We start from the raw sequence: 57,251 nt of genomic DNA, 5'->3' as shown, positions 1-57,251 counted from the left end.
TGTCGGCGCGGACCATGAGCTTGTCGGCCGCCTCGGTCGCCTTCAACGTGACCCCTCGCCGTTCCGCCTCCCCGTGGATGATTTGAATGGCACTCGAAGTAACGTCGTTGAGGTCGAACTCCTGCCAATCGATGTCGCTTCTCTTTTTCAGAAGCCCCCTCATCCTGCCGATGATGTCGCTTGCCCGCTTGTCGTCTTCCTGGATGTCGACCAGAATCTGCTGGATCAATTGCAGGTCCGGGCTCCTCCCCCGGAGCAATTCGGACGCGGCCTCAGCGTTGTTGCGAATGGCTGACAGCGGCTGGTTCAGCTCGTGGGCGATCGACGAAGACAGGGCTCCCGCTGTTGCCGACTGGTTCAGGTGAACGGCTTCGAGCAGGTGAATGCGCGCCCTGCTCTCTGCTGCACGACGACGGCGCCGCTCCAGCAACAGAATGGCGATGACGGTTGCCTGCATCGTTACGACACCGAATGTCGCTGTCACCACCAGCCAGTGCTCCTGCCAGAGGCTCATTTTCTGGTGCATTATGATTGTGCCGGCTGGCAGGTTCTGCAGCGAAAGGCCCCAGCGCTGCAATTGCCGCGCATCGGCAAAATAGGTCTGAGGTGCGTCGACATCCTGCCCCGGTCTGCCGGCAATCGCATTGAGGACCAGATCGGCAACGGTTTGACCGAGGCTATCGAATGTGACGGTGTTGCCTCCGACAACACCATAGTCGACGTAGGTTTGATAGGGCCCGTAGATCGGTGCACTGGCAGTCGCTGCGATCTGCCTGACGGCCTCGCGTGGGATGAAATTGCGGCCGGTCCTGTCCTTGAAGATCGTCAACATAATGATAATGCTATCCCTTGGCACGTGAGCTGATCGGTCGACAAACTCGTCAATCGTCAGATCTTCCACATATGTCGTGTCATAATGGGCGGCGAACTCGCCAAGAGCGGCGCGCGCCGATGCCAGCCATTCCCGGTCGAAGTCTGCCGATCCGCCGATGATATAGAGGTGACGGGCGTCTGGCTGGAGGCGGCGGGCCATCTCCGCGGTTTTCAGGATGTCGAAGGTTGAGAAGGCACCGATCACCTCCTGCGGCAGGCCGATCTTTTCTGCAGTCGAGCTACCGAAACCGGCCGCGACTATTTTCGCACCGGGAGCAATCGCGTCCCGATTCGCCGTTATGAAGATGGCGGCTTCTTTTCCGAGGGCAACGACGACATCGGGGCGACGAGTTTCGTATTTTCTGGCGAGGTACTCTCCCATGCGTTTGGCATGCTCGGTTTCAGGAAACCTTGATAGATCCAGGAACTCGGAAAACAGGTCGATCCTGCTGTTCGTCGCCTCGATCAGGCGGCTTCGCAGTGCTTCTCCGGCAACGGTCGTTGCCACGATCCTCTCGTCATAGGGGTAGACAATAAGGATGCGTGGTGCCCGGCCTGCAACGGGGGGGAGTATTTCGGAGGCGGCGGGAAAGCAGTTGAATGCAACGAACAAGATCGTCGCCAGCCAAAGCCTGGTATATTGAGTTCGAACCCGTGCTTCGCCCCAACACATTTGTCCGCCCCCCAAAGGCGGGCAAACAATAACAGCTGCCCGCTGTAGTGTCACCTACCCAAATACTACTGATGATTGCCCGGATTCCCTAAAGGGCAATTTCGGCGGATTCCCGCATCGAGTAGGATCTGCTCCGGTCGGCTGGAGCACACTCCCCTTATCATTCGACCGCTTGAAGCCCGCCCGGGTGAGTTGATGCGGGCGTAGCCACCGTCGTCAATCCAGGCATCCAATGGAAGGATTTGAGATGAGTAGCAGAACCTATTTTGGCTGCATCGGAGCCCTTGCATCTCTCACGATGCTATGCGGGACCTCTCCCGTGCAAGCTCAGGAGCCTCAGCGTAAACCAAATATCCTGTTCATCGTTTCGGATGATACCGGCTTGGGCGATCTTGGCCCTTATGGCGGCGGCGAAGGCCGCGGCATGCCAACCCCCAATATCGACCGGCTCGCCGATGAGGGCATGACCTTCTTTTCCTTTTACGCGCAACCCAGTTGCACCCCTGGACGCGCCGCGATGCAAACGGGGCGGATCCCGAACCGCAGTGGCATGACGACGGTCGCGTTCCAGGGCCAGGGCGGCGGCCTGCCTGCGGCAGAGTGGACACTCGGATCGGTATTGAAGCGCGGTGGCTACCACACCTATTTCACCGGGAAGTGGCATCTCGGAGAGTCGGACTACGCATTGCCCAATGCCCAGGGCTACGACGAAATGCGCTATGCGGGCCTCTACCACCTCAACGCCTACACCTACGCCGATCCGACCTGGTTCCCCGATATGGATCCCAAATTGCGGGAGATGTTCCAGAAGGTCACCAAGGGGGCATTGTCGGGAAAGGCCGGTGGTCCGGTGACGGAAGATTTTAAGATCAATGGCCAGTATGTCGATACACCTGTCATCGACGGCAAGGAAGGCGTGGTCGGCATTCCGTTCTTCGACGGCTATGTCGAGAAGGCTGCGTTGGAGTTCCTCGATGAGGCCGCCAAGAAGCCGGACGAGCCCTTCTACATCAACGTCAACTTCATGAAGGTCCACCAACCGAACATGCCGGCGCCGGAATTCGAGCACAGGTCGTTGTCGAAGAGCAAGTATGCGGATTCGGTCGTCGAACTCGACACCCGAATTGGCCGGATCATGGACAAGTTGCGTGAAACCGGAATGGACCGCAACACATTGGTTTTCTACACCACGGACAATGGGGCCTGGCAGGATGTCTATCCCGATGCCGGGTATACCCCATTGCGCGGCACAAAGGGTACGCTGCGTGAAGGCGGCAACCGGGTTCCGGCCGTTGCCGTGTGGCCCGGCAAGATCAAACCGCGAAGCAAAAATCACGATATCGTAGGAGGCCTCGATCTGATGGCGACCTTCGCCTCGGTCGGCGGTGTTCCCTTGCCAGACAAGGACCGCGAGGACAAGCCGATCATTTTCGACAGCTACGACATGTCGCCAATCCTGCTCGGTACAGGAAAGTCGGAGCGCAAGTCATGGTTCTACTTCACGGAGAACGAGCTTTCGCCTGGCGCGATACGCGTGAACAACTACAAGTTTGTGTTCAATCTTCGTGGCGATGACGGCGCCCTGACCGGTGGTTTGGCGGTCGATTCAAACCTCGGCTGGAAGGGACCGGACAAATACGTCGCCACAGTGCCGCAGGTGTTCGACCTCTGGCAGGATCCCCAGGAACGCTATGACATCTTCATGAACAACTTCACCGAGCGGACATGGATGGGCGTCGTCATGGGCGAAGAACTGAAGAAAATCATGGCGACCTATATCGAATATCCGCCGAGAAAACTGCAAAGCATGGGCTACACCGGTCCGATCACGATCTCTAACTATCAACGGTTCCAGTGGGTAAGAGACGAGCTTGCGAAGGAAGGCGTATCCATCACTTTGCCGAGCGGCAACTGAATTTGATCTGGCGGCCTACCCCGCCGCCACCGCACAACATCGGTAATGAAAGGAGGCTGTCGGGGGCACGCATCGGAAATTCCTCTTATCTCGGCGAATTGGCATCTCCGGGATCGTCCTGTTCAATCGTCACCCTGGAATTTCTTCGCGCGTCTTCGCGTCCAGGGTGCGACGAGGACTGGATCCTTATGTCAAGTGGGGCGACGGAAACTCAAGGGAGAAATGCGATGAGACAAGGCATTCTGGCGACCGTCCTGCTATGTGGCAGTACGCTGTTGTTCGGCGGGCAAGCGCCCGCACGGGCTCAAGAGCAATCGAAACCCAATATTCTGGTCATCATGGGCGATGATATTGGCATGTGGAACATCGGAGCCTATCACCGCGGCTTAATGGCCGGCCGCACCCCCAATCTCGACAAGATCGCCAAGGAAGGCATGCTGTTCACGGACTATTATGCCGAGGCCAGTTGTACGGCGGGTCGGGCCAACTTCATCACCGGCGAGCTGCCGATCCGAACGGGCATGACAACCGTTGGGCAGGCCGGCGCCGCGACTGGCCTGCCGGCGGAGGCGGTGAGTTTGGCCACTGTCTTAAAGTCAATGGGCTACGCCACCGGCCAATTCGGCAAGAACCATCTCGGTGACAAGAACGAGTTCCTGCCGACCGTTCACGGCTTCGATGAGTTCTTCGGCTACCTGTACCATCTCGACGCGATGGAGGATCCGGCTCATCCGAACTATCCGCAGGATCTGTTGAACGTGGTCGGGCCGCGCAACATGGTTCACAGTTGGGCGACTGACACGGATGATCCAACCGAGATGCCGCGTTGGGGTAAAATCGGCAAGCAGAGGATCGAGGATGCAGGCACTCTCTATCCCAAGCGGATGGAAACGGTCGACGACGAGATCCGCGACTTCGCAACAAGCTTCATGGCGAAGGCAAAGCAGGACAACAAGCCCTTCTTCGTCTGGCTGAACCCCACCCGTATGCACATCGTCACCCATCTCTCTCCGAAGTACGAGGCGATGCGAAATGCTGAGAACGGCTGGTCGGAAGAGGAAGCCGGGATGGCACAACTGGACGACGACGTTGGGCTCGTCATGCAGAAGATTAAAGAGCTTGGCGAGGACGACAACACCATCATCCTGTTCACGACCGACAATGGAACGGAAGTGTTCACGTGGCCCGATGGGGGACAGACACCTTTTGCGCAGTCAAAGGGTACCGTTCTGGAAGGTGGATTCCGCGTGCCTGCACTTCTTCGCTGGCCTGGACATGTCCCGGCGGACGTGGTGCAGAACGGCATTTTCTCCGGTCTGGACTGGTTGCCGACCTTTGTTGCGGCAGCCGGCAATCCCAACATCACCAACGAATTGCTGCAAGGCAAAACGATAGGAGACCGGACATACAAGAACCATCTTGACGGCTACGATCAGACGGCCGCTATCACCGGCAAGGGGCCGTCTGCACGTCACGAGATCTTCTACCTCGGTGAAAGCACGGTCGGCGCGGTGCGCATCGACGACTACAAGTTCCGTTTCATCGACCAGCCCCAGGGATGGGTTGGCGAAAAGACCCATCCTGACGTTCCCTACATCACTAACCTGCGACTCGACCCGTTCGAGCGGACTGGTTGGCCCAACAACGGAACGAAAGAAGGCGGGCAGCAGTACTTCGACTGGTTCAAATACCAATTCTGGCGTTTCGTGTTCGTTCAGCAATTGGTCGGAAAGGAACTCCAGACCTTCCTTGACTTTCCTCCAATGCAGCGGGGCGCCAGCTTCAATCTGGACGCGGTCAAGGCCGAGATGCAGACACGCATGGCCCAGGCTGCGGCGGCGGCAAAGGGTACCGGCAACTGATGGAGCCGATCTTGCTGCAGGCGGTCTCACCAGACTGCCTGCAGGCGAAAGGTGCCGACAAAGCACGCAACAACCGACTGTGTTGACAGGGTGACTTTGTTTCTAGCGAGAAGCCGGTTCGTCGTTACCCGACTGAGGCGCAAGTTCTTTCAGACGTCAGCCATAATAGCGGCAAAACTGCATCCTTCATCCTGTCGTCCTACTGGCCTGTCTCCCTCGGCGGCGAGGTAGTGCCACCGACGAAAACACTGCCGTTGATTGCTCGCGGGCTTTGATTCCCGAAAGGGCAATATCGAAAAAAAGCGCCATGGGATACGGTTTTATGGCAGCGGGAGCCCCTCGCCGCGCCATGCGGTCTTTTCGAAAAGAGGTCGTGTTCCGCCCCATGCGACACCCGTATCAACCGACATCCAATGGAAGGATTTGAGATGAGTAGCAGAACCTCTTTTGGAGGCATCGGGTGCGGTGGAGTTGGGCTGTACTCGTCCGATCACGATTTCGAACTCTCAACGTTTCCAGCGGGTATGCACGAGCTTGCGGTCGTATCCACCACCTTGCCGAGCGGCAACTCATTCCGATGTGGGGCCAACAAGGCCGCCACTTCCCCACGACATCAGAATTCAGGAGGATGCCGAAATGGAGGCAACGCGTCGCAAATTCCTCACAAGTTCACGAAATGGCATCCTCGCGATCGGTCTTCCTCTGTGGGCCGGGCCGACAACCGCCTGGGCACAGAGTGACCCGTTGCCTTCCTGGAACGAGACCGCGTCCAAGGCCGCCATCGTCTCCTTCGTTGGTAGGGTGACAAAGCAGGGCTCTGCGGACTTCGTAACGGAGGCGGAGCGGGTCGCGGTGTTTGACAATGACGGCACTCTTTGGGTCGAGCATCCGATGTACACGCAGCTTGCCTTCGCCCTCGATCGCGTGAAGACGCTCGCTCCGCAGCATCCGGAATGGAAAGATACACAACCGTTCAAGGCCGTGCTTGACGGCGACATGAAGGCTCTCGCCGCGTCAGGCGAAAAAGGCCTCGTGGAACTCATCATGCTGACCCATGCGGGAATGACGACAACCGAGTTTAGAAAGGTTGTCACCGACTGGCTTTCCACCGCACGAGATCCGAAGTTCAAGCGTCCTTACACGGAACTTGTCTATCAGCCGATGGTCGAACTGATGGCCTATCTTCGCGCCAATGGATTCAAGACCTTCATTGTTTCGGGAGGCGGCGTGGAATTCATGCGGCCGTGGACGGAAAAGGCCTATGGCGTGCCCCCGGAACAGGTGATCGGTTCCTCTATCAAGACCGAATTCAGGATGCAGGACGATATGCCGACCTTGTACCGGCTGCCGGAGGTCAATTTTATAGACGACAAGGCCGGGAAGCCGGTTGGGATCAATGAAGCGATCGGGCAAAGGCCGATTGCCGCCTTCGGCAACTCGGATGGCGACCTCGAAATGCTGCAGTGGACAACCATGGCAGGGGCGCCTGCGCGCCTTGGCATGCTCGTTCATCATACCGATGCCGACCGTGAATATGCATATGACCGCGAAACGGACTTCGGGCGCCTGGACAAGGCCCTCGACGCAGCCGCGATAACTGGTTGGAGCTTGATCGACATGAAAGCCGACTGGAAGCAGGTTTTCAAGGATTGAGACCGGGCGACTTGCGTCAGGACGACAGCAACAGTGTCGAGCTGAGCTCCATCATCACGTCAAGTATGGACAGGGCTTTTACCTGTCCCCACCTTGGAGGCTACGGCCATGAACGTCTTTCAGATTGCCAGCCTGATCGTTACTGCAGGCGTTACTCTTGGTAATGCCCATGCGCAGGACGCTCCGAAAAAGCCGCATGTACCGCTCGAAAAAGGCATCGGCGTCGTCACGCCGACCGGGCCGGTACCGTCTCTGGCAGTGATCAACTCTGCGGGCGCTCGGATTGAAAACGGAAAACTCGTACTCAATGGCGTTGCCGCCAATTCGATCGTGTTTGCCGACCGGCCGGTACGGGCTGCCGGACATGTGATGACGGATCAGTTCATCATGCAATGGGACGATGGCAAGGACAATTTCGCGGTCGATCCACCGAATGCGACGGTCTCGGTGCTGGGGGGCGACGGGTCTGATGTGAGCGACGCTGTCGTGACATTGAAGACCCCGAAACTTGATGGCACGACGCTGACATTCGACATCACCGTTCTTGAGGGAAGCCTCAATGGCGCGACGGGGCCGGCCGCAGTCTTTATTGATCACTTCGGCGGAGGGGGTGGATTTGGCGGAGGTGGGTTTGGCGGAGGAAGTTTTGGCGGCGGTGGCTTCCGTGGAGGCGACTTTGGCGGAGGTAGCTTTGGCGGACGAGATTTTGCAGGGGGCGACTTCCGTGGAGGTTTCCGAGACGACGACGTTCATACCGGCGATACCAACATCAACCGTGTGAGTGGTACCTACTGGCATGCCCCCGTCTATCGCGGCGCCTGGTATCGCGGTGCCCCTGTCGCCACCGGTGTCGTAGCGGGCGCGGCTATCGGCGCGGCAGCAACACGCCCCTACTACTATAACAACTACTACAACAGCCAGCAGTGCGGCTACTATCCCTTCACGCCGTGCTACTGATGCCCGCCGTCGTCACGCCGCCAGGGCGGCGTGACATTCCACAAGAGCAGCGTTGGAGCAGCTGAGTGATAACGTTCGATCGGTCATTGGCCGCGTGGATAACAGTTTTGCCGGTCCTTCTGATGATTTTGTTCCTGGGACGGAGTGCTTTTGCCGACACTGTCCCTGCCTCCAGTCCTGACCCCCGGATAAGCATCCATAATGGTTTCGTTGATGAAACCGCTTGCGCTTCCTGCCATCAAGATCAAGCCGCTGCTTTCAAGCGATCCCACCACGCCAATGCAATGGCGCTTGCCAACGACACTACAGTTCGCGGTGATTTCAACAATGTCAGGTATGAGCACGATGGCATTGTAACGACTTTCCATCGCCGCGATGCCCGGTTCTTCGTGAAAACCGAAGGATCGGACGGAAAGGAAACCGAGTTCGAAGTTCGATACACCTTTGCCTACGAGCCGCTGCAGCAGTATCTCGTTGAAACCGGCGCAGGACGACTACAGGCACTCGACGTCGCATGGGACACGACCGGAAAGCAATGGTTCTGGCTTGGCAATGACACACCGCGCAAACCCGGCTCGACCTATCACTGGACCGGGCCGTTTTATCGTTGGAACCGCACCTGCATCGACTGCCATTCGACCGACCCTCAAGCAAACTTCCAACCTGCGACGAACGAATACAAATCGACCTATGTCGCAACGAGCATCGGCTGTCAGTCATGTCACGGACCTGGTGCAAAACATGTCGCCTGGGCGGCAAAGGGCCAGGACCATCCAGGTGATCAGGCGGACCCTGGACTTTCCAGGGTCGATGCCAATGCCTGTCTGGCTTGCCATTCCAGACGAGTACGCCTTCGAGACGGCTACGAACCCGGAAAGCCGTTTCTCGACTACTTTTCTCCCGCATTGCTGCGAAGCGATCTCTATTTTCCCGATGGACAGATACGTGACGAAGTCTTTGAGTACGGTTCGTTTCAGCAAAGCAAAATGGCAGCGGCTGGAGTGACATGCCTTGATTGTCATCGTCCACATGAGGCGGGTTTGAAGGCCGAAGGCAACGCGCTTTGCACCCAATGTCACACGCAGACCAAGCTGGACCGCTTCGTCAAGCAGGATCCGAGCGGCCTGTTCGACGACCCTTCTCATACCCATCATCCTGTCGGATCGGCCGGCGCGCAATGTGCCAACTGTCATATGCCCGAACGGACATACATGAAGGTCGATCCGAGACGGGACCATTCGTTCGTCATTCCCCGGCCGGATCTGTCGATGACCTTCTCAACGCCGAACGCATGCACGACGTGTCATACCGATAAAGATGATGACTGGGCCGCCAGGACCATGGATAGATGGTACGATTTTGGCTGGCGCAATCGTCCAACCATCACCCACGCATTCGCAGCTTTGGAAAACCGCACGGAAGCAGCGGAGCAGGCATTGCGAAAGCTCGTCAATGACCGAAATCAGCCGGGAATCATAAGGGGAAGCGCCATCACCCGATTGAGCCAGATCGCAGGTGAGGATGTTACCGCAGATATTCACGCAGCATCATCTGATCCGGATCCATTGGTCAGACTCGGCGCATCCGAGGCCGCATCGAACATTCCGCCGGAGCGCAGGCTGGATGCGATCGGGGATCTGCTCGGTGATGAAATGCGAGCGGTTCGTATCGCAGCGGCGACTGCTCTCGGCAACACGCCCGCCGAGGTGTTCGGCAGCCAACGACCGGGCTTCGAGGCCGCGGTCGAAGACCTGCGCAGCTACGTCAGTTCAAACGCTGATTTTGCAGAGACGCAGAGCAATTACGGATTTTTCCTGTTTGGCCAACACCGTATACCGGAGGCCGAGGGATACTTCAAACGAGCGATTAGCCTTGACCCGACACTTGAAGGTGTCCACGTCAACCTTGCGGAATTTTATCGTGCCATCGGGCAGAACGATAAGGCCGAACAGGCCTACGCCGAAGCAATTTCAGTGTCGCCGGAGCGCGCGGAGCTGCGATTTGGGCATGGGCTCGCTCTGGTTCGCAGCAAGCGACTGGACGATGCGATTGTCGAGCTTGAACAAGCGGTGCGGCTGGATCCCCGGAGCCCGCGGTACAAGACGACGCTTACCGTCGCGCTGGACTCAATCGGAAAGACCCAAGAGGCTCTGAACAGGCTCGATCACTGGGCATCCGAGACGTCCGATCCGGCCATTTCAGGCCTGGCACTGGAATACAGTCTGAAGCTGCAGCTGCTGCCGCAGGCGTTGAAGTTTGCGGAGCAATTGGCAAGGCTGAGACCGCAAGACCAACGGATTTCTGACCTCATCCGACGGTTGCGAGAGGCGACAACCAATCCAAACTAGAGCATCGCACTTGAATTGAGAATCGAGTGGGGGTTTTAAGAAGGTATTGGTGTGATTGAACGAAGGCGCTAGCACGCCGCCTGGGCGCGGATAGCGCAAAGGTGCCCTGCCTGTGGGGATTGCGGTTGCTAAAGCCCAAACCTGACAGACAGGAGACACCCGATGTGTGAAGTGATCAGCCATTGCGCCGCCGCATGATCGAGGACATGAGCATCCGCAATCTGTCGCCGGCGACGCAGCGATGTTACCTCCACGCAGTGTCAAAGTTCAGCCGTTATTTCGGCCGCTCGCCAGACAAGCTTGACCCGGAGAATGTCCGTGCCTTCCAGGTGCACCTGGTTTCGGGGGGAATTTCATAGGGGGCGCTGAACCAGACGTGTGCGCCTTGCGCTTCCTCTACGGTATCACGCTGGGTCGTGACTAGATCCCGGTGCGCATTGTCTATGCGCGCGAGCCGCGCAAGCTGCCGGTGGTGCTTTCGACCAATGAAGTGGTGCGCTTTCTGGAGGCGGTACCGGGCCTGAAGGCGCGCGCGGCACTGACTATCGCCTACGCGGCGGGCCTGCGCGTCTCGGAGGTCGTCAACCTTAAGGTCGGCGATATCGACAGTGACTGGATGGTGATCCGCGTCGTGCACGGCAAGGGCGGCAAAGATCGTTATGTACCCTGCCAGATGGCTTCCACCGGATCCGCCACTATGGTTTTCTCGCCAATGGCCAGCGAGGCAAGCAGATCGCCCAGTGCCGGCAATTGCTGCAGGCCGAGGCGCCACAGACTGCGTTTCGTGCCGAGGCATCAAATGAAGATCAGAAGCCGGAACACCCATGCCCCTGCTGCGGCGCGGCAATGGTGACCCTGGCCGTGTGGTAGCATGGCCAGGCGCCACCCCTTCGGCCAAACTTGGATGACACTTCATGAGGGCTCAAGGCACATCACACCATCGTCGGCTGGCCTCCAGCGGGACCGGCCCACTCGCGCGGGCAGCATAAGCGCTGCTCACCGTTCCGGCTGCGTGGGCAGACCATTGAGGGCCCAGCGGCACAGCTTTTCTCGTCAGATGCAGCCAGTACGGCCCACGCCAGGCGCCGGTTCCACATGGTTCAGCCCTGTTGCGGGCCATTCATCGACCACTTCACGCCAGCCCGATTGTTACTTTCCCCATAGCGCCAAACTTCCCGCGCCTATTTTAAAGCCGCAGGCTATGGGTTCGATTAAACGTACAGGGCTCTGTCTGAACTTATGATCCGATCCGTAAACTGCATCCGCCAGCACGAACGCGCACGGAATGCCTTCATCGAGAATTCGCGAGACCATCTCGCGGGCCATCGCCGGCTTGGAAGCAAAGGCCGCGTCCTCTGGCACACAGGCATTTACGCGCCGAGCCTGGTTCTCCGCCCATCCCTTGGGCAGATAGAGCCGGCGGTCGATAAGAGCGTGGAAGAAACGACTTGCATAGGCGGCAAACACACCCACCTGGCAGTTCTCTACGCGTCCGGCCGTGCCGGAATATTGCCGCGTGACGCCGACAGAATGCTCACCCTTCTTCACAAAACCGGTCTCGTCCACCACAAGCACACCATCGGCGTCGCCAAGTGCGTCGGCCACATACCGGCGAACCCGATCACAAAGCGCGTCCGCCGACCGGGACGAACGCCCAAGAAGCGATTGCAGTCGATACGGGTGGTCAAGGCCAGCCTCTTCTGAGCATCCAACCCGTCTTGCGCTCCCCTCGCGGCAGAACGCCATCAATAAACGTGCTTGCCGAGGCCCTCTGTTCTACGCGAGGAGGAGACAGGAGGCCTCGTTCAATGTATTAGCAAAGAACTCATATGTGCCGCACGCAAGGCGACTTTGTCCAGGCAACCGAGGTAGGAGCAGGGTCTTGGCTGATACCCACCACCACGACAACTATTCTGATCATTGGAAGCACAATGGCGTGCGCGTCATAAAAGGCGATCAGCTTGATTCAAATACTGCGCAAACACCTGGGATGTTTCGCCAGGCGGCGATTAACCACGCTCGTGTTGGCGCGCAGAAGATCTGGGCCGGCACGGTTGCAATCGAGCCCAATGCTAAAACCGGGGTCCATCACCATGGTGCGCTCGAGAGCGTGATCTTCGTCGTTCGGGGCAAGGCGCGCATGCGCTGGGGGGACCGCCTTGAGTATGTTGCGGAAGCAGGACCGGGAGACTTTATCTTCGTCCCGCCATATGTTCCGCACCAGGAAATCAATGCCGATCCTAACAACATTCTCGAATGCGTTCTTGTTCGCTCGGACAATGAAGCGGTTGTCGTCAACATCACTGATGTCGAACCGGTCGAGCAGCCTGAAGCGGTCTATTGGATCGACCCCATCCATAGCCGCCCGGGGTGAAACGATCATCAGTAATCGGGGCGAAGCCCCTCAAATCCGTCTGTTCGCCTGGCGGTGCAGCATGTCCGCGTCTCAGCTTTCGTCCTCTATCGGCACGCGGCTGATTTAAGGCAAATGTCTGCTAATTTAAATCGAACGCTGCCAAGAGCGTCCGACGTGGCGAGCCGCACTTGCTCCGCGACGACGGGTCGAGGGCCTTGCAGAGCGTTTGGAAAGACGACCGGAAACGTGAGAAAAGCGGCTCCCATCAGTTTCCAATCGCGCGGGCAAAGGCTGGTGGCGCCAGGAAAGCCGAGATCAGCTTCACCGCCATTGCCAGAGAAATGGCCGCATTCCTGTGGACGGACTAGGCAGAAAGATGTCCGCGTTCACAGTTGCTTCGGCTTCGTTATAAGGTTTTGGCAGACACTTATAACGGCGGGATTACACGACAACAAACGCCGTTGTCATCAGGCCGCGTCAACCTCCCATCTGCCCTCCCGCGGTGAGTGCGCACGCGCCGACGCGCCCTCCGATCACGCCAACCCCGATTTTTTCATTTGCCTGGCGGCATTTCGGCTAGCGGCGCGCGCAGGTTAATCCTCTAGGGCTCGCTAAGCCACCTGAGAAGCGAACTGGATGGTTGCCCGCACTGCTGCCTTCCACCCTCGAACCAACTGGAAATTCTGGTCAGCGTCCACGGATGGATGAAAGCCTTGTCCGATCTCCCGTTCGGCGGCGAACTGCTCCGGGCCGGGCCAGCACCCGGCGCCATGACCAGCCAGCCATGCAGCTCCGAGTGCTGTCACTTCGCTTGAACTTGATCGCTGGACAGTAAGGCCGACGATGTCTGAAAGGCGCTGCATTGCCCAGGCGTTCTTCGACACACCGCCATCGACGCGAAGCAGCGATATGGAGGCATCCGGCCAATCGCTTCGCATTGCCTGCATCAAATCATGCGTCTGGAGACAGATCGAATCCAGGGCCGCACGTGCAAGCTCCGCTGGACCTGAATTCCTGGTCAGGCCGAAGAGGGAGGCGCGGGCGCTCGGATCCCACCAGGGCGCGCCGAGGCCAGTAAATGCTGGAACAAGATAGAGCTGCTGCTCAAGGTCTGCCTGCTGGGCGAGGTCGGCGGTCTGATCGGCGCAGCCGATAATGCCGAGACCATCCCGCAACCACTGAACCGCAGCCCCCGCAATAAAGATGGAGCCTTCCAGTGCATAGGTTATCTGCGGCCCGATCTTGTAGCCTACAGTCGTCAGAAGACGGTTCTGTGAGACAACTCGATTGCTGCCGGTATTGAGCAACGCAAAACATCCCGTGCCATAGGTCGCCTTCATCCTGCCCGGTTCGAAGCACGCCTGGCCGACGAGGGAAGCGTGCTGATCGCCTGCCATCCCCCGTATGGGGACCGTGGCTCCGAGGATGTCGCCTTGCGCCAACCCGAAATCATCTATGTTATCAAGGATTTCCGGGAGAATGGAGCGAGGAATGTTGAAGCAACGCAGCAGCTCATCGTCCCACTGACCCGAGCCAATGTCGCACAGCATTGTCCGAGCGGCGTTGGTGATATCGGTTACATGTCGCTGACCGCCGGTCAGCCGGTAGACCAGCCAGCTGTCGACGGTCCCGAATGCCAGGTGACCTGCATCAGCTGCCTCTCGCGCCCCGCTGACGTGGTCGAGAATCCAGGCGATCTTGCTTGCCGAGAAATAGGCATCAATCAGCAAGCCTGTACGCGAGGCGATGAGGTCACTTGCTCCTTCAGCCCGAAGGCGGGCGCATGCATCGGCCGTACGACGATCCTGCCAGACAAGGGCGTTGTATATTGGCTTGCCGGTGCGACGATCCCACAGGATCGTTGTCTCCCGCTGATTGGTGATACCGATCGCGGCAATCTCCTGCGCTCCGACGGAGGCAGCTGCGATCGCATAGCGGGCCGTTTCGACAGTCGTACGCCAGAGGTCCTCAGGATCGTGCTCGACCCAACCCGAACGAGGAAAGTGTTGCGCAAATTCCTGTTGGCCGAACCCTTTTGCGCTGTAGTTCTTGTCGAAGACGATGGATCGTGTCGACGTTGTGCCCTGGTCAATTGCAAGGATGTAACCGCTCATTGTGCCCTCAATCGTCAGGTTCAGCCGGATGCTGCCTGGCTTGCAGACTGTTGGAGAAATGCCTCCAGTGCCTTGACGTCATCTGTGCCAAACCGGAGGCCGAGCTTGGTGCGCCGCCAAAGAATGTCATCGGTAGAGACGGCCCATTCTCGCCTGACGAGGTGCTCAATTTCATTGACGCCGAGATCCCCGGCTATGATCCTGCCGAGTTCACCCTGGGCACCGAGGATGTCAAAGGCCGACGTTCCATAGAGGCGAGCAAGACGACGGAGCGTCGCCTTCTCCACGCCTGGAGCATGCCGGACGAGCCTAGCAACGAGTGCATCGAACCCATCGACGGGAAAGTCGCCTCCGGGCAGAGGTGCGGTTGCCGTCCAGCTCGGCTTGCGGGCGCCGAGAAGCTGCTCGATCTCGGACAGCACGGACTCCGCCAGGCGACGGTACGTGGTGATCTTGCCGCCAAACACGTTGATCATCGCCCCACGTGCCTTATCGCCATCGACCTTCAGGACGTAGTCACGTGTCGCTTCCTGAGCGCTTGACGCGCCCTGTTCAAAGAGCGGGCGTATTCCGGAATAGGACCAGACGACATCCGTGGGAACGATCTGCTGCTTGAAGTAGGCACTCGCCGACACACAAAGGTACTCGGTTTCCTCGGCGCTGATCTTGACGGTTTCGGGGGCGCAAATATGGTCGCGATCCGTCGTGCCGATCAAGGTAAAGTCATCCTCGTAGGGAATGGCGAAGATAATCCGCTTGTCGTCGTTCTGGAATATATACGCCTTGTCATGTGCAAAGAGTTTGCGAACGACGATATGACTGCCTTGAACAAGGCGAACGTTGCGCGCTCCTTTTCCTTGCGCGGCCATTGACAGGACGCGGTCGACCCAGGGACCAGCCGCGTTGACGACGAGGCGCGCCGTGACCGAGCGGCTCGACTTCGTGATGCGGTTGACCAGGGAAACGGCAAATCCTTGCGCCTTGCGCGTCACCTCTGTGACCTCGGTGCGTGTGAGTATCTCCGCACCTCGTTCGGCCGCATCCCTTGCATTGAGCACGACCATGCGCGCATCCTGCACCGATGCGTCCGAGTACTCGAAGCCTTTCCTGAACTGATCGCTGAGCGGTGCGCCCGCAGCGTCCTTCTGCAAGTCGAGGACCTTGGTGGGCGGCAACTTCTTGCGCCCGCCAATGTGATCATAGATGAACAGTCCAAGGCGCAGCATCCAGGCAGGCCGAAGCGCCGAATGATGGGGAAGGACGAAGCGCAGTGGCCAGATGATGTGGGGCGCGAGGCTCCAGAGCACTTCCCGTTCCATGAGCGCTTCGCGAACCAGCCTGAACTCGTGATGCTCGAGATAGCGCAATCCGCCATGGATAAGTTTGGTGGAGGCAGACGACGTGCCGCTGGCAAGGTCGTTCATCTCGGCCAGCAATACCTTGTACCCGCGGCCTGCCGCATCGCGTGCGACGCCGCAGCCATTGATGCCGCCGCCGATGATGATCACATCATAGTCGAACGGCATCTCAGATCCCCGCGACGCAGACATACTTCAGCTCGAGGAAACCCTCGATGCCATACTTCGACCCTTCACGGCCCATGCCAGACTGCTTGATCCCGCCGAAGGGTGCCATTTCGTTGGCGATCATGCCAGTATTGACGCCCACCATGCCGGCCTCAAGGGCTTCGGAAACGCGCCACACGCGCGCCATATCGCGGGCGTAGAAGTAGGATGCGAGCCCGAACTCGCTGTCGTTTGCCATCGCGATGACATCCTCCTCGTCCTTGAAGGAGATAATCGGGGCGAGTGGCGCAAACGTCTCTTCCTTGGCAACCTTCATGGCCTGCGTGACGCCTGTGATGACGGTCGGCTGGTAGAAGTTGCTCCCAATATCGCTCTTGCTGCCACCGGCAAGAAGCTTGCCGCCATTGGCGAGCGCGTCGGCAACATGCTCCTCCATCTTGGCTACGGCGCGCTCGTCGATGAGAGGCCCCTGACTGACGCCCTCCTCGGTCCCGCGGCCAAGCCGCAGCTCGGACACCTTGGCAAGCAGCTTCTCCGTGAAGCTCTTCACGACGCCCTCCTGCACATAGATGCGGTTGGCGCAGACGCAGGTCTGTCCCGCGTTGCGGAACTTGGAAATCATGGCGCCAGCCACTGCGGCGTCGATGTCGGCATCGTCGAAGACGATGAATGGCGCGTTGCCGCCAAGCTCTAGCGACAGACGCTTTATGCCGTCGGCCGCCTCCTTCATCAACCACCGGCCAACCCCTGTCGATCCGGTGAAGGTGATTTTGGCAATCTTCGGATTATGGCAGAACTCGAGGCCGATCGGCTTGGCTTCCCCCGTAACGACTGAGAAGACACCTTTTGGCACGCCGGCGCGTTCTGCCAGCACGGCAAGCGCCAGCGCCGATAGCGGCGTCTGTGACGCGGGCTTCAGGATCATGCTGCAGCCAGCTGCAAGCGCAGGCCCGGCCTTGCGGGTGATCATGCCGTTTGGAAAGTTCCATGGGGTAATGGCGGCACAGACACCAACGGGTTGCTTCAGAACCATGATGCGCTGGCCCGGATTGGCACCCGGGATGATGTCGCCGTCGATGCGCTTTGCCTCTTCGGCAAACCATTCGAGATAGGCCGCGTTCGAGACGACCTCGCCCTTAGCTTCAGAAAGAGGCTTGCCCTGTTCCGTCGTCAGGACGAGAGCCAGGTCGTCGGCATTTGCAACGATCAGATCATACCAGCGCTTCAAGACCTGAGCGCGTTCCTTCGCGGTTTTCCGCGCCCACAATTTTTGCGCAATATCGGCGGCATCGATTGCCTTTTGGACAGTCTCGCGATCGAGGTCGGGGACCTTTGCGATCACCGTGCCATCGAACGGGTCGGTCACTGCGAATGTCTTGCCGGTGGGCGAGGAAATCCATTCACCGGCAACAAATGCCTTGTCGGTCAGAAGGGTCGAATCCTTGAGCGAGAGAGTGGATGCAGTCATGACAGACCTCCGATGATCTTGAAGAGAGCGGGTAAGGCGAGCGACAGGCCCGACAGGAAAAGCAGACCGAAGGCCATCCTGCGAAGTGACAGGTTGGAAATCGGCGGCGGCCAACGCTTTGCAGCGAAGGTAAACAGGATGACCACGGGTATTGCGAGCAGCCCCCACCAGAAGCCGGCCCGCGGCATGTCTCCGGCCAAGGCGACGACGGCAAGTCGAATGACGGCATTGATGGCAAAGACGGCAACAAGGGTCTCGCGGATCGTCGGCTGTGGCAACGGCTGACGATAGAGGTGATAGACGAGCGGCGGTCCGGCTGTTGAAAACAGCCCTCCCATCAATCCCGCAATGGCACCGAAGAATGCAAAGGATCCGGTGGAAGAAAGTCGGTCAAGCGGCTGGGGTTTCATTGCCAATTGTATGCTCGAGACCACGATCACCAGACCGAGCACGATCTTCAGCCAATCGATCGAGTGAGCCGCCATCAAGCCGAGAAGCCAGTAGCCGACAAAAAGCAAGAGAATGCTGGCGACAATGATCGGCACGAATCCACGCGCGGCAATGTCGCGCCAGCCTCTCACAAGAACCTGCACGGCATTGACGAATGTGAGACAGCTGACGAGGACGGCGGCGTCGGGTACGGCGATAACGCCGGTGAGCCCCACACCACCCATCATGATGAGGCCGAATGCAAATCCGGTCAGCGTCTGCAGATAAGCAGCGACCGCTGAAAGAAGCAGCAGAATGGCCAACCCGTGAAGATCCATCCCTAGAGCGCCCGTAGCTCTGCGAAATGGTCGGCAAATGGCGAGTCCGAGCGATAAAAGACCGGTGGCTCACCAAGCGGCGAGGCAACCGTGATCTCGTTGCCACCACGATATTGCTCGCCACTCCAGGCGTGCGTCCAATTCGAACCCTCAGGGAGGTACACGGTGCGCTCGTTTTGAGCGGCCTGCCAAACCGGTGCGACAAGCATGTCGGAGCCGTAGAGGTAGCTGTCCTGGATCCCGTAGGTCTTGCGGTCGTGTTCATAGTGCAGAAACAGCGGCCGCTGTACTGGCAGCCCCTTGTCCGAGGCTACCTGCGACAGCGATTTCAGGTAGGGCGCCATGTGGACATAGACGCCGGTCATGCGGGCGAAGTGCGCAAGGACGGCCGGATCCTGATCGATCTGGACGTTGTCGCGAGGGCGGTTGCCTTCATGGCTGCGCATGACGGGCGTGAAGGCTGCCATTTCAGCCCAGCGCATCAGCAGCTCGGGAGTGCGGACGTTACCAAAGAGGCTGGTATATCCACCGATGTCGGAGTGGTGATAGGCATTCCCCAGGAGACCGGCAGAAAGGGCCGCGCAGATGACGGTTACCAGGCCATCGTGTCGAGAAAAATCGACAGACTGGTCACCGCCCCACAAAAGCGGGCAGTGCTTCTGTACGCCGGTAAAGCCGGCACGCATGAAGAACAGCGCCTCGCCGGTTTTGCCACGGCTTGCAACCGCCTTGGCATTCACCTCGGCCCAGAGCGTCGGCCATTGATTGTGCATGATCTTCGCGTCGATGCCATTGGCCAGCTCGACGTCGATCGGCAGGTATTCGCCGAAGTCTGCCATCCATCCGGACAGACCGTAATCCAGCATCTTGCCGCCGATGACCTCGTCGGCAAACCAGTCGGCCGCCTCCGAGTTGGTGAAGTCGACGACGCCGCAGTCAAATTCGCCGAAGTCGACAAGCGCGGTGCGGCCAAATTGGTCCTTTGCGAAGTAACCGGCTTGGTCGGCTTCCTCAAACAGCGGCCCGTCAACGCAGAGATAGGGATTGACGTAGCCCAGGAAGCGAACGCCCTCGTCGTGGAGCTGTGCAATGCGCTGACGAAGACCTGGGTAACGTTCCTCGTTTGCCTGCCAGTCCCAGAACAGTCGGGCGCCGAAGGAGGTATGACGAAGGCCAACCCAGTCTTCGCACCAGAGACCGGAAACCTTGACGCCCGCTTCCTTCATCTTCTCCAGGCGGGTAAATGAATTCGTCCCGTCCTTGAGGCCGATGATCGCACCGTTGTAGATCCATTCCGGTAGCTGCGGCTGCCTACCAAAGCGTGCGGAGAGAGTTTCCACGAGTGCGACGAAGGTCGCTGCTGCGTATAGCTCGATGCGCTCGGGGACCGCCCAGGCCTCGATCTCATGAAATGTCTTGCGCCGGAAGTCGAACACTGAATAGGCGCTCGTCTCGACGTGAAGCGCATATCGGTTGGAGGAGATGAAGGTCGGCTGCGGGTAGTTGGTGTTGTAATAGTCTCCACCTGCCTTGCCCTCGACGTTCGACTTGAAGGTGATTTCGCTCATCTTGTCGCGGCCGACACCCGGTTCGGATGTCCAGAGCGGGAAGCGGCGCCCGCGCATGTCGAAATAGGACATCTGCTCGCCACCGCCCCAGACATGCTCGTCATGATCGGCAACGACGCGCATCCAGAAGCGGTTGATCGAAGGATCCTCCGACGATAACTCCAGTGCATTGTCCGTCAGCCTGAGCACCAGGCGGGCGGGCTGGCCTTCGCGCTCGCACAACGTGACTGCATCACCGTCGACCACCGCGTAACGAAGTGCACTGCGTTCGATCACGTAATCTTCGATCTCGAAGTTGCCGCGATACATGTCCATGCGCTCATCGCCATGGCCGACATAGATCGCCGGCATCGATGCACTGTGGCGCAGTATTGCGCGGCCGTTCAGCGAAATGGTGAAACCGTTGGGTGTTGTTTCGAGTATCATGTCCGTCATGCTCAGTTTTGTGTGAGGCCAGCGTCGACGACAAAGTTCGCGCCAGTGCAGCCGTCGCTCTCGTCGGAACCAAGGAAGAGTGCCATGCGGGCGACGTGGGTCGCGTCGAGCCGGAATTTCAGCGCCTGCTGATCGATGAACTGTTGGTTCTGTTCAGGCGAGGTCCAGAGCTTCAGCTGCCGCTCGGTGACGATCGCACCAGGCACGATGCAGTTGACGCGAATTCCGGATGGCCCAAGCTCGCGCGCCAATGTTCTGGTCATGCCATTGATGGCCGCCTTCGCCGTCGTATAGCCGACCATCCCCGGGCGGCCGCGCATCCATGAAATCGACCCCAGCATGATCACCGAGCCGCGAGCCTGCTCGGCCATGCGGCGGCTTGCTGCCTGTGTCGCAAAGAATTGATGATCAAGATTGAGCGCCAGTGCACGACGCCAGTAGTCGGGCTCGACCTCACCGATCGGGTGACGATCGTCCTTGCCGGCGTTGTTGATCAGCACGTCGATGGCGCCATGCTTGTCTTCGACGGCGCTGATCGCGCTCCGCAGCCGATCGATATTTGTTATATCGCAGCTCAGGAAGTCTGTCCCAGTCGCTGCGGCCGTGCGCGCACCGGTCTCGGCATCGATGTCGATGAACGACACTCTCCCGCCCTGTTCGGCAAAGGCTTTCACCATTTCTTCGCCGATGCCCGACGCACCGCCGGTGATCAGCACATTGCGGCCATAGAGCGAGGCGTAGCGGACGGAATCGTAAGGCGACGACATGAGTGGATCTCACACTTCGGGATCAAACAGGTTTTTTGGAAGACCGGCGACGTCGGTGCGCATGGAGAACAACGCGCCCGACAACGGGTATCTGGCAAGCTCGGCATCAGACCGCCCGACCCGCGCGCTGGTGCAATAGAGCGTTTTCATATCCGGGCCGCCGAAGGTCACCATGGTCGGGCACAGGGCCGGAACCGGATATTCCGCCAACAGCTTGCCGCTTTGATCGTAGCGCTGGACGCGTCCGCCCTCGAAAAGCGCCGTCCAGTAGCAGCCTTCCACGTCGACTGCACCACCATCTGGCCGCCCCTTGTCGGCTCCGCTCCCGAACCGGGCGAAGACCTGCCGATTGCTGACCGAGCCGCGTGTCGGGTCATAATCGAAGGTGTAAAGCGTGTAGCGAAGCGTGTCGGCGTGATAGAGCCGCTTTGCACCCGGCGAGAATGCAACGCCGTTCGATGTCAGTAGGCCGGAAGCAAGCTCGGCAAGCCCGTCGCGATCGAACCTATAGAGGCTGGCGATCCCCCGCTGCCGCGTCTCATCGACGGTGCCGGCGACAAAGCGCCCGGCCGGATCGACCATGCCGTCGTTGAAGCGACTGATCGACTGGTCCTCGGGATTGTCGGCGAGTTTGCGCAGAAGCGCGCCCTTTTCGTCAAGCAGCCACAAGCCGGATCGGAGACCTGCAATGAACCCGCCACCCTTTGCAAGCCCGATGCATCCGACCTCTTCAGGCAGTTCCATGGCCGTCAGGTGCCGCGACAATGGATCGAAGCGGTGGATCCGGCAGGCTTTGATATCGACGAAGTAAAGCACCTGTTCGGCAGATGACCATAGAGGGCACTCGCCAAGAAGGGTGTTCGCTTCGAGAACGGGTATGAAGCCGGTGCTCACCTTCGCCACCTCAATAGGCAGCTGCCGGCAATGCCGGCTTGGCAGCACTACCGTTCAGGACACCCAGCCATTCGTTGGCGCGGCCGGTCATCATGGCAACGTCGGACGCCATTGCCGCAAAGCTGTAGCCATACCCGATAAACCTTTGAACCATCTCGGGATTGGGACCGACGATGCCGATCGGCTTGCCGGCGGAACGTGCAACTTTGGCTGCTTTCTCGATCAGCGTCTGAACCTCGGGGTGTGCGATGTTGCCAATGTGTCCCATGGCCGCCGACAGGTCGCCGGGGCCGACGAAGACGCCATCGATACCTTCGACGGCGGCGATCTCCGGCAGTCGCTCGATTGCTTCGGGCGTTTCGAGCTGAACGATCGTGCAGATCTGGTCATTGGCCCACTTCAGGTAGTCGGGGATCGTCCCGAACTTCGAGCCGCGGTGAACGGCAGCGACACCGCGAACACCTAGCGGCGGATAGCGCGTGTAAGAAGCAGCCGCCTTCGCCTCGTCGGCGGTCTGGACGAACGGCAGCATGACGGTACGTGCGCCGGCATCAAGGACGCGCTTGACCAGCACCTGATCGTTCCAGGCGAGGCGAACAACCGGTTCGGCCGGCGTGCAGCCTACGGCTCTTAGAATCTGGGCAAGGTCGGAGACTTCGATTGGCACATGCTCCATGTCGACCACGAGGAAGTCGAAGCCGACGTAGCCAAGCGCCTCCGCCGTCGACGGAGCTGCGGCCATCAGCCATGTCCCAAGCGGGGTGCGTTCGCCAGCTTTGATCCAGCTCTTGAAATTGTTGGTGAGGCTCATGCTTGTATCCTTAGAAAATGACGGGATCCGGCACGACGGCCGTACCGCTCAGGAAATCGAAATCGCACCCTTGATCTGCCTGGCTGACATGCTGCTGGTAGAGAGCAGCAAAGGAGCGATGGTAGACGGGGGCTGCGGGCTTCCACTCGCGACGGCGCTGTTCGAGTTCCGCCTCGTCGACCCTCATGTTCATGGAGCCTGCCGCAACGTCGAGCTCAACCAGGTCACCGGTCTTCAAGAGAGCAAGCGGGCCACCGATCGCTGCCTCTGGAGAGACGTGAAGAATGCAGGTGCCGTAATGGGTACCGCTCATCCGCCCGTCGCAAATGCGCACCATGTCGCGCACCCCCTGCTTGAGGAGTTTCTTCGGGATCGGCAGATTACCCCACTCCGGCATGCCGGGCGCGCCGACAGGACCGGCGTTGCGAAGGACGATAACGGTATCCTCGTTGATGTCGAGATCGGGATCATCGAGGGTCTTGTTCATGACGGCAGGATTGTCGAAGACGATTGCCGGGCCGACATGCTTCAAGAACTTCGGATTGGCGGCCGACGATTTCATGACAGCGCCATTCGGAGCCAGGTTGCCGCGCAACACCTCGAGCGTCTTGCCGCGCGACAGCGGCACGACAGGATTATCTTCGCCGCGGATGACGTCGTCGTTCCAGCACTCGGCGTCCGCGATGTTGTCACCGAGCGTGCGTCCGTTCACGGTCAGGCAGTCAAGATCCAGCCGGTGTGAAAACTTCTTCAGGAGGGCCCGCAATCCGCCCGCAAAATAGAAATCCTCCATCAGGAACTCGCCCGACGGGAAGACATTGGCCGCGACCGGAACCTTTGCCGCCATGGCCGCCATATCGTCAAGCGTGAGTGCAATGCCGGCGCGCCTGGCCATGGCGATCAGGTGGACGGCGGCATTTGTCGAGCCGCCAAGCGCCATATAAGCGACGAGCCCATTCAGGAAGCTTGCGCGATTGAGGATGCTTGAAGGCTTCAAATCCTCCCAGACCATTTCGACGATGCGCACGCCGCAGGCAGATGCCATGCGCGGATGTCCAGAATCGACTGCCGGGATCGAGGAGGCGCCAGGTAGCGTCAGCCCCATGGCGTCGACGATCGAGGTCATGGTCGAGGCCGTTCCAATGGTGTTGCAGGTGCCCGCCGTGCGGGTCATGCGGCTTTCGAGGTCAACCCAGTCCGACTGGGTAATATTTCCAGCCCGCAACTCGTCCCAGTATTTCTTCGTGTGGGTACCGGCGCCGGTCTTCGTTCCGCGCCATTGTCCATTCGACATCGGGCCGGCTGGACAGAAGATGACCGGAATATCCATCGAGATCGCGCCCATCAGAAGCGCCGGCGTGGATTTGTCGCAGCCACCAAGCAGGACAGCACCGTCGATCGGATGTGATCTGAGCAGTTCCTCGCATTCCATCGCCAGGAAGTTGCGATAGAGCATGGTGGTCGGCTTGACCATGACCTCACCGACAGAAAGGGCCGGCATCTCGACCGGGTAGCCACCGGCCTGCCACACGCCACGCTTGACCGCCTCGGCGCGGTCACGCAGGTGGGCGTGGCATGGACTCATTTCGCTCCAGGTGTTGATGATCCCGATGACCGGTCGGCCCAGGAACTCATCGCGGCGCATGCCCATCTGCTGGGTGCGCTGGCGATGCGCGAAACCGCGCATGTCGTCGGAGGCAAACCAGCGCTGGCTGCGCAGGTCGGCAAGATCACGTTTTGCTTTCACGCCGGTCATCCCTTGATACCACCCGCTGTCAGACCGGACACCACGCGCTCCTGGAAGATGACGATCAGGACCGCAACCGGCACGATGCCGACTACGAGTGCCGCCGATATCACCGGCCACGGGAACGCAAACTCGCCCTGATAGAGCTGGATGCCGACGGGAAGCGTCCGAAGTTGCGGATTTGAATTGAACGAGAGGGCGAGAAGGAATTCGTCCCAGGCGTTGACGAAGGCGAGGATGCCGGCGGTAAAGACGCCAGGTGCGCACAGCGGCACCACGATCTTGAAGAGCGCGCCAAGCCGCGTGCAGCCATCAATCATCGCAGCGCTCTCAAGATCGCGCGGAATCCCCTCGAAAAACGAAACCAGCATAAGCGTGCACACCGGCAGGCTCAGCACCGTGTAGGGCAACACCAGGGCAGTCCAGGTGTTAAGGAGGTTCAGTGTCCTCATGATTTCGAACAGAGGAACAAGCAACGTTACCAGCGGGAATGTCGAGACAGCGATGATGGCAGCGAGAATGAGACCGCGATGCTTCAGGTTCAGGCGTGCAAGGGCGTATGCCGCAAGCACCGAGACCAGCAGTGTCAGCACGGTCGACAGGAGCGCCACCATGAAACTGTTGAACAGAAACAGGTGAAGCGGCTGGTCGGAGAAGGCCTGCATGTAGTTCTGCAGCGTCGGCGCGTACGGAAACCAGGTGATCGGCTTGGCCGTCAGCTCGCCTTCCGTCTTCAGCGACGTGAACAGGATCCAGAGCGCTGGAAACATGCCGTTGACGAGCAGGATGATGGCGGCGATTGCGCGAAGCGGCTTGCCGGAAAGAAAGCTACCGGGACCCGATGCAGTGGTGGTGGTCATTGCGCTACTCCTTGGTGCGGATCATGCGCAGGTAGACGGCGGTGACGCACATGGAAAGCGCGAACATCACGACGGCAAGCGCAGAGCCGTAACCGAGATCGAGGAAGGAGACGGTGTTCTGGTGGATATACATGGCAAGTGTCGCCGTCGATGTGCCGGGACCACCACCCGTCATCATGTAGGGGATATCAAAGGTTTGCAGCGACGTGATCGTCCGGAAAATCAGGGCGACGACGATCGAGGGCTTAAGCAGCGGCAACGTGATCTCGAAGAATTGGCGCAGCCGTCCAGCGCCGTCGACATCGGCTGCCTCGTACAGTGAACGCGGAATGGTCTGTAGGCCCGCCAGGATGATCAGTGCCATGAAGGACGAGGTCTTCCAGATGATTGTCAGACAGATTGCAGCAAATGCCCAGTTCGGCGAGTTGAACCAGATGACACCAGGCAGGCCGACGCGGTTTAGAACATCATTGACAACGCCGTATTCTGAATGGAAGAACCACGCGAAGATCAGGCCCGCAAAGGACAGGGGAAGCGCCCAGGGGACCAAGAGCGACAGGCGGACGGGCCACTGGGAGCGAAACGGCAGGTTTGCCATCAACGCGAGCCAGAGGCCAACAATAAGGGCGCCTGGGACGGTGATCAGGGTAATGAGCACGGTATTCCAGGTGGTTTCCCAGAAGACCGGATCGTCGATCATCAGACGGTAGTTTTCGAGGCCGGCGAACTCGGCCGGCAGGCCCGATGTAAGCGACAGGCTGAAGAAGCTCGTATAGGCCAGCCGACAGACGGGATAAACGATGATCAGCGCAAGCAGGAGCGCTGCCGGTGCAAGCAGGAGAATGGCCAGCGATCTGTCACTGAGATCCAGCCACCGCACCCATGCAGCCTGGCGCGGCTCGACATCGGCGCTGATCTTGAGGGAGGTTGTGGTCGCCATGACAGGTGTTCCGGTCCATTGGGTGGTTTTTTGAAGGGCGACCAGAGGCCGCCCTTCGATTAATCAGCGAAGGATGCGCTTCAGCCGCGACTCGATCTGGCTTGCGCCCTCTTCCGGTGTCGAGACGCCGGCAAGAACCGCGTTGACGGTGGTGCGGATCGTTTCGCTCACCTCGTTATAGCGAGGGGTGACCGGGCGCGGCTTGGCGGTTTGGACAACGTGGAGCGCATCGGCGAACCAGGGAGCGGCCTTGGTTACATCGCCATCCTTGTAGAGATCGGCGTAGGTCGGCAGCAGCGATGCGTTGATGGCCATGAATTTCGAAACCTCGGGGCTCGAAAGGTAGGCAACGAGCTTCTTGGCTTCATCCTGATGAGCGGAGAAGGCTGAAACGCCCCACTCCCAGCCACCGAGGCAGGTCGCGGATTCACCACCCGTCATCGCCGGCAGGCGGGCGACACCAACCTTGCCCGCAACAGCCGACTCCGGTCCCTGTGACTGTGCCCAGGCATAGGACCAGTTTACTGCGAAGACCACGTTGCCGGCCTGGAATTCCTTGCGCGTGTCGTCAGTTGCCACTTCAGCGATGTTCTTCTTGGCAACACCGTCATCGGCAAAGCTCTTCCACAGTGCGAGCGACTTGACGGCCGCATCATGATCAAAGGACAGGCGACCGTTGTTCGTCAGCGCCTTGCCCTGGCTCCAGTACGGCAGCAGGAAGGTGCACACGGCGCCCTCAATGGCTTTTCCTTGGAACGACAGCCCCTGGAGATCGGGGTTTTTCTCGCCGTCGGTGATGGTCTTTGCGGCGGTCTTCAACTCCTCCCAGCTCTTCGGCGGTTGGATGCCGTATTTATCGAGCAGATCCTTGCGATAGTAGAGGAACTGGGCGTCGGCAAAGGCCGGCAGGGCAACGGTCTTGCCACCAACGGTATTGGCTTCGGCATAGGCCGGCAGGTAGGTGGAAAGATCCTTGCCTTCGACGTCGACGGTCCAGCCAGCGGCGGCAAACTGGGCAGGACGGATGACGTCAAGGATGAGCACATCCAGGGACGAATCCTTGGCCGACATCACCGTGTTGAGATATTGCGCCTGCGCTTCCGACGTGTTGCCGCCGGTCTCGATCGTCACCTTGACGCCCGGCGTCTTGGCTTCGTACTGATCGAGCGCCTTGCGCCAGACGTTCGGCTGGTGCTGGCTCGAAATGTAGATTTTCAGCTCCGTATCGGCGAGAGCTGGTGCCGCGAAACTAAAGATCGTGGCGCAGGCGAGAGCGGCAGCTCTGATATTGCGGTTCATGTTTTCCTCCCATTGAAGTTCGTAAGGACCAGGCGCGCAAACGCCTGGACGTCAGTGAATGGCGCGCTCGCTGGCGGCGTCGAAAAGGTGGATTTTCGTTGGATCAATGCCGACCGTCAGGGTCTCGCCGACGGTTGGACGAACCTCAGGCGGCATTCGCGCCGTCAAGGTGGCGTCCCCCATGGAGAAGTGAACGAGCGTATCGGACCCGAGCGGCTCGACGACCTGAACACGACAGTTCAGGCTCGAACCACCAGACTGGGATTTGATGAAATGCTCGGGTCGGATACCGACGACAAACTCGCGGCCGTCGACGGCGGACAGTCCATTGCCTGGTATGGCCGAGAGCGGAAGCTGGTCGCCATTTGGCAGATGCAGGCTGGAGCCCTGCGCCTTTGCCTTGGTGAAGTTCATCGCCGGAGAGCCAACAAAGCCTCCAACAAAGACGCTTGCCGGACGGTTATAGACCTCGTCCGGGGTGCCCACCTGCTCGATATCGCCGCCCCTGAGAATGACGATGCGATCGGCAAGCGTCATGGCCTCGACCTGATCATGGGTGACGTAGATGATCGTTGTGCCAATGGTCTGGTGCAGCCGCTTGATCTCGGTGCGCACCTGTCCGCGCAGCTTTGCGTCGAGGTTGGAGAGCGGTTCATCGAACAGGAAGACCTGCGGACGGCGGACGATTGCGCGGCCCATGGCGACGCGCTGGCGCTGGCCGCCCGACAATTGCCCTGGGCGACGGTCGAGCAAATGACCAATTCCGAGCATCTCGGCCGCCTGACCGATCCGCTTGTCGATCTCTGCCTTGCTCATGCCGCGGACCTTGAGGCTGAAGCCCATATTTTCGCGGACGGTCTTGTGGGGATAGAGCGCATAGTCCTGAAACACCATCGCGATATCGCGCTCGCGTGGAGCCAGTTTGTTGACGACCCGGTCGCCAATTCGAACCTCACCGCCGGTGATCGCTTCAAGACCCGCAACCATTCTGAGTGTCGTCGACTTCCCGCATCCCGACGGGCCGACAAAAACGACAAACTCGCCGTCCTGGATTTCCAGGTCGATACCTTTGACGATGCGCAGCGCGCCGTAGCTCTTGTCGAGCTTGCGTAAACTTACCGAGGCCAAGATTTCCTCCCTAACGCGATGTCAATTGAGCGCATCGCTGTCTCAAAAAGATGGAGGAATCATAGCGCTACGATTCACGAAGATCAAGAGGGGAGCAGCGCGGCCAGACCTCACGCAACGAATCCCGTGAATAGAGCCGCCCTACTAAGTGCCTTAACCTACTGTATAAACATACGTTTACTCATTTAGTCACCTTGCGCATGTTGCAAGCATCACCGTTCCGGCATACAATAATTTTAATTTGCAGCGCTATGATTTTGCGAGAGGCAGTCGATGGAAGCTATGAAGCGGCAACGCCGCAAGATGCAAAGCGTCACGATGATGGACGTCGCCGAAAGGGCCGACGTGTCGCCGTCGACAGTCTCGCTTTATCTACGCAAGCCTGATGCGGTCTCGGCTGCCGCAAGCAGAGCCATCGCAGAGGCGATCGATGCGCTGAAATATGTCCCCAACCTCATGGCAGGCGGGCTTGCCGCAGCATCGTCGCGCGCCGTGAGCGTGATCGTGCCGTCGGTGCGCAACGCATTCTTTGCTGAAACGGTTGCAAGCATGCAGACCGAGCTTGGCAAGGAACGCCTGCAGGTCATGCTTGGCCACTCCGAATACAGCGAGCGCGAGGAGGAAAACCTCGTCAAGATGGCGCTGTCGTGGAAGCCTGCAGCGATTGTCCTCACCGGTCTCTCGCACACCGCCACGACACGCCGGCTGTTGAGGGATAGCAACGTGCCTGTTGTCGAGCTGTGGGAACTTGGCGGCGAGCCGATCGACATGGCCGTCGGCTTCTATCATGAACAGGTTGGAAGTACTGCAGCGACGCACCTTGTCCAGCGCGGGCGAAAGCGATTGATCTATATCGGCGCCCGTCTCCAGGAAGACCGCAGGGCCGCATTTCGCGCAGACGGCTTTATCCAGGCCGCCCGCGAGGCAGAGGGTGTCAGCGCCGAGATAGTAGAGCACCCGGCGCCCGCCAGTGCCGCCATTGGAGCAATGCTGCTTGCTGAAGCAATCAAGCGATATCCTGATGCGGATGCCATAGCCTGCTCGAACGACCATATTGCGCTTGGTGTCATATTCGAATGCCAGCGCATCGGCATTGCGATTCCCGAGCGGCTTTCCGTCATTGGCTTCGGGGACCTGAGTTTCAGTTCGGCATGTAACCCGGCACTGACGACGATCAGGCCACCTGGGGACCTGATCGGCACTGAAGCTGCCAGGCTTATCCTGGAAAGGATGAACGGCACCGTACGCCCCAAATCATATGTGATTGATACGCGCTTCACCCTGCTGCAAAGACAGAGTAGTTGACCGCTTCTCATCTACTGCGCGGGCGGTGGGCTGCCCGATCGCCAACCATGACCAAAACTGCGATCAAATGCGCCACCTCGCCAGCCGAAGTCATCGGGCCGGCGGACGACCCGTTGCCATCGACTTCACGGCGTCAAATGCCGCCTGCCCGCCAGCTTTCCTCACCATTCTTTGATTGGCTGCGACCGCACCGACGATAAGCCCCCACCGAGCAAATAGGCTCCCTTTGCTGCAATGTTTTGCCAATCGTTTTCCTGGCGGCAAATCTCATGGAGAGGAAACATGGCATTGCTTCCCGTGAGTTTTGCCGGCCTTGGGCTGGCTGCCCTGGGCGACGGATTGACGGTTGCCTACCCACGCGGCGATCGATATAGAGCTCGGCTCCGGGGTGGTTCTTCGACATGAGCCGCGGGACAATCGATGGCCCATTCAACGTTGATCCTCGACGGTACGGACGCTCGCACTTGTGCTGCACGAACTGGAAACAAGTGCCATCAAGTACGGCGCGCTTGGCCAGTCCGGTGCGTCGCTATCTATCAGTGGCGCGTCCAGCCGGGCTGGAACAGCAAACCATGGCTCAAGGTCAATTGGAACGAGTCAGATTGGATGCCTGCTGAATACGCTTCGCACGGATATGCCGGCTATGGACGCGAGTTGATTGAAAAGACGTTGCCCTACCAGCTCCGGGCAAAGACGAGCTTCGTTCTCGGGGAGAACGGCCTTCGTTGCGCGATCCACCTGCCTATCTCCGAAAGACAATATTAGCATGAAGCGACGACAGCAGTCGTCGAAGACGAATATTTCATCGCAATGGGACATCGAACTGGCCTTAGCCACGCGCGGTGCGACTGTGTTGGGACCCCGTTGCACATCGGGAGATAGCAACAGAACTGGTGGAAAAAGAACATGTCGACGCAGCACTTCGTAATGTCAATGTTCATAGCGAGTTGGATTTCACGATGGCTGACATCCTGGCGAAAAGGAACATACCGTTCATTTTTACAACCGGCTATGACCTCTCCGGTACAGATCGGCGGATCGACTTCAGAAACCTGTCGATTTGCGAGAGCTGATAACGAAGCCGCTTGCAATGTGTTGAGATCCTGATTCTGGCCAGGAGCTTTCCTGGAGATCTACTGATCAGGCTTTGTTGACGGCGGGCGGAGTGGCCCTAGGGCGGCCAAAAGATCTCTCGATGTCTTATGGCCCTTGAGAAAAAGGTCCAATAGTCTGGACGCAGCAACGCTGCCGACGAGACTGTTCGGATCAACCTTAGTCTCCTTGCACCACTCGGAGAACGCGTCGAATACCGGAGAAAGATCATCGAACGAAATTGTACGGAGCATTTCCGACACTCATCGCCCTCCAACTTAGAGGGGCGAAAGCAACTCGTGTGCTTCCAGTCGATCGTAGCCAGGAGATGCCGACCGATGGATAAACCCTATGGAGGATTAAGAACGGCCGCAATTAACTTTGACATAGCGTGATGCGCTGATGTTAATCGTATTTTACATCTTGTCGGTCGCCGGCGTGCTACTGGGCGGCATCCTGGGAACCATGATAAGACGGTGTACCGCGCATCATCTGGATTTCAAAACCGGGCCCTGCCCCGGTCCCTGCACTTCCCAACGGGCGCCCACCCTCCCCTTTCACATGCGCCCGGTCGCGCGGCTGGGCGCCTCTCGACTGCGAAGCGCGTTTCGTCGGCGAGGAGGCGTCTGGGACGCCACGATTTTACCATCCCGCGATTAAATAAGGCAAAAAGAAGAATTAACTTAGAAGGCGGGGCGGTCAAACCCTTCGCGTTTCCTTTTATTTCTAACACCCTATGTATCCCGGGTCGGCCCATAGACACTGGCGGGACCGCTTGAGAGATGACTGTGCTCTTGCCGCCCAGGAGAGCACGGACATGACGAAGTCTTTATCTTCCTCTCTCGATGAACTTCAGATGAAGATTGTTCTGGACGCGGTTCAAGAGTGGTGCTCAACACGTCGAGTGGATATCGATAGTGATGAAGGCCGCTGGGCAATGACAGTGGCCGTTGACCGTATTCAGACTGTCGATCCATATTCTGCCGCCGCCACTAATGAAATGGTGCGGTACCTTAGTTCCGCTTGCAGTTCCGAAGCGACCCACAAAGCGTAACCAAACTCCCGCGCTTGCCGATAATTTGCTGATGGACAGCCTGCGCAATTCTGCCCGTACGTGCCGAACCTGCGGGATGGACTGCAAGAGGATAGCTACCATGCCTCTCTGTAAGAGTGGTGGACGTACTGGCCATGTCGATCGGCATTGAGCGATGCCCCGTGAAGCCGAGCACGCTGCCGAAGCCCCGTGGAAATACAATCTCAATTTTTGGTTTTACTGCAAAGGCTGATAAAAACAAAAAATTGCATTAATTCTTTGCATCCCGAGCCACTCTCGGGCATGATGATTTCATCAGCAGCCATTGTTAAGGGCGCTTCTGACCAGGGCTTGGGCCCTCGCCCCAATTAGAAGGAGGACCTCAGTGTCTTCCCCACTCGGCTACGTCTTACATTCCAGGGACCTGACGATGCTGCAAGGCGTCTTGGAGGAAGCTGGATACAATTCTGCCAAAAGTGTTGCGCATCCTGAGCGATACGACCTTGCGGCGAAGCTTCTCATACAACGTTTTCAAGGCGGGATGACTTCCGCCGACGACCTAACCAGGGAACTGAAAAGGGTCTTCGGCCCGACGATTTCTGCAATGTCTCCACCGAGCTTCGAGCGGACGCGCGCCTCTATTCAGGGACTGCCATTGCCGTAGAAAAGTCGGGGAACGGCCTTGCTTCTCCAACTGCCCATGTAGACTGACAAGCGGGATTCGAGGAAGGATCGCGCGGGTGACCAATGTTTCTCACTCACATTGTGCGCGGGCTAATCGTGTAATCCACTAATCCGCGAATTTGGCCGGCCACGCCTATGTCAACACTTGAATGGGTCATCGTAATTGTAGAGCGCAACCGGTCATTCCACACCGTGTCGTCTGCAGAGCAAGCTCTTGAGCTGCTTCTCAAGAACTGGCCAGTTACCACCGGCACCACCTTTATCTCGGCGATGGAGGCTTGCGCCGGCGCGCTTAGAGGGGCGGTCAGCCAGGGAGAAGCGCAAGCCGCATTTCTCGCCGCAGCCCTTCAAGCGGGAGTCGTGTTTCGGAACGCCTAATTCCTCCCGTACTTCCTGGCGGCCGTTGCGTTAAAGCCCCGCCTTATCAGATCGATTGCGTAAAAAGCTGTGGCTGGGCGAAACGGCAAAGAGATGTGGGTCGCAAGTTAAGAAAAACTAGAACAATGCCTGCGCACGGTAACACCGAAATCGTACGAACCTGCTGTGGCACTGGCGGAACATTTGACCACGCCGTACGGTTAGACTTCTATTCATAGGCGTTTGGTAACACCCAAGCTCCGGCATGGAGCAAGTAATGGTACGCCTCGACCAATCGAATGTCGGCAACACTCTTCTGCGGACGATCAGTGCGCAAACCTTCGGCCGGCTCGCTCACGGCATGGAGCGCGTCGATCTGCCACCAAACATGTTCTCGTCGAGGATAGTGTCCCTCCCGACTACATCTATTTTCTGGAGAGCGGCCTTGGGTCCATGGTCGCCACCAGTTCCAACGACGAAGCTATCGAAGTGGGGCATATCGGCCGGCAAGGCGCGTCCGGTATGCATCTGATGCTCGCCATAGAGGGAGCGCCCGGGCGGACCTTCATGCAAATGGCTGGCAGTGGCATCCGCGTCCCAGCATCGCTATTCATGAAAGCAGTCACTGAGGATGAGGAGCCCGGGCCGTTTTTCTTTGTTATTTTCATACCTCCGTCGTCCAGCTCGCTCATTCGGCCTTGGCCAACGCCCGATACAACATGCAGGAACGATGGCTCGATGGCTTTTGATGTGCCATGATCGCCTCGATGGCGACAATCTCGGTGTGACCCACGAGTTCCTAGCGCTGATGCTGGGAGTTCGGCGTTCGGGTGTTACCGAACAGCTTCACGTCCTGGAAGGTATACGGGCCATTCGGTCCACACGCCGAAACATCCACGTGCGGGATCGAGAGAAGCTGATAACTATCGCAGGCGGCAGCAGCAGCGACGACGTTACCTTGATACCAACAGGCAAAACGTTGGCGGCAGTATTTCGTTGCTCTCACCGCGCGTCCGGCCCACTTAGCCTACAGGAGTTTCCTGTCGCTGAGAACCGTGATCCGTTCCGGGCGATGCAGGCACGGCGGTCGAAAGCGTTTCTCGGCGTCCGTGGCGACCAAGGGAATCGCGACGTTCTCCTAACCTCTGTGTGTGAAGAATCCAGGCGTTTGAGGACCTCGGTCATTTTCCCTTCACTCATTCTTCGCTCTTGGCGTCTAACAGTAATGTCGCCACGCTTTTCCGGTCGCAAATTTCCTTGCTGGAACCAGGCAGTCGATGGCGCGTTTGTACGCCAACGTACATTCCCTCGCGGTTTGGCCCTAGAGCATTCCTCCAAAGAGAAAAGCGAGCAAACGTGCCTGACTCTCAGCCAGTCGTGCTTGTCGTGGAAGACGAGCCATTCTTGCGTTTGTCGACCGTCGCAGATCTTGAGGACGACGGTTTCATCGTGCTCGAGGCATCGAGCGCAGATGAAGCGATTGAGATTATCGAGGGTCGCCCGGACATCCAGGTGATCTTCACTGATATTGACATGCCCGGCAGCATGGATGGGCTGCGGCTCGCCGCGTTTGTTCGGGATCGCTGGCCGCCAATCAAGATCATTATTACATCTGGCAACAATTTGCCCGGTGCCAGTCTTCCACGCGACGTTCCTTTCATGGGCAAGCCATACAAACGTCAGGACGTGACGTCGGCGATTCGAATGATAATTTCACAGTGACGCTGCGAAGGGTTCATTTTTGGGAGGAGCAACGTCGGTGGCCGTTGCACCAAGCCTGTGGAATCAAGCGACGCCTGGCCACAGTGTCGAAATAGAGTTTTGAGCAGCCCCTGGAACGGCTGCTAGTAATCTGCGTAGTGGTCGTTCAACGGCTAGCATAATCCTGCCCGTCCCGCGCTAGCCGCGCGTCTCGAAGACGCTGTGTCTTGACTTGGCGCGCTTGCTCTTCAGTTTCCAGTTCCTGGACGCCTTGGCCGTGCGCGCAGAACTGGGACTGGATAAGGCTAAACGCAATTTCGGCCTGCTGCCGGGATTTGCTGTAGGTCTGAGTCATGAAAATTCCCTTAGTCTGCAAAGCGATGGATAGGAAAATGCCGGGCAACCTGCCCGGCCTTTCAGATAATCGTGCCGTCCCAGTGCCACTAGATCCGTGGTCAAAGAGATGGCAGGTCACAATTGGCGACCTGCAGGTTGCAGGCCGACATCTTCCCCGACTTGATGTCGCGCTCGAGCTCGTAACCAATCTTCTGACCCTCTATGATTTCGCGCATTCCGGCGCGTTCGACGGCAGAGATGTGAACGAGCGCGTCCGCGCCGCCGTTATCGGGCTGGATAAAGAAGCCCTTCGTGGAGTTGGACCATTTTGCTGTGCCAATGGTCATGATGAACCCTTTCAAAGCATAGAGTGCAGGACTGCAGAGGCTGCGCTTCCCGGACGACGTTACGATTGTTTCTGAAAGAGAAGGTTCGAATAGAGCGCGGTGCCAATCGCGCGGTAGACAAAGCTTGGCAAGCAAAAGATCGATAAAACTAAAAATAGAGACATTCCAGAAGAAGTCAACCGGACGTGGGCCAGCCGTTTACCAGCAGACCCGCCGTGCTGCGAGGAGAGGAAGATGCCGGACACCGAAGGTCTTTCCCTACCCGGCGCGACCTTCTCATGGCCTCGTTTGCAGCTCTTGCGGCTCCAGCTCTGCCGACGCCAATGGATGCAACACAGAAGAGAACAAACGCCTACGCGAACGACGACACCGGGTTCGCCGAGAAACATGTCGAACGCAACGGACGTCGGATCTACGTGCGCGACTATCCCGACGGCGGCACCGCGTTCGTGATGATCCATGGCTTCCGGACAATAGCCGTATCTATAGGGACGTCGCTCCGCTATTATTTGCCGCCGGGCGCGGGGTTATCGCCTTCGACTTCCTCGGATTCAGTGCGTCTCAAGGCGCGGCCTGGTCTAACGGGCGATGACGAAGGTAGCTGCGGGGCACGTGGTCAGATACGGCGCCGTGTTCTAACCATCTGGGCTCCGAGCTCCACACCCCAGTTGCTCAGGAGCTGAAATAGTTCAACGGATCGATCGCGCTTCCCGCGGCAGGATCCGCCGCCAAATCCGCAGGCTAGCGCACAACCTTGGCTGCTGGCAATTGCGCGGCGACCTTCGAAAGCGTTCTCAGTTGAGGCGGCGGCATGGCTTCTCTTGGGTCGTTGCGATAGGCCGGTAGCAGGTTTCGAATTCAGAGAAGAGGGTCGCAAATACGGGTGAGACTAAGGATTGAAGACGCCGCAGTAGCGATCACGCCCTCGAGCCCGGGAACATCAACCTTCCGCTTGTTGCCGCCCCCGCTGGCGATGTTACCTAGAACACTGCGTCGCTGACGTCGCTGGTATGTTCTGATCAGCCGCTGCCCGCGAGATAAGTTGCTATGGCACTTGCAAGTCTTTCGGCTTTTTTGAGGTTTTCTGGGTCAGAAATCAAAAACTCTGAAACCAAGGCCTCGATCAACACCAGACCTGGCACGCTGCTGCTGGAAATCACCGGATGCTGAGCGGGCGCGAGCAGCAACTCATTCGCGTATTCGGATATCGGTGATGCAGTGGAGTCGGTCAAAGCGATTACCTCTGCACCTCGCTCCCGTGCGAAGCGGACCATTTCAACCGCGTCTTTCGAGTAACGAGGGAAAGAGATCGCTACGACGAGATCTCCCGTCGTGGACGAAGCCAGGCGCGCCGCAGCGGATTCGGTACCACCGTACTGCGCAATATTGACGACATTCTCTCGATAGGGCTGTAAACCCAACGTCAACATCGCCGCCAAGTGGGCGCTCAAGCCAAAACCGACGACGTACACACGATTGGCTGACCCTATCTTTCTGGATGCCGCCTTCAGCCTGTTCGCGGTTTCGGTCTCTTGAAGTTGGGCAACCAAAACTGCTGCTGATGCGAGACTTCTTTCAACCGCCCCGTTCCGCGAGCTGTCATCGCTCATTGTTTCGTTGAGCTTGCTGACAGGCGCGATGAGCGAGCCGATGATATTCCCGACAGCGGCCCGAAACTCGGCGAAACTGGCAACACCCAGATCCCGGGCGTATCTACTTATTGTCGAGGTCGAGACGCCTGTGATTTGCGAGAGGTCTTCAATGCCCCGGGTTGCTACAAAAACAGGATCCCTGAGCGTGAACTCCGAGAGTTGACGCTGGGACGCGGTTCCCTCCCTGAGTAATCGCGAGATTCTCTTTCCCAGCTTCGAAGTCGAGAATTGGCGGTCTGACTCCGCTGACCAGACTTTTGGATTATGGGAATCTGTTTTCATAAATTGACACCGTGAAAAAAAGTTGCCATCCTTGGAGCATACTAACGCTGAGGAGGAAATTATGCGTCTGAAAATTGCTGGGGTAATAGCATTAACACTATTTGCAACGCATCTTCGTGCCGAGGAGGCGACGGTCAGAGTGGGAGTTGAAGGCAACTACCCCCCATTCTCCCAAGTCAGCCCCGATGGGACCTTGAGCGGATTTGACATCGACATAGCCAACGCGATCTGCACGGAGATGAAGACAAAGTGCGCGATGGTCCAGCAGGAATGGGACGGCATGATTCCAGCCCTGAATGCGAGCAAGTTCGATATGATTGTCGCTTCCATGAGCATCAACGAGAAACGCAAAAAGGCGGTCAACTTCTCGAAACCGTACTATGATGTCCCCTCGCGCTGGATCGCGAAAGACGGCGCTTTCAAGTCGTGGAAGCCTGAGGACCTCAAGGGCAAGACGATCATCGTCCTCAGAAATTCGCCCCGGGCAGAATATCTGGCGAAGAACTACCCCGACAGCAATGTCCTGGCAGTAGACAAGGAACCAGCGGTCTACCTCGAACTTGCCGCAGGTCGCGGAGACATCGCATTCGGCTCGTCTGTCGTCTCAGCCGAGTCGTTCCTGAAAAAACCTGAAGGAAAAGGATTCTCACAGGTCGGTGATACTCTATTCCTCGATGAGGGAACCGACGGCGGTGTGGGAATAGCACTTAGGAAGACCGACGACAATTTGCGGGCCAAGGTCGACGAGGCGCTAACAAACGTGATGAAGAACGGCACTTACAAGCAGATCGCTGCGAAGTATTTCGATTTCGACGTCACGCCGCTGTCCGCCAGGAAGTAAGTGCGTTCGGCTCCAGCGCAGGCAAAAAAAGGCGCTGGAGCTGCTCAAGGGGGTTCAAGATATTGTTTTACGGTTACCTGCCCATGATTCTCTCGGGGCTTAAGGTCACGCTCTCCGTCGCTTTCGCGTCCCTGGTGGTTGCCTCAGCTCTCGGCCTCGTCGGGGCGGTGGCGAAGGTTTATGGCAGCGGTTTGGCAAGGGGAGCCGCGACAGCTTATACGACGGTCGTACGTGCGCTTCCGGACCTCCTGGTCATGCTTGTCGTGTTCTATGGCGGGCAAATTATGCTCAACAGGTTCGGTGAGCGGGTCGGCTGGGGCTACGTGGATGTCGATCCCTTTCTGGCCGGGACTTCGACCCTGGGTTTCATTTTCGGCGCGTACCTGACCGAGACGTTTCGCGGGGCTATTTTAAGCGTTCCAGCGGGACAGATCGAGGCGGCTTTTTCGTGCGGCCTTCGCCGAAGGCAGGTCCTGCGGTTCATTCTCTTCCCCCAGATGATGCGGCACGCGATACCTGGATTGACGAATAATTGGTTGGTGATGCTCAAGGCAACCGCCCTGGTGTCGATCATCGGCCTAGACGATATGGTGCACCGAGCCGATCTGGCGTCCGCCGCCACGAGAGAGCCGTTCACTTTCTATGCGCTGATCGGATTGATCTATTTATCCGTCACCACGATTTCCGTAGTTATTTTCCAACTCGTTGAGCGCCGATTCTCGAGGGGCGTCAAGACATTGGGTGCCACATGATAACTTGGTCCATAGTCCTGGAATCATTGCCGGCATTCCTGTCTGGCCTCAAAATTACGATGGCTCTTCTCGCGCTGGTGACGCTGACTGGGTTTGCACTGTCGGTGCCGCTCGCGGTCGCCCGCGCCTCCAATTCGTTTTGGATTTCAAGACCAGTGTGGCTGTTCACTTACGTCATCCGCGGCACGCCGCTTCTGGTCCAGCTCTTCATCGTCTACTATGGGCTGGCGCAGTTCGCCGTTCTTCGAGAAAGCGCCCTGTGGCCTGTTCTCCGGTCGCCGTGGTTTTGCGCCTGGTTCGCATTGAGCTTGAACACCACCGCTTACACAGTCGAGATATTTTCTGGTGCCATTCGAGCCGTCCCTGGAGGCGAAGTCGAAGCTGCACGATCGATCGGCCTTAACCGCTTGGCCGTCTTCACCAGCGTGATATGGCCCGCAGCCTGGCGGCGGGCTCTGCCCCAATATGGCAACGAGGTCATCATGATGATGCACGCAACGGCGTTGGCGAGCACAGTCACTATCGTAGAAGTCATGCGGGTCGCGCGGGACGTCTACACAAACTACCTCGTCATTGCGGAGTCTTTTGGCGTAGCGGCCCTGATTTATCTGTTTCTGACCATCGTCCTAGCACGGGCATTCAGGATGCTGGAGCATCGCTTTCTGCGTCACCTCTCGTCTTCACTAAAGAGTAATTTTGACTCAAAACATCCGAAATTGGATCGTGAAATTCATGCTTGAAACCGAATATCAGATTAAGGGGCGCGGAATTGGGACGGCTCATCTCCTGAAGTCCTTCACGTTTGGCGATCCCAATGCCCGTCCGCATGTCTATATCCAGGGTGGGCTACATGCGGACGAAGGTCCAGGAATGCTCGTCTCGAGGACGACATGCGAAAAACTGCTGATTTTGGAACAGACAGGCAAAATAAGCGGTCGGGTGACAGTAGTGCCTGTTGCCAATCCCATAGGTTTGTCGCAGTTCGGCCTCGGACAGCAAGAAGGCCGATTTGACGTCTACGACGGCCGAAACTTCAACCGGCATTATCCGGACCTCACCCTCGGCGTCGTCAGTAGGCTGGATTGCCTCCTCGGGGAAGATCCCAAGGAGAACGTCGCGATTATCCGCGAAGCCCTTCGCCAGGAAGTGGACGTTTGGCCGGCCGATACACCTGCTGATTTGCTTCGCAAAAGGATTCTGCAGACATCTGTCGATGCAGACTACGTACTCGACCTTCACTGCGATGGGGAAGCCGAGGTCCACATTTATACCCAACCGGAGTTCATTGAAGCACTTGAGGCGCTGTCAGCATTTCTAAAGGCGCGCGCGGTGCTTATCGCCGAGGTTTCTGGTGACAACCCCTTCGACGAGGCCGTCTCCCAGCCGTGGGTCGCACTGCGCCAACTGTACGGCCGTCATGCTATCCCGGTTGGCTGCGTCGCAACTACGATCGAGCTACGGGGGCGATCAGACGTTCAAATTGACCTTGCGGCGCAAGATGCCGACGCGATTATCCAGTTCCTGATCGCAATTGGCGTGGTGCAAGGCGAAATGCAGAAGCCTCCTGAGATGCTCTGCGAACCTACGCCGCTTTCCGGTTCTCAAGCTCTGATCTCTCCGGCAGCCGGGCTGCTTTCCTATCGGTGTCAGCTAGGACAGTTCATCAATCGAGGCGACATCGTCGCCGACATAATCGATCCTTTGACGGGCCGAATAGATCACATAGAGGCAGCAACTTCCGGCATCTTCTATGCCCGGGCAGACACACGGATCGCGGAAGTAGGCAAACGCCTCGGCAAAATCGCGGGCAAAGACCCGTTTAGAACGGGCTTGTTGCTAAGCCCATGACGAAGGAACATTCGGTGACGCCGATGCTACAAGCTAAGAATATCAAAAAACGTTTTGGAACTGTTGAAGTTCTCAAGGGAATCTCGCTCACCGCAAAGCGAGGCGACGTCATTTCCATGATCGGCTCCTCGGGCTCCGGGAAAAGCACCTTCTTGCGCTGCCTGAACATGCTTGAGCGCCCCACAGAAGGCGAACTCACATGGAACGGTGACGCTCTGCGCCTCGTTCGAGACCGGAGCGGAAATCTATCGGCCTCCGATAGAGGTCAGTTGACCAGTCTTCGCTCGTCAATCGCCATGGTCTTCCAACAATTCAACCTTTGGAGCCACATGACAGCGCTGGAGAACGTCATGCTTGGACCCCTCAAAGTTCAAGGAGTGTCAAAGAGTGCCGCCGCCGAGAAAGCGCAGGCATACCTCGAAAAGGTGGGCGTTTGGCATAGACGACATGCATATCCAACGTCGCTTTCCGGAGGTGAGCAACAACGGGTCGCCATTGCAAGAGCGCTTGCGATGGAGCCAGACATCATCCTCTTCGACGAACCAACATCGGCGCTCGATCCCGAACTCGTCGGCGAAGTGCTTAGGGTAATGAGGTCGCTCGCCAACGAAGGGAGGACGATGATCGTCGTTACGCACGAGATGGCGTTCGCCAGAGAAGTCGCAAACAGGGTCGTGTTTTTGCACAATGGCGTAATCGGCGAGGAGGGCAATCCAGCGGAAATTTTCGTGCATCCCAAGAGCGAGCGACTGAAGGCGTTTCTCTCCAATAATCTGACGCACTGACCCTTGGCTACATTGGGGGTTGGCTACTGTCCGAACCGCTGACTGGCGGTTCGGCACGAGCGCCACACGAGTGGGATCTGGCTGGTTGCTGGCGATCAAGGAACCATCAGCTGGCCTAGCTGCTTTTGCGCTGCCCGTTTTGAACTAGGCGGGACTTGCCATTAATGATTAAAAGCTGGGTGGCAAGTGATCTGTTTCGCCGGAGCACCGTAGAATGTTTCAGGCCGATAAGCCGGGGTTGGCCTGCGATGGGAAGCAGGCCTAAGTGCTTTCCACGCACGACTGGCCCTCCATAGGCTGTGGACCGGCCGCATGCTTGGGTGAGCTGGGTCACGGCTGACAAAGGTGAAGACATGTCAGGCGTGCGAAGCGTGTGACTATAAAGACTGACCACGAAACGGCTATCGAGAAAATTTTCGGCGGAAGTGAACGCAGTAACGCCTGGCGTGGAGCGAACCGATGGAGATTATGCAATCGCTGCCAGATCACTACAACGCACTGGTGATCGGCGCGTCTGGCGGCATCGGCTCGGCCCTTGTCGATGCTCTCGAGAACGACACAAGGATCGGTTCGATTGTCGCCCTTTCTCGTTCGTACGATGGAATCGACATTACCAACGAAGCGACGATCGAGAACTGGGCGGCGCGGCTTAAGGACCGAGAGTTTCACCTTTTGATTTGCGCGACGGGAGCTTTGACGATCCAGGGAGCCGGGCCTGAAAAGTCGCTAAAGCAATTGAGCCCACAAAGTATGGCAAATCAGTTCGCAGTCAATGCGATCGGTCCGGCCCTCCTCTTGAAGCATTTTGCTCCGTTGATACCGCGCAGAGATCGCGCGCTCATTTGCGTTCTCTCCGCTCGTGTCGGGTCAATTGGCGATAACTATTTGGGCGGCTGGATTTCTTATAGAGCCTCTAAGGCGGCTCTCAATCAGATCGTCCGGACAGCATCAATCGAAATTGGGCGAACACATCCAAACGCGATCGTTTTGGCAATCCATCCGGGGACTGTCGCGACAACCCTTTCTGAGCGATTTTCGAGCGGTTATGACCGGTTTTCGCCGCCGGAGGCTGCGCAGATGATACTACAGACGCTAGACTCGGCATCGACAATTTCGAGCGGAAGGTTTCTAGCTTATGACGAATCCGAAATAGTTTGGTAAGGTAAATGGTCAGAACGAAAGCCGACGATGGCGGCAGAACGGAGCTTGTAGTTTTCCTGATGGGACCGCTTTTAAAGATCTATGTTGTAAATGAAGCCCGTCGTCATTCGAACCGTTGCCACGTCACGGCCTTGCAGACTATGCCGGCGAGCACGCACCCTCGCGTGGTCATCCGCTGCCCCGTTACTTCCACCGTCAGCTTGTAGGTAAGTCCCCGCTGGGGATCGAAGGCGGTTCCCGAATACAGGCCGCCGCCGTCTGGTCGCACTGTCATGACGAGCGTGTCGCCGGCTTTTTCCCGTGGGGTACCGGGCTTGATCCATAGGTTTGTTGCACACATATTGGAGCCGCAGGATGCGATTTTCACCCGCGCGTTTCCGTCGCCCCTCGCCCATTGCCCTGTCATGTCCGCCGCTGCCACTGGCGAAGCGATGGCGAAGGCCAGCATTGCTAAGATAGCAAACATCAACCCCGACGAGTTCGTGCCTCCAACTGCCTTCCGTAAAGACACGAGCTTTTCCTTCGCGCTTCTTTGACTCATCGAACAATCCTTCGTATTTCAAGGAAAGTACGAAAGCAGGGGAACTTCGGATCACTTCAACCCGGCGTGGTCATCTCGCTAAAAGGGTGCTGCATCACCTTTCAAAGGCCCTCGCGCCGGCGGTTGGATCGGAGGTTTTGGATCTGGTCCTTCCCGGTCCGATTGGGCGTCAACGAGAGCAGACTACTGATGCTGAATCAAATGCGGAAAGCTTTCTGAAGAACCCTCATCAACAAGCTCTTGAACTTCAACGGCGCGTCCGTAACCGCAAGGCAAATACAATCTTTTGCATCCGTCGCTTTGGGGGTGTGCGTGAACGAGCCGTCGGCGATCTCGACGTCACCCGGGCCAAAGGTGGAAATCTCATCCTCAAAGCTTCCATCCAGCACAAGCGTGAGTTCGGTTCCGTTGTGCGAATGCTCGGGCACAGCTTGGCCTGCCGGTATCTTGAGAAGGCGCACGATCGTTGTTTTATCTTCTGTCGGGATGATCATTTGCGCCGCGCCACGCCCTAGAGCCCTCCACCTCAATCCACCAGCCATGTCGACGTACGACGCGAGAGGCTCGGGCAACAGAGCGCTCGCGCTGCGAGTTTGCTTTTTCGGAGGCGCTTCATCGGGTTTCGTTGAGATGATACGTTTTGTCATATCGCTCCAACCGTCATCGAGGTTCCCATCGGCCACTTCTGTCTCCAGAAAATATCCACCGATGCACTCATAGTTGCGGAACATAGCGCGGCAGGAGGAGCACATCGTCAGGTGGGTTGCGGCACCCAGGGCCCAACCAGCCTCGAGATTGCCCGCTGCGAGCCCACCGAGGAAGTGGTCGTCCAGATGATGACGGATCATTTGAGGTCCCTCAGCGCTTCCCGGAGCCGGTCGCATGCCAGGCGGATCCTCGATTTGACCGTTCCCAGAGGTATACCTAAGCGAACCGCGATCGCGCCGTGCGCCATTCCTTCGAAATATGAAAGTTTGAGCACTTCGAAATAGTCTTTCTTCAACTCGCTCATTGCCCTGACCAGCGCGTCAGCCTCCTGAGTTCGAACAAGGATATCGTCTGCTGGTTCCACGTCGTCCGGCCGGAAGATCGGGTCCTCAAGGTCGAAATCCGGCTTCGGCCCTCGCCTCAACGCGTCAATCCTGACGTTTCGCGCGATCGCAAACATCCACGTAGAAGCTTGGCCCCGCTCGGGATCGAATAGATGCGCCTTCCGCCAGACTTGCACCATGGCTTCTTGCACGTACTCCTCGACGACCGCAGGCTCCTTGGACGTCCGCGACATGAACGATCTAAGCTTCGGAACGAAATACCTGTAGATCGCCTCAAACGCCTGCTTGTCCCGATCGTCTCCAACCCTTTTCATCAGAGCGTTGATCAACTCGCGATCCATTTGACCCGTATTGTTAGGCAATATTGATACCCTTGACAGCGAACATGGTCCGCCTGGCCGTTGTAAAACGGTTTGTGCGGTGCCATCGATTCCCGGCTCAGAATACGCTCGTAACAACATATGATTAATACGTCGGAAAAAGGAAACGGATCACTCGCTCATGGAGCCCACGCCCCCATTTGAAACTCGCCATCGAATTGAAGCATGGTCGGATCACGCGCGTGCGATAAGAAATCGGCGCTTCGGAATCAGAGGACGCAACGAAAGAGGCGGCCACCTGCCCCTTCAGGTTGAAACCAGATCGATCTCCTCGATCCTTGCAGTGAAATGAGCAGGGGTTGAAGCGGTCGACGGAGAACAGTTTCAGCCGTCGGTCGAGTGCCTCGAGTTCGTCTAGATCGAGGAGCAGCGAGTAGACGCTATAGGCAAGACTATGGCGCGTCGGCCTTGAAGGTGAATGCGGGCCAGGTAGAAGCACCAATTTTGATACCGTTGTCATGCAAGCACTTCCTGCCCATCTGGCAGTGCGGCCGGCGCCTCGAAAACGGTGACTTCGCGTCGCTGCGACAACAGCCATGCCGCAGGGAGGCCAGAAATCCCGCTCCCCACAACTGCTATCTTCAATCGCTTACCGCCCTCAGTCCGATCTGAGAGTGCCATTAAACCCTCTTCTCCGGCCATCGATCGTGGCCTTGCGTTGTTTTACATACGAGAAATTGCCCGGGTTGGTTTCATGAATCGAAAATTTTTGAACATTTCGGACTTTTTCGAAACCAAAACTCTATTGCGTCCGTAGACATCGGCTGTGTCGCTTCGAGCTGATCGAGGAAATGATGGAGTTGGATGTTCTCATCATAATCGCAACTTGGCTGTCGGTTGCCATGTCGATCGCTTGGGCGGTACAGCGCGCCACGGGCCTGAGTGGTTGGATCGATACGATTTGGACTTTTGCGGTCGGCAGCAGCGGGGTCTTTGCCGCACTGTCCGCCAATGGAAATTTCGATAGGCGCATCGCCGCGCTCGTCATCATCACTTCTTGGTCGCTTCGACTCGGCGGCCATATTGGATCGCGGACCAGGGGCGGCAGTGAAGATCCCCGGTACGCGAAGTTCATGGAGGAATGGGGGGATCGTGCCGCCTGGCGGCTTTTCGTCTTCCTGCAGATCCAGGCCGTGGTGGCGTTTGTTTTGGTCCTTGCGGTTTATCTCGCAGCACTGAACGATGCACCCTTTCCCCGGCTTATAGATGGACTGTCGCTATTGGTCGCTGCACTGTCGCTCGCCGGAGAGGCATTTTCCGACTTACAGCTGGCGCGGTTCCGCAAGACGCCGCAAGCAAAGACTGAAATTTGCGAAACTGGTTTCTGGCGCTATTCACGCCACCCCAATTACTTCTTCGAATGGCTTTTCTGGTGCTGTTGGCCGTTCTTTGCGCTAGGCCCCACACCATGGAGCTGGCTGTCTCTACTCGCGCCGCTGCTAATGTACTGGCTGCTCGTGCGTGTCTCCGGCATCCCGCCTCTTGAAGAACACATGATGCGCTCGCGCGGCGATAAGTTCCGCGCGCTGCAGGGACGCGTGAACGCCTTCTTTCCTGGTCCTCGAAAATCCGGCATCGCCCATCAAGGAAAACAGTCATGAATGTATTGGCCTTCGCCATAAATACCGCCGAACGCGCTCCGCTCACCGACGGCATGACGCTCGCCGGGATTGAGCTCCTCTGTCGGCGCTCCAAGCTCAAGCTTGCCGCGACCCCGGTCGAAACGGAGCAGGAGTTCGTCGAGACAATGAGCAGGTTTCCCATCGCGACCCACCCTAACGATGCCAACCAGCAGCACTACGAAGTTCCTGCGGAGTTCTTCGCGTTGGTACTCGGACCGCAGCAGAAATACTCCTGCGGCCTTTATCCGCACGCCGGCACCGCTCTTGAGGCAGCAGAGACCCATGCGCTTGCCGAAACGGTCAACCACGCTGCGATCGAAGATGGCATGAGCATCCTCGAACTGGGTTGCGGTTGGGGATCGCTGTCACTGCATCTCGCCACGCGATTTCCGAACTCGAAAATAACCTCGGTTTCGAATTCCGCTTCTCAGCGAGAATTCATTTGTGGGCGTGCGCGGGATCGCGGACTGACGAACCTCAAGGTGATAACCGCAGACATGAACGACTATGCGACAACCGATCGCCATGACCGCGTGGTCTCAGTAGAAATGTTCGAGCACATGTCCAACTGGCGCACCTTGCTGGCGCGTGTCCGTGCCTGGATTAAACCGGATGGAAGACTCTTTCTGCATGTCTTCACCCACAAGGATCGGTCTTACCGCTTTGATCACGACGATCCGACAGACTGGATCGCCCGCCATTTTTTCACCGGGGGAATCATGCCGGCACACGATCTGCCGCATCGGTTCGGCGACTTATTCAAAGTGGAGCAGGAATGGCGCTGGTCCGGCATGCATTATCGCCACACGGCACTCGGCTGGTTGGCGAATTTCGATCGCAACATCGAGCGCATCGAGCCCATTTTCCGTCAGGTCTACGGCAAGCGTGCGTCGTTGTGGCTTCGCCGTTGGCGGTTGTTTTTCCTCTCGACCGCCGGCCTCTTCGGCCACGACAACGGCGACGTCTGGGGCGTTGGCCACTATCTATTGGTTCCGACCCCGTGACCGACGGTGCGCGAAAATCGTTGGACCCTTTGACCCAGGCAAGCGTGACTGTCGCGTGGATCATTGTACTGAACAAACCGTTCTATCCGGTTTACGTATGGTATCTTGCCCGAGAAGGTGCCGCGGCATCGCTTGGCACGTTAATCGCCACACCATTCTTTGCCGCGATCCCATTCATAGCGCGGCGGTCAAGTCTGGCAGCTCGCGTTTCCCTTCCCCTTGTCGGCACCGTCGATACACTGTTCGAAACGAAGCTCTTTGGTCCGGCATCAGGTACCGAACTTTTTTATGCCGCGTGCATCCTGCTCGTGGCGGTGTCTTTCAAAGCTGAGGAGCTTTGGTGGCAACGCTGCGCGGCCTTAATCGTTTTCCTAATTTTCGTGTATTCCCGAAACTGCATCGGAACGCCGCTCTCTGTCTGGGACCGCGATGATCTATCGACGTTGCTAAGCCTAAACGCCTTTGCGGTCGCCGGTCTCACAACCTTTATCGCGCTCCGCTCCGCCGGAAACTTACGCGCTGCCGGACTCGGCGCTGGAAATGAGCATCAAAAGCACGGGTAATCTTAGGAGAGTAACATGTTGCCTACTCGCTTCGCAGCACTTCTGACTGCTGTGGTTAGCTTGGCTCTTACTACCGGAACGCAGGCTAACGCTGCGCCCGAGGTCGTCAAGGTTGGACCCGACCACTATCGGGGGACTTGGCTGGAGGTTGGGCGGACTCCGATGTTTCTCACAGACGGTTGCGTTGCGGGTTATTCGACTTACCGAAAGGGCAAAACGCCGAGCGAGGTTATGGTCGAGGATGGCTGCCACGACGGTACTCCCAAGGGTCGGCTGAAGACCGTCCGCGGCACGGGAAAGATCCAGGATTTCGGGACGACAAACGCAAAGATGCGCGTCCGTTATCCATGGCTCATCACCTTCAACTACTGGGTACTCTATGTATCACCTGATAAATCCTGGTTCATCAGTGCTAACCCAGCTATGACCAATCTCTGGATCTATTCGAGAACAGTTCCTTCCAAGGCGCTCCTTCGAAAGATGGTCCGCAAGGCCGACGAGCTTGGCTATGATGTCCGGAGGCTGGAGTTTCCGCCAGCCCGGTAGATAAATGTGTTCGAGATCAACAAGACGACACCAAGCCCTAACAGCAAGTCTCTTGATGCACCATGAACCGGCGCGATCCTGGTGCGAAGTTTGAAAAGGCCGGCGAACGCATACGGGTTCTTTACTTGATTCTCCCACGTTGATCAGTCGGAGCCGAGTGTGCGCCCTGCTCACTCATAGGAAATTGGGAATTATTTTGGGTCGGCAAGGAGGCTCGAGGATTGGCTCCAATATCATTGCGCTCTCTCAACCACGCCTCTCGTTGTCGCGGTGCGTAGCGGCCATTCCGATGCAGCAGAACCTCTTGTTAAAGCGGGGCCGACGTGAAAAAGGAGTCCTCGCTCGGACACCTCTACCGCTGCCGTCCTGACGGTGTCTTCGGATCACGTCCGCTTGCTGGTTGCACATGGTGCCAACCCAAATGCCGCCCCACGTGGCGAGGGTATGTTGCACTTCGCGGTCGCCAGCAACTGCCTCGACTGCGTCAAGGCGCTCGTTGAATCGGGGGCAGACGTCAACGCTATCAGGGTGCGGTGTGATCCTAAACGCAACCCCTCTATAATAACGGCTTACCCCCTCGCAAAACACGTTCATGCGGATATTGCCGGCTACCTTCAACGGTATCGTTGTTCAGAAGTCTGCGCCGATTTCAGCGAAACTGGCGAACGGCGATCCAATCAAAGGTGCATCTGCTCTTCGCCTACACTTGCGCCAGCCGCCATGTCACTGGCGTGAAGGACCTGCCAAGAAGGGGCCCGAACCTGTGGAGCGTCGTAGGACGAATGAAGACCTCGACACCGTTCGGCCACTGCACCAAGACACCGATAGTCTGGCCGGGTCCCTGTACATACGAGGACCTCAATATCTTCATCGCCGGTCCTCCTCTCACAGCGCCAGAGGTAGATATGGACATTGGTGGCGCACCCGACGAGGCCGATCGGCTGAACTGATCGCTCGCTTGAGAACGCTCAGCGACTCGCCTGTGCCTCTGCGCTGAGCCACGTCGAGGAGGTGAGACAAGGCGGCTAAAGTGGCTTTGGCACCCTTTTATGTCGTGTGGTCGATCCAGAGCTTCGTAGTGACCAGCAGCTCACTTCGATCTTCCGGGCAGCTTTTCTTACGGCGTGAGCCAGGTCGCTAACTTTATGAAACGATGGCCAACGAGCTTGATTTATTCAGGAAGGCCTGCGCTACGAAGCCCATCAAGGAAACGTTGCCGATCGGCGTCGAATTTATAAGACAGCCTCTTGCCCCATTCCGTGATTGAAAAATCGGGCTTCGCTTCGACTGCCATCGCAGCATGCTTCCGCGCGTCCTCGATTTGACCAAGCTTGGCGTGACAGGCTGCGACATAGGCATGGTAGAACGAGGGGCGGTCTACTACGCGGCTATACGCATCCAAAGCTTCGCAATAGAGTCCTGCATCGTGCAGCACGTATGCAAATGAACGCCAATACCAGTTGGGATGGTACGGGTTGAGCGACATCGCCTTGCGAGCCCATTCGACGCCCTCATCTGCTCTCCCGAGGTCTCGCAACATCTGCGCTCGGTACATCGCGGATAGCGCGTCACCGGGGTTGAGAGAAATGCTCCTCTCTGAATGAAACTCCGCTCGATCATATTGTTCAAGCCGCTTGTAGAGGAGGGCCAGAACCCTGTGGCAGCGGGTATCGTTGTCGTCGAGAGCGAGCGCCCGACGCGCACTCGCGAGCGCACGCTCGAGTTCCCCCGACGAGCGCGGCCCGACCCATTGCACGTAGATCGCCAAGGCGAGACATGCATGACCAGCCGCATAGTCTGGATCCAGTTCAACCGCCTTCTCGAACAGACATCGCGCTTGTGTGTTATGCTCCTCGCCCTCCAGGTTCAGCTCCTCGAGGCCGCGCAGGACATAGTCGTAAGCAACCATGTCATCGGGCCGCTTGCGCTTGGCGAACCGGGCGCCCGCCGCCTCGACCTGTCCCACGAGGGTCGCCACGATCGTCCGCACGACTTCGTCCTGCACCGCGAAGACGTCCTCCAACTCCCGGTCATACCTTTCGGCCCAGAGATGTGCATTGCTCACCACATCGATGAGCTGGGCCGTGATCCGGATCCGGCTGGCGGCGCGGCGAACGCTGCCTTCGACGACGTATTGCACGCCGAGCTTATGTGCCACTTCAGCGATGCTGATCTTCTCGTTGCGAAAGGCGAAGGCCGAATTGGGGGCGATGACGAAGAGGGTTCGGAAGCGGGACAGCTCGGTGGTGATATCCGCCGTGATACCGTCGCTGAAATAGACTTGCTGCGGGTCGTCGCTCATGTTTGCGAACGGCAAAACAGCGATTTTGACTTTGCCGAGCATGGGGGCCGGCGCACGCACCGGCTGGTTCGCGGGGTCGGCACGCCCGCGCAGGTGAAATACGCGCAGCGGTTCGGCTATGTTCTTGACCTTGCGTGGACCGAGGTCCTCAAAAATGAAGTCGAGTTTATTCGTGACCTGCTCGTGCACGCTGGCGGCGACGCAAATTCCGCCGGGCTCCGCTAGCCCCTGCAGCCGATCGGCGATGTTAACCCCGTCGCCCTGAATGTCGTCGTCTTCGACGATCACATCCCCGAGATTGATGCCTACTCGAAATTCGAGCCGACGTTCTGGCATCCGTTTTGCATTTCGTTCAGCCTCGACGGCCTGCACGTCGGCGGCGCACCGAACGGCGTCGACGACACTGTGGAATTCCACCAACAGTCCGTCGCCCATGAGCTTGACCAGACGTCCGTGATGCTCGCTTATTTTTGGCTCGAAGACATCACGCAGTTCAGCCTGAAAACGGGCGCGCGTTCCCTCCTCGTCGAGCTGGCTGAGACGAGTATAGCCGACGACATCGGCTATCAGGATGGCGGCGAGGCGGCGCTGCATTTCCAATCGTAATTCAAAGCTGTCACTCGTGCGAGTATACAGATAGTCGGAGATGTTGCCATTCCCGTTTCTCACCGCACCTTAGCTGCTGCGTCGGCAGTGTTCCTCCATGATCGTCGGTCACCTCGCCAGTTCGTTTACCCCAAGGGCGCCCTCCCTCCATCAGTGCTCCTGTATTTTCTGCCCAATGTGGATACGTATGAGAGCTCCCTCGCGCTCGAGCACGCGACTTCGCCTGGCTGTCACGATCGATGTAGACCATCTTTTTCACGAAGCTGTGCGAGGAAGCGGCGTTGTCGACCTTGACCTGCTCGCCTCGGGTCCAGTTGTAGACATTCTGCCCTGTGCAGCCAAGCACAGACCCGATCTTCTCCCATGAGACGCCCGTGATCCTTTTGATCGCGGCGAGGTACGACGGAAGTCCTTTCTCAAACGGCGGCATCGACGAGCAGTGAGAGTTCCAGCCGCCACGGCGATGCCATTTCGAGCGGAGGAGCATCGCTGCGCCTCTTAACTTAGGCGGGTAGTAAAGACGCAGCCTCGTTCCGCCCGCAGCGAGTTCGGATTCTTCCGGCTTCAACATATTTCCGCGAACAACGCATTGAATGCTAGGCAACAGCCGGAACGGGCGTGCCGTCCTTCCAAGTCTTGAGTAGCACTTCAATGAACTTCTCGGCGGCGGGCGACAGCTGCGCGCCGCGTCTGCGGACGATCCCGATGGTGCGCGTGACCACTGGGTCAACGATAGGGCGCGAGACCAAATACGGGTGCTCTTCCTGAGGGGTCGCCAGTCTTGGAAGAACTGAGATGCCGAGCCCAGCCTCGACAAGCCCCAATGAAGTATTGAGATGGGTGACCTCATAGAACCAGTTCAGCCTGAGGTTATGCTTCGCGAGCGCGCCATCCAACAAGGCCCGATTTCCGCTTGATCGATCGACGACAACGAGTGGGTAGCCATCGAGCTGTCCCCAGTTCAGTTGTTGATGAGCCGCAAGGGGGTGATCCCTGCGCATTGCAAGCACGAACGGGTCATCGATCAATGGCTCAAAGGAAAGATCCGGGTCCGAATTTCCCATGAGATTGATTCCGAATTCCACCTCCCCCCGTGCCACGGCTTGAAGGCCCTCGTTTGCCGTCAAATCACGTATACGAAGCCTGATATGGGGATAGTCAGATCCGAACTGCTTGATCACCGTGGGCAGAAAATAGAAGGCCGCGGTCGGAACACAGGCCATCGTGATTAGTCCGCGGCGCTTAGACCCTCCATCCTTTAAGGCAAAGAGGGAGCCATCAAACTCCTCGAGCATCCGCCTTACCAGCGGAAGCAACTCCTGCCCTGTGGCTGTCGCTGCAACGTGACGGGTCGTCCGATCGAGTAGTGGCGCGCCGATGGACTGCTCCAGCTTCTGAATGCGTCTTGTCAGAGCTGGTTGAGAGATATTGAGTGCCTCGGCGGCCCGATTAAAACTTTCGAGATCCACGACTGCCTGGAAAGCGCGGAGATCCAGAATCTCGCAATTGATGCTCATTTCGCAATAATCCCCTCAAAGATTGCATTTAACAAATAGCCTGATGTTTCGCATATTGCAATAAGCGGGCGGATTGATCCGACTGACGCAATATTCGAGGACATGTAATGAACGACCTGATACGCATACCTTGCGTCCTTATGCGCGGCGGCACTTCGCGGGGCCCGTTTTTTCTGGCCTCCGATCTGCCCGCAGATCAAGCTGGTCGTGACGCAGCGCTGCTCTCCATCATGGGATCGGGCCATCCGTTGCAGATTGATGGAATTGGAGGAGGAAACCCGGTAACGTCTAAAGTTGCAATCATCGGTCCCGCCAGCGTTCAGGGGGCAGACGTCGACTACCTGTTCGCCCAAGTGCGGACCGATCGACAGCTCGTGGACTACTCACCGAACTGCGGCAACATGCTCGCCGCTGTGGGTCCATTTGCGATCGAGGCTGGACTTGTGCCCGCCGGTAATTTCGACACGCTCGTACGGATTCATAACGTGAACACGGGAAAGATCATCGAGGCTAAGGTCCCGACCCGGAAAGGCGAAGTCATCTATCTGGGGGACGCGTCGATCGATGGAGTTCCGGGCCTCGCCGCGCCGATCGCCCTCACCTTTCTGGACGCAGCCGGCGCAAAGACGGGAAAGCTCTTTCCTACGGGCAAGCCGCTAGACGTGATCGCCGGGGTCGAAGTCACTGCGATCGATTGCGCAATTCCGATGGTTCTTGTTCGCGCCACAGACGTAGGCGTAACTGGCTACGAAGACGCTGGATCGCTATCAGCGAACCATGAGCTCATCGACCGCCTTGCCTCCATTAGGACTGAAGCAGGGCGATTGATGGGAATGGGAGATGTGTCCGACACGGTCATCCCCAAACCCGTTTTGATTTCCGCAGCCAAGAAAGGTGGAACTATATCAGTGAGATACTTCATGCCCAATGACTGCCACCCTGCTCTCGCTACCACAGGTGCCGTCGGGATTGCCACGGCCGCCACGACCCCAGGGACCGTAGCAGCACAAATCGTCGGCGAACAATCACTGCCGGCGCTAGTTCGTATTGAACACCCCAGCGGACGGATCGACGTGCAGCTGGAGACTCGAAACGGATCGACGGTCGCGGGCCTTGTGAGGACCGCGAGGAGACTATTCGAAGGATACGCCTTCGCTAAGCCGAAAGAGCGTGTTGAAAACGCTGCATAAACCGCTCCGGCGAAGACCCGAGCACATAGGGAGGAATTCTCATGCGTAAATATCTCTTGGCAGCAGCTACAGCGCTGTCTCTCACTTCCGCAGCTCATGCCGCCGACCCTGTTCGCATGAGCGTGGGCTCCTATAATCTCAACAACTTGCCCTTCCCGGTGGCTGAAAGCCTCGGGTTCTACAAGGAGGAGGGTTTGGACGTCACGACAGAGAACTTCGCTCAGGGTGGCTCGAAAGTCCTCCAGGCCCTGGTGGCTGGGTCGACCGACGTCGCTGTCGGTTTTTATGACCACACGATCCAGATGCAGTCCCAAGGCAAACATGTCGTCGGCTTCGTCCAGCTCGCAAGGAATTCAGGTCTTGTTCTCGCTGGCAAGAACGATACTGACTTCGATCCGGCCAAGCCAGAAACGATCAAAGGCAAGAATGTCGGCATCACTGCTCCAGGTTCTTCGTCTGACTTCTTCATCCGCTATTATCTCAAGCAGCATGGTCTGACCGATAACGATATCTCGATCATCGGCGTCGGCTCGGGCGCCGCGGCTGTAGCCGCCCTCCAGCAAGGGAAGATCGACCTCCTGGTGAACTATGACCCCGCCGCCACGATCGTCGTTGAGCGTGAGCTGGGTAAAATTCTAATCGACGCAAGAAGCGACGACGGTGCCAAGGCCGTATACGGAGGCATTTATCCAACATCCGTACTCTATGCCAACCAAGACTACATCAACGAGCATCCTGACGTAATTCAGAAGGTCACTAACGCAACCGTGAAAGCACTTCATTGGATGAAGGATCACTCTGCTGAGGAGATCGTGGCCCAGCTCCCGGATGATTTCGTTTCGGGCGACAAGCAGACGTACATCAAGGCAGTCGAGAATGCGAAGGCAATCTTCTCGCAGGATGGCCGGTTCACGCCCGCGGACCTCGAGGTTCCTCTCGCAGTGCTCAAGAGCTTCAACGAAAGCGTTGGCAAGGCCACAATCGACCTCAACACGACGTACACAAACAAGTTCGTCGAAGCCGCTGGCCATAGTGCTGAAAATTAAGGGGTGTAATAATGGCAAACGCAGTAAGGAAAATCGAGGCGGTGTCTCAACCTGGCCTTCCCCCGATGGTCACCATAGACAACGTCACCATGGCGTTCGGATCCTTTGTCGCAGTTGAAAACGTGAACCTCACGGTCGGCAACGGGGAATTCCTTGCCATCGTGGGCCCTACGGGTTGCGGTAAATCGACAATTCTCAATGCGGTCGCGGGCCTTCTGAAGCCGGCAAAAGGAGAGGTCTGTATTGACGGGACGCCCGTCAAGGACGTGCAAAACAACATCGGGTACTTGTTCCAGCAAGACGCGTTGCTGCCGTGGAAGACGGCATATCAAAACGTCGAGTTGGGTTTGTTGTTTCGCGGGGTGGCAGCCGAAGAGCGTCATCGCAAGGTCACTGCTTGGTTGGAGAAAGTTGGACTCAAGGGTTTCGAGAAACGCTTTCCACACCAACTGTCGGGCGGCCAGCGCAAGCGCGTACAGATGGCGCAGGCGCTAATCACCGAACCAAAAGTCATCTTGATGGATGAGCCCTTCTCGGCGCTGGACATTCACACTCGCCACTTGATGCAGAACGAACTGCTCAAGCTTTGGCAAGAAGACCGGCGCGCGGTGGTGATGATCACCCATGATCTGGAAGAGGCTATCGCTCTGGGCGACCGCGTTATTGTTCTAGCTTCCGGACCACGCAGTCGTGTGATCGAGAGCTTCGGTGTAGATCTCGAACGTCCACGAGACGTGGCCGAGATCAAACTCGACCCAAAGTTCATGACCCTTTACCGCGATATCTGGGCGTCCCTACGGGGAGAAGTGGAGAAAAGCTATGCAGGCCATTAACGTCCGCCTAATCCAAATCACACTGCTGATAGTAATCCTCGGCGCTTGGCAGTTGGGCGTCACATACGGCCTTATCGATCGCTTCTTCTTCCCGGCACCCTATGACATCGTCAACCAGGTGATCAGTTGGGTAAGCGATCCGGGCTTTTACAAGCACGTCGGCATTACGCTCAGCGAGACTGTGCTAGGCTATCTCATAGGGACCGGTCTTGGTGTCGCCGCCGGCGTATGGCTCGGTCTGAGCCCCTCTATCGCGCGTATCCTCGACCCGTTCATTAAAGCCGTCAACGCGATCCCGCGCGTGGTGCTTGCTCCTATTTTCGTCCTGTGGCTGGGGCTCGGCCTGTGGTCGAAGGTAGCCTTGGCGGTCACGCTGGTCTTCTTCGTCACGTTCTTCAACGCGCTTCAGGGCGTCCGCGAAGTAAACCCAGTCGTGCTGTCGAATACCCGCATCCTCGGGGCGCGGCGGTCCGAGTTGCTACGCCATGTCTACTTCCCAGCAGCTGCAACGTGGATTCTCTCCTCGCTGCGTACCTCCGTCGGCTTTGCCGTGGTCGGCGCAATCATTGGCGAATACCTCGGCGCATCTGCCGGTCTCGGCTATCTAATCGCGCGCTCTGAGGGTAACTTCGACGCGGTGGGCGTGTTCGGCGGGATCATCATCCTCGCGGTATTCGTTTTGATCATAGACCTGTTCCTCGATGTGGCCGAGAAGCGTCTCATCACATGGAAGCCACGGCCTGGCGAAGAACGGCCGGCTTAGTGGTGATCTATCTCATTACGCGAAAGGGCGGCTTATGAGCCGCCCTTTCTTTTGCTAGAGCGCCGTACGTTTAATCGAACCCATAGCCTGCGGCTGTAAAATAGTTTCGACATTCTTGGCTATTGAAGAGGTTGCAGATTGATCCGAGC

51 protein-coding genes and 3 pseudogenes (1 of these 54 running past the window's edge) are annotated in these 57,251 nt (G+C 57.9%); 28 read left to right on the top strand and 26 right to left on the bottom strand.

The window, feature by feature from the left end; translation table 11 throughout:
* Positions 1 to 1,546, bottom strand: the 5' portion of a protein-coding gene (locus FHX16_RS19895; RefSeq protein WP_405049302.1) for an ATP-binding protein. Its footprint begins 347 nt before the window's first position; 1,546 of the gene's 1,893 nt are visible here — the first part of the coding sequence; it begins with the start codon at positions 1,544 to 1,546; the stop codon falls past the left edge of the window.
* 298 nt (positions 1,547 to 1,844) lie between these two features.
* On the opposite strand from FHX16_RS19895, the gene FHX16_RS19890 reads away from it, so the two are divergent.
* From FHX16_RS19890 to FHX16_RS19865, 6 genes and pseudogenes are all read left to right on the top strand, one after another.
* Complete coding sequence (locus FHX16_RS19890) at positions 1,845 to 3,461, top strand: arylsulfatase (protein ID WP_246712732.1); 1,617 nt, start codon at positions 1,845 to 1,847, stop codon at positions 3,459 to 3,461.
* 227 nt (positions 3,462 to 3,688) lie between these two features.
* Positions 3,689 to 5,323, top strand: a complete 1,635-nt coding sequence (locus FHX16_RS19885; RefSeq protein ID WP_259129897.1) for an arylsulfatase — start codon at positions 3,689 to 3,691, stop codon at positions 5,321 to 5,323.
* A gap of 636 nt (positions 5,324 to 5,959) precedes the next feature.
* Positions 5,960 to 6,976 (top strand): HAD family phosphatase, encoded by a 1,017-nt coding sequence (locus tag FHX16_RS19880; protein ID WP_259129895.1) that lies wholly within the window; start codon positions 5,960 to 5,962, stop codon positions 6,974 to 6,976.
* A gap of 108 nt (positions 6,977 to 7,084) precedes the next feature.
* Positions 7,085 to 7,933: a hypothetical protein gene (locus FHX16_RS19875; protein ID WP_259129894.1), complete on the top strand. Its 849-nt coding sequence runs from the start codon at positions 7,085 to 7,087 to the stop codon at positions 7,931 to 7,933.
* 122 nt (positions 7,934 to 8,055) lie between these two features.
* Complete coding sequence (locus tag FHX16_RS19870) at positions 8,056 to 10,281, top strand: tetratricopeptide repeat protein (protein WP_259129892.1); 2,226 nt, start codon at positions 8,056 to 8,058, stop codon at positions 10,279 to 10,281.
* Between the two features lie 194 nt (positions 10,282 to 10,475).
* A pseudogene (locus tag FHX16_RS19865) lies at positions 10,476 to 10,945 on the top strand (tyrosine-type recombinase/integrase); the annotation flags it as partial.
* Between the two features lie 485 nt (positions 10,946 to 11,430).
* Here FHX16_RS19865 and FHX16_RS19860 read toward each other — a convergent pair.
* Complete coding sequence (locus FHX16_RS19860; RefSeq protein ID WP_259129890.1) at positions 11,431 to 12,027, bottom strand: IS701 family transposase; 597 nt, start codon at positions 12,025 to 12,027, stop codon at positions 11,431 to 11,433.
* A gap of 136 nt (positions 12,028 to 12,163) precedes the next feature.
* On the opposite strand from FHX16_RS19860, the gene FHX16_RS19855 reads away from it, so the two are divergent.
* Positions 12,164 to 12,655 (top strand): cupin domain-containing protein, encoded by a 492-nt coding sequence (locus FHX16_RS19855; protein ID WP_259129888.1) that lies wholly within the window; start codon positions 12,164 to 12,166, stop codon positions 12,653 to 12,655.
* 593 nt (positions 12,656 to 13,248) lie between these two features.
* Here the strand turns inward: FHX16_RS19855 and glpK are convergent.
* The 13 genes from glpK to FHX16_RS19790 form a co-directional block, all read right to left on the bottom strand.
* Positions 13,249 to 14,751 (bottom strand): glycerol kinase GlpK, encoded by a 1,503-nt coding sequence (gene glpK / locus FHX16_RS19850; protein WP_259129887.1) that lies wholly within the window; start codon positions 14,749 to 14,751, stop codon positions 13,249 to 13,251.
* Between the two features lie 20 nt (positions 14,752 to 14,771).
* Entirely contained in the window at positions 14,772 to 16,277 is a 1,506-nt protein-coding gene (gene glpD / locus FHX16_RS19845; RefSeq protein ID WP_259129885.1) for a glycerol-3-phosphate dehydrogenase, read from the bottom strand.
* A 1-nt stretch (position 16,278) separates the two neighbouring features.
* The gene (locus tag FHX16_RS19840) at positions 16,279 to 17,745 is read right to left on the bottom strand and encodes an NAD-dependent succinate-semialdehyde dehydrogenase (protein WP_259129883.1); all 1,467 of its coding nucleotides are present in this window, start codon (positions 17,743 to 17,745) and stop codon (positions 16,279 to 16,281) included.
* The gene (locus tag FHX16_RS19835) at positions 17,742 to 18,512 is read right to left on the bottom strand and encodes a sulfite exporter TauE/SafE family protein (protein ID WP_259129881.1); all 771 of its coding nucleotides are present in this window, start codon (positions 18,510 to 18,512) and stop codon (positions 17,742 to 17,744) included. Before FHX16_RS19835 ends, FHX16_RS19840 begins: the two co-directional genes overlap by 4 nt.
* A gap of 2 nt (positions 18,513 to 18,514) precedes the next feature.
* Entirely contained in the window at positions 18,515 to 20,506 is a 1,992-nt protein-coding gene (locus FHX16_RS19830; protein WP_259130088.1) for an alpha-glucosidase, read from the bottom strand.
* Between the two features lie 11 nt (positions 20,507 to 20,517).
* Complete coding sequence (locus FHX16_RS19825) at positions 20,518 to 21,282, bottom strand: SDR family NAD(P)-dependent oxidoreductase (RefSeq protein ID WP_259129879.1); 765 nt, start codon at positions 21,280 to 21,282, stop codon at positions 20,518 to 20,520.
* A 9-nt stretch (positions 21,283 to 21,291) separates the two neighbouring features.
* Entirely contained in the window at positions 21,292 to 22,176 is an 885-nt protein-coding gene (locus FHX16_RS19820; RefSeq protein WP_259129878.1) for an SMP-30/gluconolactonase/LRE family protein, read from the bottom strand.
* 10 nt (positions 22,177 to 22,186) lie between these two features.
* Positions 22,187 to 22,987 (bottom strand): HpcH/HpaI aldolase/citrate lyase family protein, encoded by an 801-nt coding sequence (locus FHX16_RS19815; RefSeq protein ID WP_259129876.1) that lies wholly within the window; start codon positions 22,985 to 22,987, stop codon positions 22,187 to 22,189.
* 10 nt (positions 22,988 to 22,997) lie between these two features.
* Entirely contained in the window at positions 22,998 to 24,743 is a 1,746-nt protein-coding gene (araD, locus tag FHX16_RS19810) for an L-arabinonate dehydratase (protein ID WP_259129875.1), read from the bottom strand.
* Positions 24,740 to 25,594 (bottom strand): carbohydrate ABC transporter permease, encoded by an 855-nt coding sequence (locus FHX16_RS19805; RefSeq protein ID WP_259129874.1) that lies wholly within the window; start codon positions 25,592 to 25,594, stop codon positions 24,740 to 24,742. The genes araD and FHX16_RS19805 overlap by 4 nt, the downstream gene beginning before the upstream one ends.
* Before the next feature lie 4 nt (positions 25,595 to 25,598).
* Entirely contained in the window at positions 25,599 to 26,534 is a 936-nt protein-coding gene (locus tag FHX16_RS19800; RefSeq protein ID WP_259129872.1) for a carbohydrate ABC transporter permease, read from the bottom strand.
* A 63-nt stretch (positions 26,535 to 26,597) separates the two neighbouring features.
* On the bottom strand, positions 26,598 to 27,833 hold the full coding sequence (locus FHX16_RS19795) for an ABC transporter substrate-binding protein (RefSeq protein ID WP_259129870.1): 1,236 nt from the start codon (positions 27,831 to 27,833) through the stop codon (positions 26,598 to 26,600).
* Between the two features lie 51 nt (positions 27,834 to 27,884).
* A complete protein-coding gene (locus FHX16_RS19790; RefSeq protein ID WP_259129868.1) occupies positions 27,885 to 28,961 on the bottom strand; it encodes an ABC transporter ATP-binding protein in 1,077 nt (358 codons plus the stop codon).
* Between the two features lie 273 nt (positions 28,962 to 29,234).
* Here FHX16_RS19790 and FHX16_RS19785 point away from each other — a divergent pair, with 273 nt between their 5' ends.
* From FHX16_RS19785 to FHX16_RS19765, 5 genes and pseudogenes are all read left to right on the top strand, one after another.
* Positions 29,235 to 30,266 carry a LacI family DNA-binding transcriptional regulator gene (locus tag FHX16_RS19785; RefSeq protein ID WP_259129866.1) on the top strand — a complete coding sequence of 344 codons (1,032 nt, stop codon included), beginning with the start codon at positions 29,235 to 29,237 and terminating at the stop codon, positions 30,264 to 30,266.
* A gap of 1,909 nt (positions 30,267 to 32,175) precedes the next feature.
* Positions 32,176 to 32,412 carry a hypothetical protein gene (locus tag FHX16_RS19780; RefSeq protein WP_259129865.1) on the top strand — a complete coding sequence of 79 codons (237 nt, stop codon included), beginning with the start codon at positions 32,176 to 32,178 and terminating at the stop codon, positions 32,410 to 32,412.
* A gap of 798 nt (positions 32,413 to 33,210) precedes the next feature.
* Positions 33,211 to 33,453, top strand: coding sequence for a DUF982 domain-containing protein (locus FHX16_RS19775; protein WP_259129863.1), 243 nt, complete (start codon positions 33,211 to 33,213; stop codon positions 33,451 to 33,453).
* Positions 33,454 to 33,709: 256 nt separating this feature from the next.
* Positions 33,710 to 34,369: pseudogene (locus FHX16_RS19770) on the top strand (Crp/Fnr family transcriptional regulator); the annotation flags it as partial.
* A 419-nt stretch (positions 34,370 to 34,788) separates the two neighbouring features.
* Positions 34,789 to 35,154, top strand: a complete 366-nt coding sequence (locus tag FHX16_RS19765) for a response regulator (RefSeq protein ID WP_405049301.1) — start codon at positions 34,789 to 34,791, stop codon at positions 35,152 to 35,154.
* 145 nt (positions 35,155 to 35,299) lie between these two features.
* Here the strand turns inward: FHX16_RS19765 and FHX16_RS19760 are convergent, their stop codons facing one another.
* The 4 genes from FHX16_RS19760 to FHX16_RS19745 form a co-directional block, all read right to left on the bottom strand.
* Entirely contained in the window at positions 35,300 to 35,488 is a 189-nt protein-coding gene (locus tag FHX16_RS19760; protein WP_259129861.1) for a hypothetical protein, read from the bottom strand.
* Between the two features lie 100 nt (positions 35,489 to 35,588).
* Positions 35,589 to 35,816 (bottom strand): cold-shock protein, encoded by a 228-nt coding sequence (locus FHX16_RS19755; protein ID WP_259129860.1) that lies wholly within the window; start codon positions 35,814 to 35,816, stop codon positions 35,589 to 35,591.
* 59 nt (positions 35,817 to 35,875) lie between these two features.
* Positions 35,876 to 36,277, bottom strand: a complete 402-nt coding sequence (locus tag FHX16_RS19750) for a hypothetical protein (RefSeq protein WP_259129857.1) — start codon at positions 36,275 to 36,277, stop codon at positions 35,876 to 35,878.
* Between the two features lie 558 nt (positions 36,278 to 36,835).
* Positions 36,836 to 37,750 (bottom strand): MurR/RpiR family transcriptional regulator, encoded by a 915-nt coding sequence (locus FHX16_RS19745; RefSeq protein ID WP_183756616.1) that lies wholly within the window; start codon positions 37,748 to 37,750, stop codon positions 36,836 to 36,838.
* A gap of 61 nt (positions 37,751 to 37,811) precedes the next feature.
* On the opposite strand from FHX16_RS19745, the gene FHX16_RS19740 reads away from it, so the two are divergent.
* The 6 genes from FHX16_RS19740 (at position 37,812) to FHX16_RS19715 (ending at position 43,137) form a co-directional block, all read left to right on the top strand.
* On the top strand, positions 37,812 to 38,591 hold the full coding sequence (locus FHX16_RS19740) for a transporter substrate-binding domain-containing protein (RefSeq protein ID WP_259129854.1): 780 nt from the start codon (positions 37,812 to 37,814) through the stop codon (positions 38,589 to 38,591).
* Positions 38,592 to 38,653: 62 nt separating this feature from the next.
* A complete protein-coding gene (locus FHX16_RS19735) occupies positions 38,654 to 39,343 on the top strand; it encodes an ABC transporter permease (RefSeq protein ID WP_259129851.1) in 690 nt (229 codons plus the stop codon).
* Positions 39,340 to 40,083 carry an ABC transporter permease gene (locus FHX16_RS19730; protein WP_183756613.1) on the top strand — a complete coding sequence of 248 codons (744 nt, stop codon included), beginning with the start codon at positions 39,340 to 39,342 and terminating at the stop codon, positions 40,081 to 40,083. Before FHX16_RS19735 ends, FHX16_RS19730 begins: the two co-directional genes overlap by 4 nt.
* Entirely contained in the window at positions 40,076 to 41,191 is a 1,116-nt protein-coding gene (locus tag FHX16_RS19725; protein ID WP_259129847.1) for a succinylglutamate desuccinylase/aspartoacylase family protein, read from the top strand. Before FHX16_RS19730 ends, FHX16_RS19725 begins: the two co-directional genes overlap by 8 nt.
* 23 nt (positions 41,192 to 41,214) lie before the next feature.
* On the top strand, positions 41,215 to 41,976 hold the full coding sequence (locus FHX16_RS19720; RefSeq protein WP_259129844.1) for an ABC transporter ATP-binding protein: 762 nt from the start codon (positions 41,215 to 41,217) through the stop codon (positions 41,974 to 41,976).
* 459 nt (positions 41,977 to 42,435) lie between these two features.
* Positions 42,436 to 43,137 carry an SDR family NAD(P)-dependent oxidoreductase gene (locus FHX16_RS19715; protein ID WP_310503138.1) on the top strand — a complete coding sequence of 234 codons (702 nt, stop codon included), beginning with the start codon at positions 42,436 to 42,438 and terminating at the stop codon, positions 43,135 to 43,137.
* A 103-nt stretch (positions 43,138 to 43,240) separates the two neighbouring features.
* Here FHX16_RS19715 and FHX16_RS19710 read toward each other — a convergent pair whose 3' ends face one another.
* The 5 genes and pseudogenes from FHX16_RS19710 to FHX16_RS19695 form a co-directional block, all read right to left on the bottom strand.
* Positions 43,241 to 43,603, bottom strand: coding sequence for a DUF2147 domain-containing protein (locus FHX16_RS19710; protein ID WP_183756738.1), 363 nt, complete (start codon positions 43,601 to 43,603; stop codon positions 43,241 to 43,243).
* A 272-nt stretch (positions 43,604 to 43,875) separates the two neighbouring features.
* Positions 43,876 to 44,526 (bottom strand): ChrR family anti-sigma-E factor, encoded by a 651-nt coding sequence (locus FHX16_RS19705; RefSeq protein WP_259129841.1) that lies wholly within the window; start codon positions 44,524 to 44,526, stop codon positions 43,876 to 43,878.
* Positions 44,523 to 45,092, bottom strand: coding sequence for a sigma-70 family RNA polymerase sigma factor (locus FHX16_RS19700; RefSeq protein ID WP_259129839.1), 570 nt, complete (start codon positions 45,090 to 45,092; stop codon positions 44,523 to 44,525). The genes FHX16_RS19705 and FHX16_RS19700 overlap by 4 nt, the downstream gene beginning before the upstream one ends.
* A 103-nt stretch (positions 45,093 to 45,195) precedes the next feature.
* A complete protein-coding gene (locus FHX16_RS31590; RefSeq protein WP_405049300.1) occupies positions 45,196 to 45,570 on the bottom strand; it encodes a DUF1365 family protein in 375 nt (124 codons plus the stop codon).
* 35 nt (positions 45,571 to 45,605) lie between these two features.
* Positions 45,606 to 45,731: pseudogene (locus FHX16_RS19695) on the bottom strand (NAD(P)-binding protein); the annotation flags it as partial.
* Between the two features lie 173 nt (positions 45,732 to 45,904).
* On the opposite strand from FHX16_RS19695, the gene FHX16_RS19690 reads away from it, so the two are divergent.
* The 6 genes from FHX16_RS19690 (at position 45,905) to FHX16_RS19665 (ending at position 49,795) form a co-directional block, all read left to right on the top strand.
* Positions 45,905 to 46,711 (top strand): DUF1295 domain-containing protein, encoded by an 807-nt coding sequence (locus tag FHX16_RS19690; protein ID WP_259130083.1) that lies wholly within the window; start codon positions 45,905 to 45,907, stop codon positions 46,709 to 46,711.
* Complete coding sequence (locus FHX16_RS19685; protein ID WP_183756607.1) at positions 46,708 to 47,736, top strand: cyclopropane-fatty-acyl-phospholipid synthase family protein; 1,029 nt, start codon at positions 46,708 to 46,710, stop codon at positions 47,734 to 47,736. Before FHX16_RS19690 ends, FHX16_RS19685 begins: the two co-directional genes overlap by 4 nt.
* A complete protein-coding gene (locus tag FHX16_RS19680; RefSeq protein ID WP_183756606.1) occupies positions 47,733 to 48,299 on the top strand; it encodes a hypothetical protein in 567 nt (188 codons plus the stop codon). The genes FHX16_RS19685 and FHX16_RS19680 overlap by 4 nt, the downstream gene beginning before the upstream one ends.
* Positions 48,300 to 48,314: 15 nt before the next feature.
* Complete coding sequence (locus FHX16_RS19675; RefSeq protein WP_183756605.1) at positions 48,315 to 48,845, top strand: lipocalin family protein; 531 nt, start codon at positions 48,315 to 48,317, stop codon at positions 48,843 to 48,845.
* Positions 48,846 to 49,217: 372 nt separating this feature from the next.
* Positions 49,218 to 49,580 carry an ankyrin repeat domain-containing protein gene (locus tag FHX16_RS19670; RefSeq protein ID WP_259129833.1) on the top strand — a complete coding sequence of 121 codons (363 nt, stop codon included), beginning with the start codon at positions 49,218 to 49,220 and terminating at the stop codon, positions 49,578 to 49,580.
* A gap of 47 nt (positions 49,581 to 49,627) precedes the next feature.
* Complete coding sequence (locus FHX16_RS19665; RefSeq protein WP_259129830.1) at positions 49,628 to 49,795, top strand: hypothetical protein; 168 nt, start codon at positions 49,628 to 49,630, stop codon at positions 49,793 to 49,795.
* Positions 49,796 to 50,016: 221 nt separating this feature from the next.
* On the opposite strand, the gene FHX16_RS19660 is transcribed toward FHX16_RS19665, so the two are convergent.
* Together FHX16_RS19660 and FHX16_RS19655 are read right to left on the bottom strand one after the other, a co-directional pair.
* On the bottom strand, positions 50,017 to 51,741 hold the full coding sequence (locus FHX16_RS19660; protein WP_259129828.1) for an adenylate/guanylate cyclase domain-containing protein: 1,725 nt from the start codon (positions 51,739 to 51,741) through the stop codon (positions 50,017 to 50,019).
* A gap of 608 nt (positions 51,742 to 52,349) precedes the next feature.
* Positions 52,350 to 53,270, bottom strand: coding sequence for a LysR family transcriptional regulator (locus FHX16_RS19655; RefSeq protein WP_183756603.1), 921 nt, complete (start codon positions 53,268 to 53,270; stop codon positions 52,350 to 52,352).
* A 107-nt stretch (positions 53,271 to 53,377) separates the two neighbouring features.
* On the opposite strand from FHX16_RS19655, the gene FHX16_RS19650 reads away from it, so the two are divergent.
* Genes FHX16_RS19650 through FHX16_RS19635 form a run of 4 tightly spaced genes read left to right on the top strand, consistent with a single transcriptional unit; the run spans position 53,378 to position 57,102 of the window.
* Entirely contained in the window at positions 53,378 to 54,460 is a 1,083-nt protein-coding gene (locus tag FHX16_RS19650; RefSeq protein ID WP_183756602.1) for a 4-oxalomesaconate tautomerase, read from the top strand.
* 41 nt (positions 54,461 to 54,501) lie between these two features.
* Positions 54,502 to 55,506 (top strand): ABC transporter substrate-binding protein, encoded by a 1,005-nt coding sequence (locus FHX16_RS19645; protein ID WP_183756601.1) that lies wholly within the window; start codon positions 54,502 to 54,504, stop codon positions 55,504 to 55,506.
* A gap of 11 nt (positions 55,507 to 55,517) precedes the next feature.
* A complete protein-coding gene (locus tag FHX16_RS19640; RefSeq protein WP_246712795.1) occupies positions 55,518 to 56,339 on the top strand; it encodes an ABC transporter ATP-binding protein in 822 nt (273 codons plus the stop codon).
* Positions 56,326 to 57,102: an ABC transporter permease gene (locus FHX16_RS19635; RefSeq protein ID WP_183756600.1), complete on the top strand. Its 777-nt coding sequence runs from the start codon at positions 56,326 to 56,328 to the stop codon at positions 57,100 to 57,102. The genes FHX16_RS19640 and FHX16_RS19635 overlap by 14 nt, the downstream gene beginning before the upstream one ends.
* The last annotated feature ends 149 nt before the right edge of the window (positions 57,103 to 57,251 follow it).

Source organism: Rhizobium sp. BK661 (assembly GCF_024808825.1).
Lineage (GTDB): Bacteria > Pseudomonadota > Alphaproteobacteria > Rhizobiales > Rhizobiaceae > Rhizobium.
Note: the sequence above shows the minus strand (reverse complement) of the source record. Positions and strands in the feature narration are given on the sequence as shown.

Excerpts from the sequence above, each read along its gene's own strand:
- FHX16_RS19760 (WP_259129861.1), bottom strand. The coding sequence starts at position 35,488 with ATGACTCAGACCTACAGCAAATCCCGGCAGCAGGCCGAAATTGCGTTT.
- FHX16_RS19750 (WP_259129857.1), bottom strand. The coding sequence starts at position 36,277 with ATGGATCATCACGAACGCGGTGCCGCCGTCGGGATAGTCGCGCACGTA.
- FHX16_RS19635 (WP_183756600.1), top strand. The coding sequence starts at position 56,326 with ATGCAGGCCATTAACGTCCGCCTAATCCAAATCACACTGCTGATAGTA.
- FHX16_RS19780 (WP_259129865.1), top strand. The coding sequence starts at position 32,176 with ATGACGAAGTCTTTATCTTCCTCTCTCGATGAACTTCAGATGAAGATT.
- FHX16_RS19720 (WP_259129844.1), top strand. The coding sequence starts at position 41,215 with ATGCTACAAGCTAAGAATATCAAAAAACGTTTTGGAACTGTTGAAGTT.
- FHX16_RS19825 (WP_259129879.1), bottom strand. The coding sequence starts at position 21,282 with ATGTCGTCGCCTTACGATTCCGTCCGCTACGCCTCGCTCTATGGCCGC.
- FHX16_RS19730 (WP_183756613.1), top strand. The coding sequence starts at position 39,340 with ATGATAACTTGGTCCATAGTCCTGGAATCATTGCCGGCATTCCTGTCT.
- FHX16_RS19645 (WP_183756601.1), top strand. The coding sequence starts at position 54,502 with ATGCGTAAATATCTCTTGGCAGCAGCTACAGCGCTGTCTCTCACTTCC.
- FHX16_RS19860 (WP_259129890.1), bottom strand. The coding sequence starts at position 12,027 with ATGGCGTTCTGCCGCGAGGGGAGCGCAAGACGGGTTGGATGCTCAGAA.
- FHX16_RS19775 (WP_259129863.1), top strand. The coding sequence starts at position 33,211 with ATGTCAACACTTGAATGGGTCATCGTAATTGTAGAGCGCAACCGGTCA.
- FHX16_RS19685 (WP_183756607.1), top strand. The coding sequence starts at position 46,708 with ATGAATGTATTGGCCTTCGCCATAAATACCGCCGAACGCGCTCCGCTC.
- FHX16_RS19755 (WP_259129860.1), bottom strand. The coding sequence starts at position 35,816 with ATGACCATTGGCACAGCAAAATGGTCCAACTCCACGAAGGGCTTCTTT.
- FHX16_RS19740 (WP_259129854.1), top strand. The coding sequence starts at position 37,812 with ATGCGTCTGAAAATTGCTGGGGTAATAGCATTAACACTATTTGCAACG.
- FHX16_RS19875 (WP_259129894.1), top strand. The coding sequence starts at position 7,085 with ATGAACGTCTTTCAGATTGCCAGCCTGATCGTTACTGCAGGCGTTACT.
- FHX16_RS19715 (WP_310503138.1), top strand. The coding sequence starts at position 42,436 with ATGGAGATTATGCAATCGCTGCCAGATCACTACAACGCACTGGTGATC.
- FHX16_RS19725 (WP_259129847.1), top strand. The coding sequence starts at position 40,076 with ATGCTTGAAACCGAATATCAGATTAAGGGGCGCGGAATTGGGACGGCT.
- FHX16_RS19800 (WP_259129872.1), bottom strand. The coding sequence starts at position 26,534 with ATGGCGACCACAACCTCCCTCAAGATCAGCGCCGATGTCGAGCCGCGC.
- FHX16_RS31590 (WP_405049300.1), bottom strand. The coding sequence starts at position 45,570 with ATGACAACGGTATCAAAATTGGTGCTTCTACCTGGCCCGCATTCACCT.
- FHX16_RS19650 (WP_183756602.1), top strand. The coding sequence starts at position 53,378 with ATGAACGACCTGATACGCATACCTTGCGTCCTTATGCGCGGCGGCACT.
- FHX16_RS19665 (WP_259129830.1), top strand. The coding sequence starts at position 49,628 with ATGAAGACCTCGACACCGTTCGGCCACTGCACCAAGACACCGATAGTC.
- FHX16_RS19830 (WP_259130088.1), bottom strand. The coding sequence starts at position 20,506 with ATGATACTCGAAACAACACCCAACGGTTTCACCATTTCGCTGAACGGC.
- FHX16_RS19705 (WP_259129841.1), bottom strand. The coding sequence starts at position 44,526 with ATGATCCGTCATCATCTGGACGACCACTTCCTCGGTGGGCTCGCAGCG.
- FHX16_RS19745 (WP_183756616.1), bottom strand. The coding sequence starts at position 37,750 with ATGAAAACAGATTCCCATAATCCAAAAGTCTGGTCAGCGGAGTCAGAC.
- FHX16_RS19785 (WP_259129866.1), top strand. The coding sequence starts at position 29,235 with ATGGAAGCTATGAAGCGGCAACGCCGCAAGATGCAAAGCGTCACGATG.
- FHX16_RS19690 (WP_259130083.1), top strand. The coding sequence starts at position 45,905 with ATGGAGTTGGATGTTCTCATCATAATCGCAACTTGGCTGTCGGTTGCC.
- FHX16_RS19885 (WP_259129897.1), top strand. The coding sequence starts at position 3,689 with ATGAGACAAGGCATTCTGGCGACCGTCCTGCTATGTGGCAGTACGCTG.
- FHX16_RS19675 (WP_183756605.1), top strand. The coding sequence starts at position 48,315 with ATGTTGCCTACTCGCTTCGCAGCACTTCTGACTGCTGTGGTTAGCTTG.
- FHX16_RS19815 (WP_259129876.1), bottom strand. The coding sequence starts at position 22,987 with ATGAGCCTCACCAACAATTTCAAGAGCTGGATCAAAGCTGGCGAACGC.
- FHX16_RS19655 (WP_183756603.1), bottom strand. The coding sequence starts at position 53,270 with ATGAGCATCAATTGCGAGATTCTGGATCTCCGCGCTTTCCAGGCAGTC.
- FHX16_RS19880 (WP_259129895.1), top strand. The coding sequence starts at position 5,960 with ATGGAGGCAACGCGTCGCAAATTCCTCACAAGTTCACGAAATGGCATC.
- FHX16_RS19870 (WP_259129892.1), top strand. The coding sequence starts at position 8,056 with ATGATTTTGTTCCTGGGACGGAGTGCTTTTGCCGACACTGTCCCTGCC.
- FHX16_RS19640 (WP_246712795.1), top strand. The coding sequence starts at position 55,518 with ATGGCAAACGCAGTAAGGAAAATCGAGGCGGTGTCTCAACCTGGCCTT.
- FHX16_RS19710 (WP_183756738.1), bottom strand. The coding sequence starts at position 43,603 with ATGTTTGCTATCTTAGCAATGCTGGCCTTCGCCATCGCTTCGCCAGTG.
- glpK (WP_259129887.1), bottom strand. The coding sequence starts at position 14,751 with ATGAGCGGTTACATCCTTGCAATTGACCAGGGCACAACGTCGACACGA.
- FHX16_RS19805 (WP_259129874.1), bottom strand. The coding sequence starts at position 25,594 with ATGACCACCACCACTGCATCGGGTCCCGGTAGCTTTCTTTCCGGCAAG.
- FHX16_RS19890 (WP_246712732.1), top strand. The coding sequence starts at position 1,845 with ATGCTATGCGGGACCTCTCCCGTGCAAGCTCAGGAGCCTCAGCGTAAA.
- FHX16_RS19840 (WP_259129883.1), bottom strand. The coding sequence starts at position 17,745 with ATGACTGCATCCACTCTCTCGCTCAAGGATTCGACCCTTCTGACCGAC.
- araD (WP_259129875.1), bottom strand. The coding sequence starts at position 24,743 with ATGACCGGCGTGAAAGCAAAACGTGATCTTGCCGACCTGCGCAGCCAG.
- FHX16_RS19835 (WP_259129881.1), bottom strand. The coding sequence starts at position 18,512 with ATGGATCTTCACGGGTTGGCCATTCTGCTGCTTCTTTCAGCGGTCGCT.
- glpD (WP_259129885.1), bottom strand. The coding sequence starts at position 16,277 with ATGCCGTTCGACTATGATGTGATCATCATCGGCGGCGGCATCAATGGC.
- FHX16_RS19660 (WP_259129828.1), bottom strand. The coding sequence starts at position 51,741 with ATGCAGCGCCGCCTCGCCGCCATCCTGATAGCCGATGTCGTCGGCTAT.
- FHX16_RS19795 (WP_259129870.1), bottom strand. The coding sequence starts at position 27,833 with ATGAACCGCAATATCAGAGCTGCCGCTCTCGCCTGCGCCACGATCTTT.